Below are 57671 nucleotides of genomic sequence, written 5' to 3' on the forward strand. Positions count from 1 at the left end.
TCAATTTATACCGTGACCAGATGTTTGAAAACATGGCACAAGCTCAACGGCTCTGTTCTTTTGGGTTATACACACTTAAGCAACTTTTTAGAATGAAATAGCCCTGGGTACAACTGTGCTTGTAACCAAAGTAGTCTGTGTCGCCAGTTTTGGTTTCCCGAATTGTATAAAAAATTTTCTGTTCGCTGGTAAGCTTTTTTGATGGACTCCAAGCTAACGGGTAAATTGTAGGCAACTTCAATATATAATGTAAATAGCTTAAAAATGTCGGCAGTACCGGCTTCTGTATTCTCCTCCTTCATTGTGGGAACAATGACATCCAATGCTTGGTTCAGCTTATTGGCACGAAACAGACACTCTCCACGCCAAAAGCGAAAAAGCACTATATTTCTATTATCGTTAATCGACTCCGCAATCTTCAAAGCCTTGCCAAAAATCTCGGCCGCCCGAATTCTTTGTAGATTAGCGTAAGCTTCCCAGCCAGCATATAGGTGACGCTCCATCTGCAATTGGGCAGCTTGAGTTAAGGGATTTTCCTCATCAAACATAGTGGCTTATCCGTTCAGTTCCCCTTGAATTGCTTCAATCACATACTTCTGCAAACCCATTTTTTGAGCCACTTCGGCGGGTTCTGCTGCTAACAAATCCTCAACAGTTTTATAGTCCTTCATCAAGCTGGCAATTTCATTTGAGTTCAAGTTGAAGCGCAGTGCTTCCAATAACATCCGGGAGAGAAACCGCTTTTGACGCTGTGCTAAAAGGGCATTAATGCCGTCGTGAACAATTCGCCCATCCCGTTCAAAGGCAATGCGAATAGCCATTTCTAGTGTTTCTACTGGTTCTTTAATCGAGCCATAACGCACAAATAGCTTTTCCTTTAAAGCTGCTGGCACATCTTCACGTGCATTTTGGCTGCGGAGAGAAAAAATTGGACGGCTGTCATCTGATAACATCACCGCTCCTAATTCAAACATCACATTAGGATTCAAATCACTAATTTCGGCAATAAAACCGTGAGCGCGAAGCATATGTTCTCGCACATTTTCCAGAAACCCAGGTTTATAAATGTGACCTCCCGCTAACTGCACCTCAAAGCAATAAGGCGAGCGTTCAAATACCCGCCTTACTGCTTCCTCTAGTAGTTTATATTCATCACTAGGTGTGATCATAAAAATCAAAATATGATCGGGACGTTTTGCTGTTGTCTCTACTTGTTTCTTCTGCAACTCTAAAGTTTGACGGCGTTTTTCCTCTAATTCTTTTTTAAGGGCAATTTCTATTCCCCGATTTTTCATCAATATATCCAACAAACCCACAAACTGAGTATGAATCGCCTCAGCGTTGTTCTGAGTTAGTAGATTATGGGAGTACAAGATAGCACTGGTATAAATTCCGGTCATTAGCTTTCCGACTAATTCGCTACCGCGTTCTATACCAGCCATATCAGCTAATTGTTGAATTAACTCGTTAGCTGCATTGAGTTGGAGATAAAGCGGACGGCGCTTGCTTTGCTGCATAGCTTCTTTTGCTATATCTTCCATTCCCTCCATAAACCAAGGCTGATTAACCATATATTGAAGTTTCTGCTCTGCTTCTGTTTCAGGGGTAAGAATAATTACCGCAGGCAAACTAGCAGGATCGAAGCGACGCATCCTGACGCTTACATTATTCACTCCAAACCGCCGTAAATTGCCTTCTAAATCGAGTTCTAACTGCCGAAAACGTTCTTCTTCCTTTTGATTCAGTCTTTGGAATAATTCTGGATCATCTGTAGCATCTAAGCGTTCAAGGTAAATAGTCCGATGGTTAGTTTGAGCATATTTTTCAAGCAGTTCTTCTTCAAAAGATGAACCCGCATTAATTACCACCCAGTCACGGGCATCTGCTAGTTTATAAAACTGAGCGGCTGCTCCCCCGTAGGCAAAATAATATAGAGGTGCTTTACTTTCAGCATCTTTATCTTTTCTCGTTGCATTTTTACCTAAATACTCTCGGAGCGACATTTCACCACGATTAGTTTCAAACAGTAACAATTCTCCCACCTGCTGAAAAAACTCATCATATTGATGAGCCATACCTTTAAGATGCAGGTGATGCCACCTATTAATTTGTCTAAAAGTATTTGGTTCTTTTTCTGCCAAATAAATCAATCGTTCAACAATTAACTCGCCCAACCGTTTTTGCAAAAAATCAAAAACAGAATTATTACGCTGAATATTATCCCGTGCTGCTGTTGGTTGTAAATCTGGACTGTCAATTACACCACAAATAAATTTTGCCCAAGAAGGTAACAAAGTAGTATCACCAGACTTGACAAACATCCGCCGCACAAAAATATCAACTACTCCGGTTGTACTAAAGCCAGGTATTCGTTGATCCGTAATGTAAAGCGCACCTTTTGCTTGAAAAGGTTCATTCATTTCTACTGGAATCACATCCAATGGCACATCGGGATAGCGACGATTGATAAATTGCTTATAAGTCGCTTCTTTCTCTGCTTTAGATGCCCAATGTCCCCGATGCCAAGGCGCATCAATAGCATTAATTGGCCCCTGTCCGTTCAAACTAATGGGAAACTGAACAAAATCGCAATATTTAACAGTTGCCTCCCGCAACCGCTTTTCATCAAGCATGAAAGTATATTCCGGGTTGATGGAGACAATAATTTCACAACCAACTTCTTTACGATTATCGGCATAGAGAATGCAGTCGGTTGAACCCGTGTTATGCCATGCAAATGCTTGCTTTTCTTTTAGCTTCCGCGTCCGCACCACCACTTTTTCCGCTACCACAAACGCCGACAGCATCCCAATCCCAAATTGCCCGATCAGATTATAAGCTGCCGCTCTGCCTTCGTCTTTGAGTTTTTGCCTTGCTGTCCCCGTCCCCGTAGATCCAATTACTGACAGGAAATCTTTAATATCCTGCCGATCCATGCCAATGCCATTATCGCGAAAAATAATCTTGCGATTGCTGCTATCTAATTCAATATCAATGCGTCCCGCAACATCTGGCTCGATTTCTTGCCGCCTGACAATACTATCGTGAGCATTTTGGATCAATTCCCGGACAAATACATCCGGTTCTGGGTACAGACTTTTGGCAAGTAACTGGATGAGACCTTCAAAATTGGTCTCCATCTTAAACTGTTCTAGGGGTTCAGCCATTGCACCTCACTTACCAAGCGAATTTTGCGGCACTACTAAACATGGTTAGATGACTAAGTATTCTATACCTAACCTAAGCAAGTTTTTACGGTAACTTGCTTACTCGTAGACCAAAACATAAAGATTTATAGAGCTAATGTAGCTTAATTAGCTCTGCTCTAACATTTAGGACTGATGAAATCTCTATTGCTTAAGTTTATTCAGTATCTAATTTATCCAGTTATGGCTGGAGATGGCAGTAAAGTAAGTGAAGGGTAGAGGCGATCGCAACTTAAACCCTGCTCAGAGTCATATGGTTTTGGATCTAAGAACAAGTGTCGCGCCACACGAACCAAGTTAATCGAGAGAAATTACCTCATTTATATTACGTGCAAACATCAAAATGTTTGATTCATCAACCTTAATGTTAAGGAATTCAACTTAATTAGGTGTAATTCTAGTCTATCTATTAGACTAAATTCATGAATGATAATGAGGTGGGATACGATTACCAACAGGTGCTAAAGCTGCTAAAATTTATGCGCTCCATTCGCTGTAAAACCTTGCATCCCCGCGACTTTACTGAAAAATACCAACTAACTCAAGCTCAACTAGCCGAACTGTTAGGCGTATCCATACAGCTTGTCAAAACTTGGTTTGCACGAGAAAATCCACGACAACCAGAGCAGAGGTATTTGGATCGACTTGCTGAAATAGATGCCCTCTTGGAAATCAAAAAAGTGATTGATGAAAAAATTCCTCCGCACCTGCAAGCACTATTTAATCTAAACAACAGGTTTAATGATTAGACTAAAAATCTTGACTTTGTTAGTTGGCAAACTTTATTGTGAATTAAAACTGTTTGCCGGTAATAAATCATGATACCTACCAGCTTTCTACCCAATTCTGAAGACTCAAAAGCAGCTATTCCCAGCCAGGCTGACTCCCAAACATTACCTTTTAGAGAACCACTCAAACATCTTTTGATAGGTTCTTCCAAAGCTGTAACAAGCACCATTCACTACTTACAGGTTATTGGCTATGCAGATGTTGGAGATTGGAGCCAACTGCTACCCACAGGTAATGCAGGAGAATTCATGAGTATTCTAAGCCGTAACATTGTAGTGCAATAGCTTCTGGCGCTACATAAACATGGTCGATGCCCCCTAATGCATTAGGGGCATTTTTACGAAAACCAACTTAACAGTTCTTAACTGAATTAGCACATTTTTCTCTTTGGCTTATAACTCGCATAAGCTTATGGACGTTACAAAAAGCCCTAATTTGCATCATCTCCTGCAATTTAGAGAGCGATTATTAACTTCAATAAACGTAAATGCAAACAAAACTTGAAAGCCAAAAAAACTCTTCCGATATGGATAAGTTTGCAGATACCACATCTAATTTGGATTCGCAACATTATCCGTTCGTTAGTAAGCAAGTAGTTTCTAAGCTGACCGGTTTATCCGGTGACACGCTCAAGAGGTATAGATTACAAGGAAAGTTGCAAAAAGATATTCACTGGGTGGTTCTAAACTCAAGAGTAGTTAGGTATAACATTACCCTAGTTTTAGATTGGGTACAAAACCATGTTAGTAATCCTAACGCTCATCTGCGAGCAATTGATAACTATCTAGCTTACTTACCTTCTAACCAACGAAAAAGAAGACAAAGCCGTTCATAGAGTAGCAATATCAGCTATAAAACCTTGTCTTTGGATTCAATGAAAACTCATTAGTAATTCAGATAATTACGAAGGAATCCTACCCAATACCTAATTAAGAAGGAAGCCAAACCATACTTTCAAGTAAAGTAATTTTTCGCTGCCTATCTTAATTCTCCAAATAAAAAGCCATTAGCGATCGCTTTGTGCTGTGCTAGTGGCTCTATTCACAAATTTTTTACTAGTTTTATGAGTATACCAAATAATTCTAATATTAGCGACAGTATTGTTGCTAATATCTCTACCGCATCTTCAGGAAATACTTTGCCTTATATACACCCTAGCCATTTAGAAGAGTGGGTAAATAAGAGCGGAGTTTCAGAACAAATTACCCGTCTCAATGTCAAATCGCTTGAAGATAAGCAGGAAATAGCACAGCATTTAGGTTGGAAGAAATATACTCATCTACCTGGCTGGTGGTGTAGCGGTATAAATCCTCGAAATGGATTACCGATGGGAATGATGCACGGACAATTCAAGCCAGATAAAGAAATTAAATTTCCCAAATCAGATAAACCAGCTAAATATCTTTCTTCCAAAGCTCAATATGATGCTATCTGCTTAAACACAGGAAATCGCCGCTATTGGACAGACATTATTCAAGATATCTCTATTCCAGTATTTATCACCGAAGGATGCAAAAAAGCAGGAGCAGGACTAACGCATGGATACCCTACAGTTGCGTTATGTGGCGTAGAAATGGGATTACAAGATGGAGAACTAGTTAGCCATTTAGCACTGTTTGCAAAACCAGGAAGATGTTTTTACCTCTGTTTTGATGCTGATATTGTCCGCAAGATTTCTGTGCAAGAAGCACTTCTCAAATTATCCAAAGTGCTATGCAAAATTGGATGCACAGTTCAAGTAGTGATGTGGGAAGAGTCTAGGGGTAAGGGTATGGATGACTTTATAGTAGCCAATGGCAAACAAGAATTTGATATTGAAATTGCTAAAGCACATAGAGTTGAGCAATGGTCAAACAACTTTAAAGAAGAAGAACAGCATGGAAATGGCAAGAAAATAAAACTACCAGAGCATTCATTAATGGCAGAAATTATAGCTCCTCAATTAAATAATTTAAAATTCGATTGTAAGATCAGCCAATGGATACAATATCAAAATGGCTATTGGACTATAGCCAGTAAGGAAGTAATTTTACAAAAAGTTATCAGAAAAATCAAAGACACTTATCCTGGTAAAGGGTTTAGCTCAGGCTATCCAGAAGGAGTAATAAAACTATTGTTGTCTGAACTGCTGTGTAATGATTTTGTTGAACCATCTAATCATTTGCTGCCATTCAAAAATGGAGTTTTAGATTTAACAACAAACAAACTTATACCCCACTCACCCAACCTTTATTTTCGCAACATTATTGATAGAGAACATGACGATAAAGCTACTGATTGGAACGAAATTGAGAAATGGATGGATTTTATATTTGAAAATAACCCAAGTCAAAAGCACCTCCTGATATGTTGGTATGCAGCTGTATTACGTGGGATGTGGGAACTTCATAGATTTGCCTTAATTATTGGTTTAGGAGGTACTGGTAAATCTACAGCAATGAAATAGCGGGCGCATTAATTGGTAAGCGTTTTAGCTATAGCTTAAATCTTATCTCTCTCAACAACAACCAATTTAAGACAGCTAATATTTATGACAAGCGGTTAGTTTGTATAAATGACGCTGATAGGTATCAAGGTAACTTAGATATTTTAAAAAACATTACTGGAGGAGATGAAATTAGTATCGAACATAAATATGAGAGAGCATTCAGTACTATCTATAAAGGCATGGTAATGATAACTGCCAATAATTTCGTATTCTCTGCTTATGATTCCGGACTTTATAGACGGATAATTCTTTTTAAATTTGACCGTTTATTGACTAATGTTGATCCTAATTTTTTAGAAAAACTCACTGCACAAATATCTGGTTTCACTAATTACCTGCTAAGTATCCCTGAGTCTGAAATTGTACATACTCTGCTTTACAAAGTTGATGAAAGCGGAACTAGAAAGCGAAACGATGTAGAAGCTTTACTGCAAACAAACTCTGTAGCTAATTGGTTGAATAATAAGTATGTCTACGATCCAGACAATCAAGTGGCAATTGGTATAGACAAAGATAATATCAATCAATTATATGGTGGTTATTGTATTTATTGCCATAAAACTCGGTCTAAAGCTTGTAGCAACAAGGAGTTTAGTCCAGAAATTATCCGCCTGGGGCGAGGAAAACTGGAAAAAGTTAAAACTAGAAGCGGTTTAATGATTCGTGGACTCAGACAAGATGATTCAGGAGGGTTAATTGAATCTATCATCCATCAATCCCAGCCCAGTTAAAATTTCCTTGTTCACCCTGCACACTCTTCACAACCTGCTCTAAGTTACCAAAAGTCTTGGTATATAAGGAATTTATCTAGTGCAGGGTCAATATGTGCAAAGAGTTAATTCGCAACCCATACTGCACAATCATAGATACTAAGTTGTAGCAGGGTTTCTGCTATCATAAATTACCCAGTGCAGGCTGTGCAGGATAAAACAGAAAAGTTATAACTGTAAGTTGATAATGCAGCATTAGATTTACTTAGATTTTATAAGTAACTCTAAACACTATCATTAGGGTGCTTTTCTCTAAGCCAATATGCCAGAGTCGCTAAACTTCTCATTTCTTGCAGTTCACGATCGACAACTTGTGCGTTTGGGTGCTTTAGCAGAGCGATATTTTGTAGACGACCCAAATACTTGTTTGATTAAGTTGCGGCAGTTTGGTGAATTACTGGCGCAATTAGCAGCAGCCAATATTGGACTTTATGAGGTAGCAGATGAACGGCAGATTGATTTACTCAATCGGTTGCGCGATCGCGGTTTAATCAAAGGTGAAGTAGATCGTCTGTTTCATGAGTTGCGGAAAATTGGTAATCAGGCAACTCATGAGCTTTCTGGCAATCATCGCACAGCATTAAGTGGGCTGAAATATGCTCGTGCGTTAGGAATTTGGTTTCATCGCTCCTTTGGTGGAGGTCGCAATTTCGATCCAGGTGCGTTTATTCCTCCACCTGACCCAAAAATAGAGACAGAAACACTCAAAGCAGAATTAGCACGCTTACGAGCAGAAGCGCAAAAACATTTAGCAACTGCGGAAACTGAAGCACAACGACGCACCACTGCTGAAGATTTAGCACGGGAAGCCCAAGCCAAAGTGCAGGAGGTATTACAACATTTAGCCCAAATTCAAGCCCAAGCTCAAAACCAGTCCCAGCAAACAATTCAGCAGACAATCGCTCAAGCCCAAGCTGCTGAAAGTGGAGTGCTGCTGGATGAGAGAGAGACACGCCGACTGATTGATATTCAATTACGCGCAGCTGGATGGGAAGCAGATTCAGAAGAATTGACTTATCAAAATGGTGTTCGTCCTCACAAAGGAAGAAATTTAGCGATCGCAGAATATCCCACCGCTAATGGACGCGCTGACTATGCCTTATTCTGTGGTTTGCAGATTGTCGGAGTAGTGGAAGCCAAGCGTCAGAGTAAAGATGTCTCAGAAGGAGCATTAAATCAAGCCAAACGCTACAGTGAAGGTTTTCAAATTGCAGGAGAAATTCTTTGTGGTGGTTCTTGGCAAAACTACAAAGTTCCTTTTGTCTTTGCCACCAACGGTAGACCATACTTGCAGCAACTTCAGACCAAGAGTGGCATTTGGTTCTGTGATTTACGTCGTCTAACTAATTTGCGGGTATGCCTTCCCACATGGCACAGTCCGCAAGGTTTATTAGATGCCTTAGCTCAAGATATTGACCAAGCAAATACTCGTTTAACTCAGGAAGGCTTTAACTACGGGCTAGAGTTGCGTGATTATCAAATTCGTGCGATTCAAGCTGTAGAGTCTGCCTTAGCTAGGGAACAACGGATATTACTGTTAGCAATGGCAACAGGCACAGGTAAAACTAAGACTTGTATTGCTTTGGTATATCGCTTACTCAAAACCAAGCGATTTCGGCGCATTTTATTTCTGGTCGATCGCACCGCACTGGGAGAACAAACTGACAATGCCTTTAAAGATTCCCGCATGGAGAACCTGCAAAGCTTTGCTGATATCTTCGAGATTAAAGGCTTAAAAGACACAGAACCAGACAGGGATACCAAAATCCATATTGCCACCGTGCAAGGTATGGTTAAACGAGTTCTTTACCCTTCCGATACTGCATCTGTAATTACACCAGACCAGTATGATTGCATTGTGGTGGATGAGTGTCACCGGGGCTATCTACTGGATCGAGAATTAAGCGATCGCGAATTAGAGTTTCGAGATTTTAATGATTACGTATCAAAATATCGTCGAGTTTTGGAGCATTTCGACGCTGTAAAAATTGGTTTAACTGCAACTCCAGCACTGCACACCACCCAAATATTTGGTGAACCTGTTTACACCTACAGCTATCGAGAAGCGGTGATCGATGGTTGGTTAATTGACCATGAACCACCTTTTCAGATAAGAACAAAGTTATCTGAAGAAGGGATGCTTTGGAATCCTGGTGAGCAGATGGAATTTTTCAATCCCCAAACTGGGCAACTTGACTTAGTTCATGCCCCTGATGAGGTGCGGATTGAGGTAGAACAGTTTAACCGCAAAGTTATTACTGAGGATTTTAACCGAGTTGTCTGTAAAGCTTTAGCACAGCACATTGACCCATCACTGCCAGAAAAAACTTTAATTTTCTGTGCTACCGATGGTCATGCAGATATTGTTGTTAATCAGCTGAAACAAGCGTTTCAGGCTATCTATGGCAGCGTAGAGGATGATGCAATTGTCAAAATTACAGGCAATGCAGATAAGCCATTAGAGTTGATTCGCAAGTTCCGCAATGAAGTTAATCCCAAAGTAGCTGTGACTGTAGACTTACTGACTACAGGAATTGATGTTCCGGCAATTTGTAATTTGGTGTTTATTCGTCGCATAAATTCCCGCATTCTCTACGAGCAGATGTTGGGAAGGGCAACCCGTCTTTGTCATGAAATTAACAAAGAGGTGTTTAGAATTTTTGATGCGGTGCGATTATATGAAGCGATCGCTCCTGTCTCCAGTATGAAACCTGTTGTCGTTAACCCCAATATTTCCTTTACTCAATTGGTGCAAGAGTTAGAAACTGTCAATAACTCTGATGCTTTAGAAATAGTCATTAACCAACTACTGGCGAAAATTCAACGCAAACGCAGGCATTTGAGTGCTAGTAGTCAAGAACAGTTAGAAGCGATCGCTGGAATGCCATTACCAAATATGGTTTCCCATCTCAAGCAAAGTACACCACAGCAGGTAAAACAATGGTGGGAACAAAGAAAAGCGATCGCTCAAATTCTGGATCGTCGAGATGGTGGAACTGCACCAATATTGGTTTCCCGCCATGCTGATGAGTTAGTTGCCATTGAACGGGGTTACGGCAATGCTGAACGTCCAGAAGATTATTTAGAGAGTTTTCGCGCCTTTTTGCTGGAGAACATGAACAAAATTCCAGCCTTGGTGGTTGTCACCCAGCGACCGCGTGAATTAACTAGAGCGCAACTCAAAGAACTGCGAATGCTGCTGGACGTAGCGGGATACTCAGAGACAAACTTACAGACAGCATGGCGAGAGACAACCAATGAAGATATTGCCGCTTCTATTATTGGCTTTATTCGCCAAGCCGCCTTGGGTGATGCTTTAATACCCTACAGTGAACGATGCGATCGCGCTTTAAAAACCATCCTCGCCAGTCAACCTTGGACTGTTCCCCAGCGTCGCTGGTTAGAAAGAATTGGTAAACAAATCAAAGCCGAAACCATAGTTGACCGCGCCGCTTTAGACCGAGGCGAATTTAAAAGCCAAGGCGGAGGCTTTGAGCGACTCGATAAGGTGTTTGGGGGAGATTTAGAAAATATTGTCATCAAGCTTCATGAAAGCATCTGGAATACTGCAATTTGATATAATCCGCGTTTAATCCATTTTTAGTACAAAACTATTAATTACGAATTACGAATTATGCCCACTTCCGATATTGTTCAAAAATTGTGGAACCTGTGTCATGTCCTCCGAGACGATGGCGTTACTTATTTGCAATACGTCACTGAATTAACCTATCTACTGTTCTTAAAGATGGCGCAGGAGACAGGGACGGAAACGCAATTTCCCGAAGGTTTTCGCTGGGTTGATTTGGTGAATAAGGATGGAGTTGAACAGCTAACATTTTACAGGTCGCTGTTACTCATGTTGGGTTCTGAGGATTCTTCGCAGCGAGTACAGGCGATTTTTGCTAATGCTCAAACTTCTCTCAAACAACCGCGCATCCTCAAAAAGCTTGTTACCAGTATTGATGAATTGGACTGGTTTTCTGAGCATCGAGATGAGTTTGGCGATTTGTATGAAGGGTTACTCCAGAAAAATGCTGATGAGAAGAAATCTGGTGCGGGTCAGTATTTCACCCCTAGACCTTTGATTGATTGCATGGTTGCCCTGATTAAGCCGCAACCAGGAGAATTGATTCAAGACCCGGCTGCGGGTACGGGGGGTTTTTTGATTGCAGGTGATCGCTATATTCGTCAACACCATGACCCCTTTGAATGGACTGAAGCCCAGCAATCCTTTCAGCAGCATCAGGCGTTTTATGGCATGGAGTTGGTGCAGGATGCTCACCGCTTGCTGTTAATGAATATGATGTTACACGGAATCGAGGGTGCTGTAGATTTGGGTGATACTCTTTCCCCAGCAGGACAGCGATTAGCCAAAGCCGATGTTATTCTGACTAATCCGCCCTTCGGCACAAAAAAGGGGGGTGGTTTACCTTCCAGAGATGATTTCACCTATCCCACCTCAAACAAGCAATTGGCGTTTTTGCAGCACATTTACAGGTCACTCAAACCAGGGGGACGGGCGGCTGTGGTTTTACCCGATAACGTACTGTTTGAGGATGGACAAGGACGAGCGATTCGGGCTGACTTGATGAATAAGTGCAATTTGCATACAATCTTACGGTTGCCAACTGGCATATTTTATGCTCAGGGTGTGAAAACGAATGTTTTATTTTTCCAACGTGGAACAACCGAGAAAGGCAACACCAAAGCAGTTTGGTTCTATGATATGCGAACCAATATGCCCAGTTTTGGTAAGCGTTATCCTTTAACTCGTGAGCATTTCGCCCAATTTGAGCAATGCTATGGAGATGACCCCAATGGTAATAGTCCTCGTGTAGATTTGGGTGAGGATGGGCGTTTTCGCTGCTTTACGCGGAATTATATTGAAAAACGTAATGAAAACCTTGATATTTCTTGGTTACGGGATGAAAGTTTGCAATCAGGCGATAATTTACCTGAGCCAGAGGTGATTGCTGCTGAGATTATGGAGAAACTGCGAATAGCAACCAAAGAGATGGAAGCCTTGATGATATTGCTGGAAGGCGAAGAAGCAGCAGAAGCTGTTAGTTCCTCCGTGGGTATGCCAACTTTAGAATAGAAACATGAGTAATCTTAGTGAGTGAATACTAATGAGTGCAGAACAAGAATTATTAACACATTGGCGTTCTCTTCCCCAAGAAAAACAACAGGAAGTTTTAGATTTTGTAGAATTTCTTCACTTCAGAATCAACTCCCAAGGGAAAGACAAAATTAAACATCCTACGCCTAAAGGTAAAGCCTGGATGCCAGGTTTTTTTGAAGAGGTGATTGGCGGTTGGGTAGGAGAACCCTTAGAAAGACCAGAACAGGGAGAATATGAAACGAGGGAGGCTCTATTTTGAGTTATCTGCTTGATTCAAATGTTTGTATCCGCTTAATCAATAATAGTAGTGCTGCGGTAACAAATCGTTTGGCATCCCAAGAACCAGAAAATATTTTAATTTCTACAATCACCCAATTAGAACTTTACTATGGTGCTTACCGTAGTCTTCAACAAGAGAGAAATTTAGAAATATTGCAACGTTTTTTTAATCAATTTACTATTCTAGCTTTAGATGCAGAAGGGGCAAAGATAGCAGGAAGAATTCGGGCTGAGTTAGCTGCTAATGGTACACCCATTGGCCCTTATGATTTACAAATTGCGGCTATTGCAACAGCAAATAATTTAATTTTGGTCACGCATAATGTACGCGAGTTTAGTCGAGTGAATGGGTTACAAATTGAAGATTGGGAGCAAGAAATTTGAGCAAATAAATTAACTCACTATCTGACGAATGTAAACACTTATATAAAGGAAGGTTTAAGAAATTACAGCAGGAAATACAGGTGGGAATTGAGGCATCTGAACGGGATGAGTTGCTGGATGCGAAAGAGGTATTTCAAAGATTACGTGAAAAGCTGAAAAAAAATGTACTCAAGCTGGTGAATAATTAACATTTGTAGGCTTCAAGGCTTCTAATTGAGGAAGGTGTTGAAATTTTGCGTGTTGTTAGTGGATATCAGGATTTAGAAGGTTTGTTTTTAGGACAGGGTGAGGATTAACGAAATTGGTTGGAATAAGTAACGAATTAATTGAATTGCCTGAAGGCTGGGAATGGATAACTCTAGAAGAAATTGCTAGTCATGTGAGTGGCGTTGCCTTCAAAAGTGGAGATTTCACCAATTATGGAATACAAGTTATTCGACTTGGGAATGTTTACAAAGGTGAGTTAAATTTAAGTCGTGAGCCTGTATTCTTACCTGAAAATTTCTTGTCCAGCAATTTTATTGTAAAACCAGGCGATATTGTTATTTCTCAAACAGGTACTAGGTTTAAACGTGATTACGGTTACTTTGTACTCATTCCCAATGATGCTCCAAAGTTATTTCTTAATCAACGTTTATTAGCAATCACTTGTCACCCTTTAATAAATTCTAAATATATTGTTTTAGCCAGTAAATTCAAAGTTTATCAGGATTATTTTTTCTCTCAAGAAACAGGAGGAGTTAATCAGGGAAATGTTGGTGTTGCTGGTGTAATGAAAGGGCCAGTTCCACTAGCACCCATCAACGAGCAAAAGCGAATTGTTGCCAAAATTGAGGAGTTGAACGATCGCACTCAAAAAGCGAAGGAAGCACTAGACAGTATACCTCAATTGTGCGATCGCTTCCGTCAATCCGTCCTCGCTGCTGCCTTTCGAGGCGATTTAACAGCAGATTGGCGAGAAGAGAATTTAGATGTTGAACCTGCCTCAATTTTGTTGGAAAAACTTAAGAAGAGATCACCTCAGCTTGAAAACGACTTGAGCGAGTATGATTTATCAGATATACCAGATTCTTGGATTTGGATTAATGTAGAAAGTATTGGAGACGTGAAAGGTGGGAAAAGACTTCCGAAGGGAGAAAGCTTAGTAGATGAGAATACAGGCTACCCGTACATTAAAGCTGGAAATCTTAAAAACGGAACAGTTATTTTAAGCGAAATACAATTCATTCCTAAACACATTCAACCATTAATCAAGAACTATACCGTGGCATCTGGTGATGTTTACATAACTATAGTTGGAGCTTGCATTGGTGATGCTGGAATCATACCCACAGAACTAGATGGTGCTAACCTTACTGAAAATGCAGCAAAAATTTGCAATCTTTTTGTCATTAATAATGAGTATTTATCACTTTGGCTAAGGTCATCTTTGTGCCAAGAAATAATTAAAAGCAAAATTTTGTCTGCTGCTCAAGGTAAGCTTGCTCTAACACGAATTAAAACTCTTCCTATTCCTTTACCACCAATTCAAGAGCAACTTGAAATAATTAGTAGGGTTCGAGATTTAGTGAATTTTACAGTTAGAATGACTCAGTGTTACATAAGTATGAACCCTAAGTTAGACCAACTCAACCAATCTATTCTCGCCAAGGCCTTTCGAGGTGAACTCGTCCCCCAAGACCCAGATGATGAACCTGCATCAGTATTACTAGAACGAATTCGAGCCGAACGAGACAAATTAAACAACAGCAAAGCAAAAAGCGATCGTACAAGCAAGCGTAAGCGCAACACAGTCGAAGGTCAAGGAGTTTTACCAGGATTTGAGTAAATCAAGGTTAACTCGCTCATTGTTAATTTAATCATTTCTCTATTACTACTGTTGTAGCAATTAGGATTCGCATTGGTTATTTTAAATTGAGTAACTACCTCTAAAATTAGGCTTTTAGCTCTTATAAATCCTAACTTTGTTCATTAATCTATGTATCAAAACTTGGCATATTTCAAGAGTTTTGATACAAACGAACTGTTGTGGGTTGTCTTTCATTTAATGAGACTGCCCAAATACAGCCATAAATGAAACAGAGGGATAACCTGATGTTAGAACAATTTAACACCAGTTACGAAGAATTTTATACGGACATAATTGATGAACATGGTCGCTTAATTACAGTTCCGCTACGATATGCACTAAAAATGGAGGGAAAACGAGCAATATCTGAAGATAAATTTCTTGAAATTAAGCGCAACAAAATCCCCTTTAAATTTATTAAAATTCCAGATGTTCCCGAAACTAAAGATTTCCTGAGATTGAGCCATGCAATTAGAAACGTTGCCTTATTTAATATTGGTTCTGTAAATAAGGATCAAGGACTAATGATGCGATGTGTCCAGTTATACTGGCAATCTAAAGCTGGATTATTACCCAATATGATTTACAAGCTCATTCCTGATTCAGGACTAGAAGGTAATTTGAGTAAGCTAATGCCACCAACTGCCCTCGAAAATCTTAAAATCGAAGCGGCAGCGGACAAAGCACTTTATGAACTACTTAAATATGACCTTTTTGATACAGAAACTAATGGCATTAAAGAATCATCGGTAATTAAAAAATGGGCAAATGCCAGATGTATCACTTTTCCCTTCAACAATTTTGAAGAACTATTCATCACAATTCTCAAGGAAACATTTCGTGATGGTATCCAAAATGAGATGTTTCTACCAAACTTTTCAGGGTATGACAAAAAAACTCTAAGAAGAAACTATCGACAGTTTCTAAAGTTCATTACAGACTGCATTGAAGATAAATTAAAGGTAAAAGAATGTGAAAATATATTGTTTGATATGGGATGGCAAGGCTATTCAATCTTAGCATTTTGGGAATTGAGTCATCAAAACAACTCCAAAGAGTTTGTTCGCCTTTGGAAGCAGTATATCAAAACCCATAGAGGATTGATAAAACTGATTGACTCTCGCCTTTATTGGAAAAACTGTATTCCATATCAAAAAAGGAAAGGGACTAACAACAAAGAGCCAATTCGGGGAGTTTTAACCGAAGACGGATACATATCCTGGATTTGGTATTAAGTATTCTTTACAAAACTGAAATAATTTGGAAAAAAATCTAACCTTGAGTCTTTAGTGCTAATAAAGAAAAGAAGGTTAGATATTTTTATCATGAATAAGCATCTTAATGAATTTATAAATGCAATTCAATACTATTTTTTTACTATTTAAGCCTTAATAATTCAATTATTTGTGCATACCCACTTGGTGCTGGATATGCACAAATAATTGGTAGAATCCTCATATAAATTGATTTATTTACTGAGCTTAGACTGAAAAAAATGAAAAGAATTGTAGGCTATGCCAGAGTTTCTTCCCGCGAACAAGCTGTTGATTCTCATGCTTTGGAACAACAGATAGCAAGGCTAAAAGCTGCCGGAGCGACAGAAATTTATCAAGATATTCAATCCGGTAGCAACGATGATAGACCTGCTTTGAAAAAGCTAATAGACTTAGTACATTCCCAACAAGTGGATGAAGTTATTATCACGAGAATTGATAGAAAAGCTCGGTCATTACCAAAATTACGAGAATGTATTGATATCTATCATAAATCTGGGGTGAATTTAAGGATTTTAGACCAGCAAATTGATTTAAATACATCTCAGGGCAAGCTAATGGTAAATGTCTTGGGTTCTCTTGCAGAATGGGAAACTGACCTTTTATCAGAGCGAATAAGACACGGTAAAGAACACCGCCGCAATAAACGAGCCGCATGTGAATCCTATCCTTGGGGCTACCAGGTAGTTAATGATAAATACCAATTAGATACTCGTTTATTTCTTTGCCTAATATCAGACAGACCAGACAATTATCTTGAACTCTATAATGAGGATGATGTCAAAAAACTACCTGGTCTGACTATTAAACAGATAGCTAGAGATTGTATTGATATATTTTTACAGGTTAAAGGAATTAGCCGAGCTTTGAAAGTTATATTCCAAAAATATGGAATAACCAGAAAACATAACAAGAGAAATAGTCGAGATAGTATATTACATTGGACAACAGCAGGTTTCAATAATTGGTTGACTAACCCTGTTCTTCGTGGTCACACTGCCTATTTTCAACGCATTACTATTAGCAAAGGAAAAAGAAAGAAAAATAAACCTGAAGACTGGCAAATAATCCATGATACTCATCCAGAGCATAGGCTCATTACTGAAACCGAAGTAGTGGAGATTGAACAAATTCTCAAATTTAACTCGAAAACTGGGCATTTTAGCTTTAATCAAGACCCAAATAACCCTGTCTGTTACCGAGAATATGCTTATCAAACAGGTCTAGTTTTTTGTGCTGAATGTGGTTCCAAGTGTATTACTAAAAGTGCCAAGCATAAGCAAGGAATGTATTATTATTTTGCTTGTCGATATGCAGACATGGGTTGTGGGAATAAAAAATCTACCCGCAAATCTAACATTGAGAATTCTCTCATCCATACTTTAGTACAGCGTTCTCAAACTTTAGCCAATGAGTTAGACGAACAGCCAACTAGAGAGCAGCAAAAATCAGAGAAATTAAAACAGTTAGAATCTCGCCTAGAAGCTCTAGAAAAAATTCCAGGGTTTGACCCAGACCTAGAAAAGCTTAAAGAGAAGATTCGTCTACAAATTACCGAGGAAATTAATCCATTCCTCTCCGATTCAATTCTCAATAAAAGTACAGAGGAAATTATCCGTGCTGGTAATAATTTAGCAATTTGGCATACCTTATCTCCAGATGAAAAAGTCAAAATTTATCACCAAATTGTTCATCAGATTACTATTCGCAACGCAGAAGTTGAAGAAGTAATTTTAAAAATTTAAACCTGTATCCAATTTGGATCTATGAATACGCAAGAAAGTTTTAATTTAAACAAGCTCAGATGTGAGGTCGCAATGCAACAAGCGTTGCAGTCATGGCAACCAAAACCACAAATTTATGGAATGGAATGTCCAAAATGCAAGTCGCATCTCCTTGGGAAACATGGCCGAGAACCAGATGGTGTACAACGGTATATCTGTAAGAATTGCTCCCGCGTCTTTAGAGCAAGACCTCTGATGGCGTGTAATTGTTTGATTCCAGGAAAAGAGTTAAGCTGTCAATCTTGCCCTCAATTTCAAGAGTTTTTGGATATTGTTAAGCAAAAGATGGATATATTACGCTTTTTGAGCTTTGAGGAGTTACAGAACCTCAAAGTATCCCACGAAGTAACTCAAAACGCCAAATCCATAGCAGATTGTGAGTAGATAAATTACAAATTGAACTAATTATAGCGATTCCCGACTCAGTGAGGTACGTTTTCCAACCTACTAACCTTGATAAAAAAGATTTGGGTGTACTTCAATTGCTTAGGAAACGCTAGAGACAAACTATATCAAGCTTCTCTATGGCATAACCATTTAAAATTCAGGGACAAATAATTCCCGTTTGTTACCTGCATAGTGTTGATATATTATTTCTGGGCTATTACCTACCAACCGAGCCACATCTTTTGCATCTAGCTTGCCAGTTTCAAGGGCATGAGTAATAAAAGTATGTCTAGTTTGGTACAGTTTTCTGTATTCAATTTCCAACCCATGAATTACAGTTGTCCATATCCGTCCCCGAAAGTTATCGATATCAATTACTTTGCCTTTAGGTGAAGGAAATACAAATGAATCAGAGGTTGCTTCTTGGGGCTTATTTGATTGTAATAGTTGACGAAGTGAATCATTGCACGGAAACTTTCTTCTTTCTTGAGTCTTTAACCCTTGCCTAACTTGCTTACCAGATTCAGTTTTAATAATCGCTTGCTCAAAATTAATTTGTCTAAAATCTTGTGAAATATGTTTCCACTGTAGAGCAATAGCTTCTGATGGTCTACACCCAGTTAAAAATAAAAACCTAACAAAAGGGGCATAGTGGCTATGTTTAAATGCTGATGTTCTTGGACAAAATAGGTTGTTTTCAATTGCGTTGATAATTTTATCTCTTTCTTGCAAACTAAAAGGATTTATTTCATCTATTTCCTTAGTTGTCGATGACTTCGGTAAATTAATTTTGGTTGCCATTCCCTGAAATGGGTTTTCTGAAATCATTCCAGATTCTATTGCCCATTCGCAGCAAGCTGAAAGACGGGTGATAAATCTTTTTCCTGAATATAAAGGAATTGTGTTTAAAATGTAGTCTCTGATTTCGTTAGCTTTATCCAAGTCATGAGTTGGTAAATTTCTAACATAATTAGAAAAAACACCATACGAAAGTCTCATGGTGTTAGGGCTACACTGCGGTCGCTTATATTCAACAAATTGTTCCCAAAGGTATGCTAGTGATGTTTTAGCAGTAATGCTACGTGTTATTTCGGTTGCAACTGTACTCAGTGCCGCCTGTGGTTTGTATTTAGCTAGGGTAGGGTCAAAGTTTCCAGAAACTATATCTAGCTCAATTTGTCTTGCCTTTGCTTCTGCTGCTTTACGGTTAACAGAATTATCTGCCAAACCTATGCTGAGATAATGACGTTTACCTGCGAACCTGAACCTTAATTGCAATCGGTCATTGGAAGATATGACTTGAACAGTACCTTTAGAGGCTTTACTAGAGTTGGGTTTGGAGTACACAGGTTTATCTTTCTTACTACCTTTTTAGTACACCAACTTTACACCCAAGTTACACCCAAAATCACCTAAAAAGAGCTAATTTTTATTTATTGGTAGAAACAAAGATACTACTATCAATGGAAGAGGTTAGAGGACAAATCCTCGAAACGCTTGTTAAATAAGGCTTTTTTCCAAAGCGGGCGATGGGACTCGAACCCACGACGTTCACCTTGGGAAGGTGACATTCTACCACTGAATTACACCCGCGAGTAGCTCTTAGCCAAAACTTTAATATTGTACTACAGCATACCATTATTTATAGCTGTTTTCAATTGACTAAAATACACGCTGTTTTCGCAACTGGCGATGCTTTCTCTTTCACAGACGCTACCGCCAACGGCAAAGCTTCTCTACCAGACGCCACTCACAACCCTACATTGCGCCAACGAAAGTCAATGTAGGATTATCTGAACTACAGAACAATGTCTTCGCCTCGCTCAGTGAAGCGAACCTCTTTAATCTTCCATGCCGCATTACTTGTGAGAGTTTTGCGGAGACTACCAAATAAAGCAAACTGTTCGCAACTAGAAAGAGAAGCTATTTGCCGCTTAGACTCAGGAGATAACCGTAAATCAACTGTAGCAACGCCATTTTTGACGTTAACACGATACCCAGACAAGCTAAGATCGCTTGTATCTCGTTTTTCTATGATTTTACCCACTGCATTTGTAACTGGTTCATCAGCTGGTACTGAAACCTTTTCTGGGATTAATTCTTGACATTGAACGTCACTAGTGTAGATTGTGACATCTGTAGTTTTACTATTAGCAGCTTTAGAAGTTGATGAGGAAGGTGTATTTTCTCCAGCAGATTCTTGATTAGGAGATTTTTCTCTCAACTGAGCAACACTAGGAATTTGGGTAGAAGTCCGAGATGATGGGCTGTTTGTCGGTGTTGTAATAGGTTCTGGAGATAATGTGGTGTTTGGTGTTGGGGTAGGGGATGGTGTTTGGCTATCTATATTATTAGCAGTGGGGTTAGAATTACAACTGCTCAGACCAACAACAATTGTTACAGCGATCGCGCGTAAAAGATATCTCTTAGTTGTCTTCATAATTTTGCTCAAATGTTACATTCCTGCTATCAACTTCAATATTGGTGGTATCAATTCCGCATAGATTTGTCAATTTTGAGCCAGTCTCTAAAGTGTCAACCTGGTATCTGTTAACCAGCAATTATGTTTCAAAGAACGACGTTTATCCCACTAACTAGATTCTCAAAATTCTTAAGAAATCACGGTTCTGAAACTTGCTATCTGATTGCTACAAAAGCATATAAAGGCTAAAATTTCATCTTTCTCAAGATCGACTTGTTAGCATCTAAATGAAGTTAAGTAGAATCCAAGAAGCTTAGACCGATGGATATTATTCTTAAGATTGATGCAAATTAAGTACATTTTGGTGATAATTACACAAAATAAACCAAATTTTAATACTTTTAAGGCAAAAAAATGAATAGAGGCTCTCAACAAAAAACATTGAGAAGGCAAAATACAATTCTTGCTGCCAAACATTTTTTAGCAGAAATGGCTAAAGATGCTAGTTCAGAAGAATTAAGATTTATTGCTGATAATGTGAGTGAGATTGCACTATTTTGGCATTTGATTGAAAATCCAGAAGAAATTTCTTCGTTGGAGTTGAAAATATAGTCGTCGAAGCATTAGCTTGGAAAGAGGAAGTGGGGAAGGGGGTAGGGATGAAGAGATTTTCATGCTTCTGAATTCTGCTGTATAGCAGTTGAAGCATAGTTTAGGACTTGCGATCGCAGTTCTTGTTTATCACGAGCATGAGCGATCGCATCAAATAAAGATTGTAAAGAAATCACCAGAATCTTAGCTGCTAAGTGTACTCGTTCGAGGACTAGGCATGGCCTGAATACAGACATTATTCTACCTGCATAACAATTGGAAGAATAAACATGTCCCAACACACACACAGCAATATACTTGTCGATACTCAGTGGATCTTTGAACACTTGAATCACCCCAATATCCGTTTGATTCAAGCAGAGATGAATCCAGAAATATATACCAGTGGACACATTCCCGGCGCTGTCTTTTGGAATATTACTACTGATATTCTACTACCTGATTATCGCATTAATTTTGACCCAATTGCATGGCAAAAACTTTTAGAGAATTCTGGTATTACAAATAAGACTACTGTTATTACTTATGGTGATTTTGCTGCAACAGGCGGTTTGTTATTTTGGCTTTTCAAAGTCTTCGGTCACAATGATGTGCGCGTTCTTAACGGTGGTTACCAAAAATGGCTGTCGGAAGACCGTCCAGTAGAAGTAAACTCACAAATTATGACACCAACTGAATATCAAGTGCAAACTCCTGATGCAAACTTGCGAGCATTTTTTCATGAAGTACACGAATCTATTGACAAAGCAGATATCGTTTTAGTTGATGTTCGTACACCTCAAGAATACAGTGGCGAACTGTTTTTTATGCAGCCACCTCAAGGAACGGAACGTGCAGGCCATATTCCTGGTGCAGTTTCTGTATATTATGAGTTAGCTCTCAATGAAGATGGAACTTTTAAATCAGTTGAAGAATTGCAGACACTTTACAGCAGTAAAAATATCACTTCTGATAAAGAAGTAATTACTTATTGTACTGTTGGCGGGCGTTCAGCACATACTTGGTTCGTCTTAAAATATTTACTTGGTTATTCAAAAGTCCGAAACTACGACGGCTCATGGAATGAATGGAGCCGAATTGCTAATATAGCTATTGAATAGTTATTAACAGACAGCAGAATTCAGAATGGGCTACGCCCCGCTGAGCTAACAGAATTAGAATAAGTTCTGTGCCACGCTACCAAACCTCAGATGCGATTCCGAACTGATTGATTCTGAATTTTGAATTATTTCCCAACAAGAATAAATTACATTTATATGTAGTATAAAAATTATGAATTATAAAAGTTCTAATTACAAACTATCTTAAGAATTTTTCTTTAGTCACGAACGTTGTTTGCTAGAGATTATTGGGAAATATAGGAATGAAGCCAACTTCAGATCACTAGCTGGCAAATAACAACAAGACTATGGTTTGTAATCTGATTTCTGTAGATAAAGATACCTACGAATTGCTGCAACAAGAATTAATAGAGCTGCGTCAGGTAGTTGCCAGTTTAGAAGGTGCTAAGTCTTCAAATCTTCTCAAGTCTAGCCAACAGCAGATGGATTTGTTTATTGAATATATCCCTGCTGCGATCGCCATATTCGATCGGCAAATGCGCTATGTCCTAACGAGTCGGCGTTGGCGGGAAGATTATAATCTGAGCGATCGAGACATTATCGGTCGCTCTCATTGTGAAATCTTTGCAGATATTCCCTCGTATTGGCAAGAAATTCATCAACGTTGTTTGGCGGGAACTATTGGTGCTGAAGAAAATATTTTCCCCCTTGGAGAGGGGACAATCCACTGGGTGAAATGGCAAATAAATCCTTGGTATGACAAAGGCTCCAATGAAATTGGTGGTATCATCATCTTCTCTGAAGTCATTACAGCTCATAAACAGCTAGAAGAAACTGCAATATGCGATCGTCAACAAGCCGCAGCTCAACTACAAGAAAAAGAGCAGTTCTTACGCGGTATTTATGATGGTGTCACTCAACCAATATTCGTGATTGACGTTGTAGATAACTATGAATTGCGTTATGCTGGCTGGAATTCAGCAACGGAAAAGATAACAGGAATTAGCAATGCAGAGGTCATTGGTAAAACTCCAGAATATGTGCATGGTACTCTTGAAGGTCTAGAAGTACGTCAGCGATTTCAAATCTGCATAGAAACTGGTATTAGTATCAAATATGAAGAATGCCTGACTTTTCAAGGTCAAGAAACTTGGTGGCTAACTACAATTAATCCTTTAAAAAATAGCGAAGGTCAAGTTTATCGACTGGTGGGAACAGCATTAAATATTACAGAACGCAAACGAACTGAAGAAGCACTCCAAGCTAGCCAGCACTTCATTCAACGCATTGCAGACTCTTCTCCTAATATTCTCTACATCTTCGATTTAGAGCAACAGCGTAATGTTTACGCTAATCAAGAAATTGGTAAACTTCTTGGCTATTCTAATCAACAAATTCAACAGATGGGAACACAAATTTTACCTACAATTACTCATCCAGATGATTGGGAAAAAGTCGTAACTCACTTACAAAATTTTACTAAAGCCAAGGATGGTGAGATTTATGAGTTTGAATTTAGGGTGAAGCAAGCAAATGGTCAATGGTGCTGGCTATACACGAGAGAAACAGTGTTTAGCCGTGATGCTGATGGCAAAATAAATCAAATTCTTGGTGTTTCAACTGATATCACCGAGCGCAAACAAGCCGAAATGCAATTACAACAACAAGCGCAAAATTTAGAAAATACCCTGCGCGAACTGCAACGTACCCAAAGCCAACTTATCCAAAGTGAGAAAATGTCTTCACTTGGAAATATGGTTGCGGGTGTTGCTCATGAAATTAACAATCCGGTCAATTTTATTCACGGTAATCTGATTCCAGCCAGCGAATACACCCAAGACTTATTGCGTCTAGTAGAACTTTATCAACAACATTTTCCCTATCCTCCAGTAGAAATCCAAGCAGAAATCATAGCTATTGACCTTGATTTTCTCAAAGAAGACCTTGTAAAACTCTTCCAGTCTATGACTGTAGGAACTCAAAGGATTCGTGAAATCGTTCTCTCGTTGCGGAACTTTTCTCGTCTTGATGAAGCTGAATTTAAAGATGTAGATATTCATGAAGGGATCGATAGTACTTTGATGATTCTGCACAATCGCTTGAAAGCAAAACCCAATCATCCAGAAATTGCTGTAATTAAAGAGTATGGTAAGCTTCCTCTAATTGAATGTTATCCCGGTCAATTAAATCAGGTATTTATGAATCTTCTAGCTAATGCAATTGATTCCTTGGAACAATCATTTTCCGGAGAACAAGGACAAATTCGCATTTGCACCGAAGTTTGTAATAGCAAATGGGCAATAATCCGAATTATAGATAATGGTTTGGGAATTTCCCAAGAAATACTTCCCAAACTTTTCGACCCTTTCTTTACTACTAAAGATGTCGGAAAAGGTACAGGACTGGGGCTATCCATCAGTTACCAAATTGTGGTAAACAAACATCGTGGAAATTTGTCTTGTAACTCAAGACCTGGACAAGGAGCAGAATTTGTAATTAAAATTCCCATCAGTCAGTCATAAAGTAGGAGTGAGAATTCAGAATTTAGAATTTATAATAAGTCAGCGATCGCTGGCTTATTTAAGAAGTTGGGGAGATTGGCGATGCCCATGATTTAGATTTGCTATAGTTGGGTTAACTCTAGAGGCAAGGAAGTAATGTTACTTGAACTCAACCAACTAATTGTACCTGTTGGCCATCAGTTGTTGATTAAGGGTATATCCTGGTCAGAATACAAAAATATTTTGGCAGAATTGGGTCAAAATCGCAGTTCTCGCATATCTTACAGTCAAGGAGTGCTGGAAATAATAGCTCCATTACCAGAGCATGAGATAGGCAAAAAAATTATTGGCAATCTAGTAGAAATCTTATTAGAAGAACTTGATATTGAATTCTGGAGTTTGGGGTCTACAACTTTTGACCAAGAAAAAATGGATGCTGGGGTAGAACCGGATGATTGCTTTTACATCGAAAACGAAGCAGCTGTTAGAGGTAAAGATAGAATTGATTTAACAGTTGACCCGCCTCCAGATTTAGCAATCGAAATTGATATTACTTCCCGCACTCGTTTTAATAATTATCAACTCTTAGGAGTTTCAGAATTATGGCGATGGAATAGGCAAAGAATTAGAAATTAATATTTTGATTAATGGAAAATATATAAAATCTAATCATAGCAATATTTTTCCTAGTTTACCTATTGTTCAAGTGATTCCTGAATATTTGAATAGGAGTAAAACTGATGGGAGAAATGCAGCTATGAAAGCGTTTCGCTCTTGGTTGATAAAGCAAATATGATTTATTTACACAAAGACGCACAGACGCACAAGGAAAAATGCTTTTAGCGTCGAATTTTTAGAATATCAAATTGGCAATCTCCAGCATGGCAGCCATATTCCCATTCAGCTTCGCTAATTAATCTGTAAGTATATTCTGTCTCATAGCTCAATTTTTTATAAAATTCTACTGCATGATTCCAACTCACGTTTTCTACAGGTCGTAAAAGTTCCTGGCGGTATTTCCACCATTTCCAAGGTGACGTTGTTCCCCAAGCCTTCGACAAAGTATTTTGCTTCTCGGTTGCTGCGGTTGATGATGCTACCCTGTAAATTTATCGTTACAACTTCAAATTGAAAGCTTTGGAGCGATAAGCCAGGTTTCTTAGCTAAACCTGAGTTCTGTTTTGCAGAATTAGATGGAAATAACATAGTATATTAATGTAATAAAAATTACTAATAATAATACACAGTTAAACTGCGTTAGCACGGTTATAATATCGGCTGACTTGTTTTTAATCCCAGTACGTCAGAGGGTTTTTTGGACTGGTTGAGGTGGCTATAAATGCTTTAACAACCAGCCAATATTAACTGTAGTGGCTTGGTTTTAAATGTTAACTTTCTTTTAAAAGACGAATGACTAAAAGACGACAATTTTTAAAAGGACTAGCAGCACTTTCTAGCTTGCCTTTAACGAGTTGCGGTTGGAGGCTAGCCCAAGTACGTGCTAATTCTACTACTTCTGGTCGAAGTGACCAACTTTATATTTATACTTGGACGCAATATACTGACAAACAATTACTAAAAACTTTTAGTACTCAAACTGGCATGAAAGTGCTGGCGGATGTGTATGATTCTAACGATGTGATGCTGGCTAAGTTACAAGCTGGAGGCGGTAGCGCTTACAGCATTATCTACCCATCTGATTATATGGTGCAGAAGATGGTAGATAAAGGTTTATTAATAGAAATCAATCACGATCGCCTAATTGGTCTAGAAAATTTATTTTCCCGCTTTTCTAATCCTATATATGACCCCAATAACCGTTATAGTATTCCTTTTAATTGGGGCACAACAGGCTTTATTTATAATTCTGAAAAACTCCAAGATACTCCCGAAGATTGGGATTATCTTTGGCAAAATCAAGACAAACTTAATAAGCGGATGACTTTGCTCAATGATGTGCGAGAAGTCATGGGTGCAGTATTGCGGATGTTAGGTTATTCTTATAACTCTAAAAACGAATTAGAAATCAAACAAGCTTATGATAAATTGAAAGTGCTCAAACCTGCGATCGCTGCTTTTGATACAGATGCTTGGCAAAATCAAATTCTCGGAGGAGATTTAGTTTTAGCAATGTGTTATTCAGCAGATGCCGTGAAAATCTCTAAAGAAAATCCTAAATTCAAATATGTGATTCCCCGCAGCGGTTCTTCATTATGGACAGACACTATTGTAATTCCTAAAACAGCCCCTAATTTAGCTGGAGCCTATGCTTGGATTAATATGATTTTGCAACCAGAAGTAGCAGCCCAAATCAGTCAACGTCTAAATATTTCTACGCCTAATAGTGCTGGATTCGAGCAATTGCCAAAACGAATACAAAACAATTATAATTTGTTTCCCCCAGAGTCACTTTTAGCAAATTGCCAACGGATCAGTCCTGTAGGAGAATTTGAAGAAGTTTACGAACGCTACTGGACTCAATTAACTAGTAGTTAAATAGAGTTAGGAGTTAGGAGTTAGGAGTTGGGAGTTAGGAGTTGGGAGTTGGGAGTTGGGAGTTGGGAGTTGGGGGTTGGGGGTTGGGAGTTAGGAGTTAGGAGTTGGGAGTTAGGAGTTAGAAGTTAAAAGTGATAAATATTGAAAAAAATGATATTCCAAAAATAGAAGAATTGCATCGTCCGCGAGGGAGTTGGCTGCAACCTTTAGTATTACTTGCACCGTCAGGAATTTGGTTATTACTTTTGTTGGTGCTGCCAAGTTTAATAATTTTCGAGTTAAGTTTGGTTGCTGACATTCGACCAGGAGATGTGGTTAATCCCAATGGATTGAAAAACTACATCCGAATATTTGACCCTCTTTACTTACAAGTAATCGTGCGATCGCTATTTTTAGCTTTTGGCACTACAATCATTTGTTTAATTTTAGGCTTCCCTGTGGCCTATTGGATTGCTGTGGTTGCACCGAAGCGGTGGCGAAATTTGCTGATATTAGGCTTCGTTTTGCCTTTGTGGACTTCTTCGTTATTGCGTTCCTATGCTTGGATTACAATTCTTCGCCCTAGTGGTTTATTGAATAGTGTATTAAGCTATTTCAGCTTGCCTACTTTGGAATTGCTTAATACAAGTACCGCTGTATTAATTGGTATGAGTTACAGCCTATTACCCTATATGGTTTTAATTTTATATGCCTCTTTAGAAAAGCTAGATAAGCGTTTGTTAGAAGCAGCAGCAGATTTAGGCGCAAATCCTGTGGAAGCTTTTTTAAAAGTAACTATACCTCAAATTTTGCCAGGAATTGCAGCTGGTTCGATGCTTGTATTTATCACAGGCTTGGGAGATTTTACCGACCCAGAATTACTTGGTGGTGCTTCTAGTATGACAGCAGCACGATTAGTTTATAACCAGTTTTTGGGAGCAACTCAAAATTGGGGATTTGGTTCAGCTTTGAGTATGACATTAATTTTAATTGTGAGTATTGCGATCGCTCTTTTAATTAAGTTTGGTGAAGCTACACCTAAACGTTAAACTTTTTATCATTCACCTATAATAAGGGCATCGAACGCCAGCGAGACAAAGGTTATGCTCTCACCCGATCTCAAAAATGCGTTACCAACTACTGACGAACTTCCCTGTTCAGACGATACACCAGTGGATAACGAAGACCAAAATTTTTTACCCAACATTTTACTTTTCTTGCTCAACTCCATTTGGGCAAACCGTATGGATTGGTACTTTGGGGTAGATATGGGAGTCTACCACACCACAGGAGTACATCCTAGAGTTCCTGTAGTCCCAGATGCTTTTTTGAGCCTGGGAGTAGAACGGAAAAAAGGTGGTAAGTCTCGCAAAAGTTACGCTGTTTGGGAAGAAAATTGGGTAGTTCCAATACTGACATTAGAAATGGTATCTCACACCCCAGGAGGTGAATACGACGAAAAGCTAGATATATATAAAAAACTCGGTGTATTGTACTACGTAATTTACAACCCTGAGTTTTGGCGGCGCGACCAACATCAACCATTTGAAGTGTATAAATTGATAGATGGAAGCTACCAACTACAAATAGGCGAACCTTATTTCATGCCAGAAATTGGCTTAGGTATTGGACGACACCAAGCTGTAATTGCCGGGATACAACAAGAGTTTTTATCTTGGTATGATGAGCAAGGAAATCGCTATTTGACAGACGCAGAACAAGCACAACAAGAACGAATAAGGGCTGAACAAGAACGAATAAGGGCTGAACAGTTAGCCGAGTATTTACGGTCTCTAGGTGTAGATCCAAATAATCTACCTGGTAATTAAGGCGATCGCGTTTCAAGGATTGATACACTTGATAGTTAGACAATGCTTATCACCACAATCTGGTATCACTTAACCTCAGCTCATACTCATAACTTCCCGGTAACCCCCAATTAAAATCAAATTAATTTAATGTGCCACCATAAGTAAATGATTCAAATCATCTGTGGTGCTGTTAATTAAATTTTTAATTTTTGAGAGAAACTCATGCTCTAAATAAGGCTTAGTCAAGTAACCATTTGCACCCAACTCTTTGGCTAGCTGGCGATGTTTCTCAGCACTGCGAGAAGTGAGAATCACTACAGGAATTTTAGCAAAATTGGGATGTTGACGTAAATTACTTAAAAATTCAAAACCATTCATTCTTGGCATCTCTAAATCGGAGATAACAACTTGAATTTCTGGATGTAACTGTAACTTCTCTAAAGCTTCTACACCATTTTGAGCTTGTATTACTTGATAGCCAGATTTTTGCAAAGTCAAAGAAATAGTTTGGCGCAGACTAATGGCATCATCTACTACTAAGATAACTTTTGGTGTTGGATTTTTGGAGTCTAGAGAATAGCTAGATTGGGTTTCTATAGTATCATTATCTTGTAATGGTGTAGGAGGAAAAGTTTGTGTTGATGATATTGGCAAAGATTTTTTGTTTGCAGAAGAGGCTGTTGGTAACCCGATGATGTCAAGTGTTGTTTGTTGGATATCGGCTGACTCTAGCAGCAATGAAGCATCAATCACTAAAATGAGGTTACCATTAGCTAAGCTACTACAACCATAAATATATTTTGGTGGAGCGATCGCATTTCCTAAAGGTCTGATTACTAGTTCTTGTTCGCCAATTATTTGGTCAACTTCTAAAGCAAACAGCCCTTGATTTCTCCGCAGCAAAAGCACTGGATTTTTATTTATATTTGGATCGTGATTATTTGATGTGTTGTATGGAGTAGGACTATTAAATAATGAACCATGATAAGAAAGCAACTCTGAAAGTTGACGCAGGCTGACCATCGTCTCATCTTCGTCTACATTCCAATGCAAAACTTTTTTACCTTCGATTTCTTTGATCTGCTCATCAGTAGGAATCAATATTTTTTCGATCCTGTCCAAAAGCAAGGCATAAACAATACCTCTAGCTTGAACTAGCATAAGTTTTTCAGTAGTCATAGAAAAAGGAATTTTGAGTATAAATGTTGTTCCTTGGTTGGGTAAAGATTCAACTGAAACTGAACCATTGAGTGCGTTCATCTGAGTATGTACAATATCTAAACCCATACCGCGTCCAGAGATTTCACTAACTTTATTAGCAGTGGAAAATCCTGGCGAAAATATCAAATCTAAAAGTTCAGGTTCCGTTAGATTCTCAGCATAGCTTTTAGCTTTGCTTTCAGTTTGGATGTGATAAAGTTCAACAGCTTTTCTGCGAATGCTTTCTAGATTTAATCCCTGTCCATCATCCCGGATTTCGATAACAGTTTGGCTACCTTGATGATAGGCGCAGATTTCAATTAAACCTCGTTCTGGTTTGCCCAACTCCCGGCGAATGTGTGGAGGTTCAATACCGTGGTCAAAAGCATTACGCACTAAGTGTAACAAAGGATCGTAGAGTTTTTCGGCGATCGCTTTATCAACTAGTACTTCTGTTCCACAAAGTTTTAATTCTACAAGCTTGGCATAAACATTCCCCAACTTATTCACCATGTGGGGGAAACGATTCAAGATATTGCCCAAAGGCAACATTCGTGCTTCTACTAAATTATCTATAATATTTAGAGTTAAATTTTCTTTACTACCACTGATTTGAGCGGCTTGAGTCACAAGCAAGTCAAGAGACTCTGTGGTTTCTTGGAGTTGCAGTGTCTCTTCTATTGCTTCATGCAATGTCATCTGAAATTCTGTATATACATCCATTTCTAGAGAGTCAAACTTCACCGCAAAATTTGGTGTTTGTTGCGAACCAAAATTTTGCATTTGTAATGGTAAATCGCGTAATTCATTTAAAATTGTTTGTTGTTTAGCGAGTCGCTGCATTAATCGCTCGATTATTTCTTGAATTTGTTCATCTTGCAAAGCCCGCCTTTTTTGGGAAATCAGCAATTCTCCTGCTAAATAATTCAGGTTTTGTAATTTATCTGTGTCTACTCGAATAAAAGAAGGTTGACGAGAATTTTTATTTTGTGAATATTGCGATTTCTCTTCTATTTCGTGGTTAATTGATTGAGATGAATCACCAATAGTTTCAATAATTCCTTGTGGAATATCTATCTGTTTCAAAGAATCCACAGTTTCGGTAGCCACAACTTCAGCAATAACCTTTTTGTCAGCTTCTTCTCCCCATATTACTTCTAGAAGATTATCGCTAGTTTCAGAAGATGCAGATTTAGATACTTCTTTAAAAACTAGCAGACTTTGTAACTTGGGACTATCAAGCCAATTTTTCTCTTTGCTAGTTACAGGGGGATAGTTTTTATATTTTTTTGCTAATTTATAAATCTTGTTTTGCAAAATTTTGACTACAGTGAGGTAAGTATCAGATTTATCAATATAATATTGAAATTTAGCAACTGCAAACAAAATGATTAAAATTATACCATTACGATAAATACAAAGACTTTGGCTATCTTCTTCCTCTTGGACAAAAGCTAGAAATTGTGTCAACCAATTTTCAACATAATTGAGCAGATTGTTTGTCGGTAAATTCGGAACTAGTAAAGCCAAACTAAGTTCTGACTTGGGAATTTCCATCTGTTGATTAAACCAGCCAAAAATGTAGCGAATAATTTTTAAATAAAACTTTGCAGTAGTTGGTTTTACAGATTCATCTTTATTGTTATCTGATGTAGTTAAAAACTGATAAAATTGTTCTTCATTAAAGATAATTGTCTCAAAATCAGAATTATTTTCTAATTCTTCATAACCTTGATTATTTGCGACTTTTGTGAATTGTTGCAAACTGAGAGAAGCTTGTCCGCCAGAAGTGCGATCGCCTGCTAGTACCAATTTTTGTGCTTCTTGCAAATCTGCAAGGGCGATTTCTGCAATTTGCTGCACCTGTGTCGGGTTTGCTTGCAGTGCTGACATAATTATTTGAGAAATTTCACCTAATCCAGGTAAATTTAGAGATTCTGCTAAACCAAGAAATACCTCGGCTTGAGATTGTAAAAATTCAATAAATTCGGCATTGTTTGGTGGATTGTTAATAGCTTCGGCAATAGTATTTAGACGTTGCTCTACTCCCACTTCAAAAACAGACTGTACAATATCAAATCCCAACTCTTCAGAAGTAGGAATATGAGTCTCAGCACCAAACGCATCACCCAATTTTTCTTGCAGCTGTGCAAAAACTGAACTTGAGCGTTGGAGTAGTTCTTCATCATTAACAGTACTTCCTATTAGCTCAGTATTTAATGCTATGCTCAGACATTCATAAGCTTGTATTATAAGCGTTTGTAATTCATCATCAATCACTACCTTTGGATTATATAAAGCCTTAAATACATCTTCTAAAAAATGGGCGATCGTCTTAATTACTTCTAGCCCAACATTAGCAGCGCCACCTTTGAGTGTATGGGTAGCCCGCATTAAATTATGAATTTTAGCAGTACTATAACCTTCAGATAAGCTAAATAATTCTTGTTCAATAATCTGAACTAATTCCGGGGCTTCTGCTAGAAAATAAATGTATCCTTGTTCGCGAATTGAAGTGTCGGTAATCATAAGTTATGAGTTAGGAGTTATGAGTTAGGAGTTAGGAGTTAGGAGTTAGGAGTTAGGAGTTATGAGTTAGGAGTTAGGAGTTAGGAGTGGGGAGTTACTCTATTAATTGAATCCTCTGTTGTTTTGACTATTGAACTCAAAATCCGAATGATTTCATCTACATACATCAGTTCATTCGTTAAATCAATATTTACTAGATTGGATTTTTGTAGTAAACGTAGCCAATATTTTGTTTCCCTAGCTTCTTTGTATGCAATATACATTTTCGCTAAAAAATCCTTTCTACTCTGACCACCGCTAGCCTCTTCAACATTTGCACCAATACTTGTTGCACTTCGTAGTAGCTGTTTAGAAAGTACATATTCTCGCTGCTCTTGCAGTTTAATATATAAATCAATAATTTTCAAAGCAAATTCAAAACTTTTGCGTTGAATAATACTTTCTGCCAATTTTACTCCTATTTTTTTACTCAAAACTCAAAATTCAATCTGGACAAAACATTTGAAAATCCTAGTATGAGATCGAGTGCTTTGTCCCTATAACTCCTAACTCTTAACTCCTAACTTTTATCAGCTGACTTTGAATTTACTTGCAGTAGTTAATAACTCTTGCGCCATTCCTGATAATTCTTGAAAGACAGTAGCAATTTCTTGAGATTCTGCAAAAGTTTTATTGGCAATCTCAGCAACATCTTGCATTGATGCAGTTACTGTTACAGATTGGGTCATTTGTTGTTGAGTTGCTGCGGTAATTCCCTCGATTAACTGGCTAATTTCAGCAGTTGCAGAAACGATCGCATTTAAGTTTTGGCGAGTCTCACTTACTAGATTTGTGCCTTCCACTACCTGCTGAATACCAGTTTCCATCGCCACTGCAACTTCCCCAGTTTCTGTTTGAATCTCTTGGACTAATTTTTCAATTTCGATGGTTGCTGCTGCTGACTGGCGAGATAGAGAACGCACTTCATCAGCTACAACTGCGAAGCCTTTGCCATATTCACCTGCGCGGGTGGCTTCGATGGCTGCATTCAAAGCTAAAACGTTTGTCTGCGTGGCAAAATTACCAATCAAATTCACGACTTTGGAGATTTTTTGCGAAGATTCACTCAGACGTTTAATCTTTTTGCTGGTTTGGGCAACGGTTTCACGAATTCCTTGAATGGCTTTGACGGTTAAGTTCATCGCCGTATCGCCAGACTCTACAGTTTGATTGGCTTGTTGTACTGCAACTTGCACCAACTGGGCGTTCGCCACCACTGCTTGAGTAGAGTCCACCATCTGTTTAATGTCGCCTAAAGCTGCGGTAAGTTCTTCAGATTGATGTTGCGCTGAATTGGTTAGTTCCGCCAGTGAAGCATCACTATTGCCGGAAGTTTGAGCAACTTTTTGGGCTGCTGCTTGTACTTGAAGAACTATTTGCCGTAGTGCTTGTAGAGTATTGTTGTAGGCATCTGCGATGGTGCCTAATTCATCTTCTGTAATCGGTGCGCGTACTGTTAAATCACCGTTGAGAGCTGGCCTGAGTGCTGTTAGAAGTTGAATCGATCTTTGTTGGAGTAATTCTTTAGCTGCTTTTTCCCGTTCAGCTGCTTCTGCTAATTTTTTGGACTGTGCTTGTAGCTGTTGCAAGTATTCAGTTTGTTGTAATGCTAGCCCAAACTGGCTACCAATACGTGCTAACAAAGTGACTTCCGATTGTTGCCAATCACGAGTTGCAGAATTTTGATAAGCTGCTAGCAAGCCCCACAATTGTTCTCCTGCAAATACAGGAACAATGACATAAGCTTTAACTTCAAACTGTTCTAAAATTTCAATATGGCAAGGCGAATGGCCTACTTTATAGATGTCATTGACAATAAAGTTTTCACCTTGGGCATATCGACCTCCTTGGGTTTCTTGTAAATGGGTATCTTCCCAAACAGTTTTGATGTCAGGGCCTACGAGTTTTACCCAATTATGACCCACTGATTCAGCTACAAATTCACCACTCCAGTTAGGTTGAAAGCGATAAACACCGACGCGATCGCATCTTAGCAATTGGCGTACTTCATGAGTAGCTATTTTAAATATTTCTTCTACTTCTAAAGATTGTCGAATGCGGTTAACTATCTTTGTAACTGATTTTTCTTGTTCGGCGAACTGAGTCAGTTGTTGAGATTTCACTCGCAGTTGTTCCATATATTCTGCTTGTGAGATTGCTACACCAAATTGCAAGCCAATCTGCACTAAAAAGTTAACTTCCCAAGGTTGCCAATCGCGAGGGCCGGAGTTTTGATAAGCTGCTAATAATCCCCACAACTTTTCTCCACAAAATACAGGAACAATCACATAAGCTTTAACTTCAAATTGCTCTAACATCTCAATATGGCAAGGAGAATGACCCACTTCATAGATGTCATGAGCAACAAAGCTTTCACCTCTGGTATATCGCCCTCCCTGGTTTTCTTGCATGTAGGTATCTGCCCAGATAGTTCTAATACCAGGGCCTACTAATTTTGTCCAAGTATTACCCACTGATTCGGCGACAAATTCACCACTCCAATCGGGATTAAAGCGAAAAACTACAACGCGATCGCATTTTAATAATTGCCGTACTTCTTGAGTAGTTGTTTTAAAAATGCTTTCTATATCTAAGGATTGTCGAATGCGGTTGACTGTCTTAGTTACGGTTTTTTCTTGTTCAATTATCTGAGAAAGTTGCTCGGATTTTGTCTGTACTTGTTCGAGATATTCTCCTTGGGTAATAGCCACACCAAATTGCAAACCAATCTGAGTTAAAAAGCTTTCTTCCCAAGGTTGCCAATCACGAGGGCCAGAATTTTGATAAGCTGCCAACAAACCCCATAATTTTTCCCCAGAAAATATGGGTGCAATGATGTAAGCCATCATTTGGAATTGCTCTAAAATATCAATGTGACATTGAGCGTGTCCCGTTTGATAAATGTCTTTAACTACAAAAGTTTCACCTTTGGCGTAACGTCCTCCTTGGGTTTCTTGCAAGTGGGTATCTTCCCAGACCATTTTAAAATCAGGGCCGACCATTCTTACCCAATTATTGCCGACTGATTCTGAAACAAACTCCCCACTCCAGTCAGGTCTAAAGCGATAAACACCAACGCGATCGCATTTTAATAACTGGCGGATTTCTTGAGTGGTTGCTTGGAAAAGTTTATCAACATTTGATATTCGCAGAATCTTATCAATGACTTTAGCTGCTGATTTCTTGGCTTGTGTTTGCTGTTGCAGTTCTTTTTCAAATTCAAAGTTATGCAATCTGTAAGTTAATTCTCTGGCAATTTGATAAAGTAAGCTAATTTCCCCTTCTTGCCATTGCCTGGGAGAGGAGCAATTATTTACTGCTAATAATCCCCAAACTTTACCTTCTACTAAAATTGGTAAAGTCAAACTAGCTTTGATTTGATATTTTTCTAGTAGTTGCTTTTGATGGGGCGTCAGTTGTATCTGGCTGGTATCATCAATAGCTACAGATTCTAAATAGTCTTGATTAGTATATAAACCAAAAACAATCCCAGGAATATTTTCACCCAAAGTAGGCGTCCAACCTAGCGTTCTAGATTCTGCTAAGACATTACCTGATTCTAGGGAATTAAACTGATAAATTAAAGCGCGATCGCAGCCAATTTTTTCTCTAATTTGTGTTACAGTAATTTTAAGTAAAGTATTAAAATCCGTGGCTTGTCGCATATGAATTGCAATGTCATGCAACTGTCGGCGCCAAGTTTTAAATTCTTGAGCGATCGCATTTAACAAAGAAATTTCATCGCTAGCAATATTGGCTACACTAGGGCTACCATTCTGATTTTCCACTTCAGGGATTAAACGCTCGTTCTCAGAGTTATTGTGATACAAAAATGTCATTGAACCTACCTCACAACTTGTTATGACTGATAATTAGATAATTGGAATTTAAAATCAATTTGGTATTTGCTTGCTACGGAATTTTTAATTTTGAACTCCCCACATAGGAGCGTCGATAATCGTTGCTGCATCCAAATTAAACATCATATCCTTTGCATCATTAATAAAATAACCCTGCAAAAAAGGTGAAATTTTCGGATAAAATAATTCGGCACTTGGAGCTTTGATTTGGTTAGTATCTAACCATTCAATATCGATAAGTTGTCTGACTAACAGCCCCAAATACTTACTTTCACTTTCTAGAACAATCGCCATCATTTTTGATAATAAATTTGAGCTTTGGGAAATTGGAGGATAACCTAACATTGCATCTAAATCTACTAACCAAAGCATCTCACCGCGCCAGTTATAGATACCCAAGACGCAACTTGGCATCTGAGGAACCCCACATATTTCTGGCAATGATACTTGTACGACTTCTGTGATGTGTTCTAAAGAAATTACGGCTGTATCCTTTACTCCCAAATTAAAACTTAAAAATTTTTTCTTGGTTTCCAAAGTTAGCAATCCTTTGTAATTGATATTTTTTATTCAGCCACTATTTCCACTTAGAGTTTAAGATTGTAAAGGCGATCAATTAAAAATCGTGACTTTAATATGCTGGGAATGGCAAAAATTAATTATTAATTAATCGTTTGAGAATTCCTAGTAATTCCTCTCGATCGACTGGCTTAGATAAATAGCCTTCAGCGCCCAACATATTACCCCAAATTTTATCTACATCACTATTTTTTGTAGAACAAAAAACCACAGGAATTTTGCTAGTGTTGGGGTTATTTTTCAGTTCGCGGCAAATTTCAAAACCACTTTTCCCTGGTAAAATTACATCAAGAAATATTAAATCAGGCTTATTTTTATCGATTTTGTCTTGAGCTTCCTCGCTACTTGTGGCACTAATCACAGAATAACCTGCCTGTTGTAAGTAACGGCTGATTATTTCCATATCAGTTAAGCCATCTTCAACAACTAAAACAGTATTCATGGCAACTACCTATTAGATCTTTCTCAAAATGTAAATACAACTGAACTATGAAGCAAATAATTTTGGATTTACTGCACCGACTCTTAGGACACAACTAAAGGTTTTGAGATTTTAACTCACTCAAAAATCTCAAATTGGCACATTCAAATTAGCAATACAAATCCTATAGTATTTGTGAACAAATATATGGAAGTGACTAGAGACTGGCATATTAACCTCTTTGCCGCAACCAATATTTTACAACTCAAATAGAATTGCTATAAATACAAAAACTTGTATTTATCTAATTTTGATTCAAGCTTTATATATAAACCTCAGAAAAAGTACGTAACAAACATAATTTCAGACTTTTTCTGGAACATAAAATAGCTTGAGTCGTCAATAATTCAGAAATTAAGATTTACATTATCTATGGCTAATTAATACATGAATAAGTTAGCTCAGGTCTCTACTAAATCTTTGACGCAGTAGAATACGGAATTTAAAACTAAAACAGCGTTGATATCTGCCTTTAGGATTTAACTTGCGTACTTCATTAATTTAAAATCAGTTTTAATAAAAATTTCTGTCCTTCAAAACGCTAATCTAAACTGTAAGGTTTCAGCTAAAAATCATATGAATAAGTAAAAAAATTAGATGCGGTTTCAAACCACACCTAATTATCTCTTTTAAATTCTGGATTCTGAGTTTTTATTCATCACCCCAGTAAGTTAATTACCACTGAGATTGGCAAGTCTATGTGTTGGTAAAAATTTTTGTTATGGCTAGTCCTAATTAACGTTCTCATGTCGAAAAATCAAATTTTTGAGTTAATTAAACAATCTGATGATTAATCATCAAGAAAAATTACTAACTTGCTGATTAAAAACCTCTACATTCGATTTATTTTTGTCAATGGATACACTCGATGTCGGTAAATATTTTCGTACTATACCCATTACCTTATCAGCCACTACAGGTTTAGTCAGAAAATCTGTAGAACCGACCACCTTGGCACGAACTCTATCTAAAAGACCATCGCTGCCTGTTAATATAATCACTGGCGTATTGGCGAAGGCAGATATTCGTCGCAACTGAGTACAGATTTCATAACCACTGGCGACTGGCATAATTAAATCCAAGAAAATCAAGTCTGGTTTGTCTTGAATCAGGGTTGGTAGAGCTTGTACTGCATCTTCAATTTTGACAAATCTTAGTCCGTTGGAAGTAATAATTTCCTCTAGCATTTTACAAACCTGCGGACTATCATCCACGCAGGCTACAAGTGGAACATTTGGCTTCTTGGGTTGTGGGGTGACAGCTTTATTGTTGACCTCACTCGCTACAAAAGGTAAGTCAGCTACTTCCACCAATTCAATAATTCCTTTGAGAATATAAGGAAGCAATGAACGAGTTAGGGGTAGTAGACTTTGCTTCATTTTCACGGCTAAATCTCGCAGAGTAAATTTACCGTTGATTAAATTGACAAAGTTTTTGTAGACAGATGGACTCACTATTTGCTGGAGTTGTTCTGGTCGTCGCACAACAGGTGCTAAGTCAGGAGAAAAATTTGCTAAACCAGCTTCTGACCAGATTTTCCACGAATCTTGCATATGCTTGACAGACATTTCTGCACTCGTGAAATTTATTGGTGTTTCTAAAATAACCTCTTGGCTACGATTGCAAGTGATAGAAGCGAAATTTGCTTGCAAAGCTAGGTCAAATAATAATTCTGTTATGGTGTTTTCGGCAATAGACTGAATTTGTTCCCTCTGGATTTTCTGTTTTTTATGCAAGATTTCTATTAGGCGATAATCCCAGTAATCTATTGACACGTCTTGGGAGCGCAACTGTAATTTATCAACGTCAATCTGGGGGCAATTTTGAAGCATGTTTCTACGCCAGCGCCGAAAGGGATGAGTTCCCCCTGTTGCCCAAACTATGCGTCCTAAGCGATAGTAAAAAGTCCATTGGCTCCCCTTTGAACTTTTAATATTTAATTTGCCATTGTATTGTAGTTGAGTACAAGTTTTAAATTCATTCACTAAGTTATTTGAAACCATCAATTCCGACTGGGCCATATTTTGTTCCTTTTCTTAAAAAGCTAGCTCGTGAAAAACCCACACTAGCTATATAGTGGTCAGCAAATATGTTGATAAGTGCAAATATATTAATTACATAGCAGACTAAATTAAAATTATTAAAAACAAGATAAATAAGGAATATAGTAACAGTATTGCTAGTAAATGATTTATTTAGCAGATGTTTACGATCGCCATACGTGGTTTTTCTGCTAATATTTCATCACTAAACTTGAGTTGCTATAGCCTACATCACCAAAATTATTTCAGTATCGATAGTTCATTTTAATGATTATCATACCAAAACATATCCGTACAAGTTCTGAATTATTTTTCAAAAAAATAGCATTTTATATTCCAGATATTTTTCATATTGATTCTGATTCTCAAGAGAATATAATAAGAAAGATTTCTTAAAATCAACAAATATTAATATATTATTAAAAAGTCTACGATCGCTATTAGTTTGCCGCTGATATTTGGTAGCTATTCTAACAATTAGTATTCTAACAATTAGAAATAGCAATCCAGCGTTATGGAGTAGGCACTGCTTACGGTTCACTCAAACCCTGATTTTCACTTGTAAACAGTGCCCCCTGTCGGATTATTAAGAGTCTTGCTAACTGTTAGTATGCAGCAGTTATCAGGCTTGGTTGTGGTTTTTGTGGCTGACAACGGCTGCTCTGAGATTACCTTGGTGTTGAGCAAGAAGCCGATCGCCCTCCTCTTTTTCTAAACCAGTCCAGTGCATTAATAGAGCTAGCTTTACCCACTTGCCACTACGTTCTAATAAAAAACCAGCAGCTTCCCGGCTTAAACCTGTGAGGTCTTGTAAGATTCGCAAAGCGCGATCGCGTAGCTTTTGATTTGTCACCGCCACATCCACCATGCGATTGCCGTAAACTTTACCCAGCTTGACCATCACCCCAGTGGAGAGGATATTTAAAGCTAATTTTGTGGCTGTACCAGCTTTGAGGCGAGTTGAACCAGCAACGATTTCTGGCCCTGTTAATAGGCGAATGTCAATATCGGCATCAAAGCTAACTTGTTCGGTGGGAACACAGGCGATAAAAATAGTAGCGGCTCCCCGCTGACGAGCTGCATTCAGGGCACCGTGGACGTATGGCGTTGTTCCACCGGCTGTGATGCCAACTACCACATCTAACTGTGTAATCTGGCGTCCTGCGATCGCAGTTTCACCATCTTCGATGCTGTCTTCTAAATCTTCAGAACTGCGTACCAGCGCACCAGCACCACCAGCGATAATTCCCTGTACCAACTCTGGAGGCGTACAAAAAGTAGGGGGACACTCGGCAGCATCTAATACCCCTAATCTACCACTTGTACCCGCACCAACATAAAATAAGCGTCCTCCTTGGTGCAAACGCTCTGCGGTGCGTTCAATGGCTTGTGCCAACTCAACTTTCGCCGCTGCAACTGCCGCCACTGCCTTTTGATCTTCATTATTAAACAGCTCCACCAATTCCAGAGAACTCAGCTGGTCTAGGTTCAGACTGTTAGGATTTACTAGTTCAGTTAAAAGATGCCCGCGTTCCTGTAAGTTTGTCATTTGTCCCCTTGTTATTAGTCATTAGTCATTAGTCATTAGCCCAATGCCCAATGCCCAATTACAATAATCCTTCCAATTGGCGACGAATTTTGTCTAATTCAGAATTAGACAATTCTGGTTCTTCTGGTGGCTCTTGGTTGGAATCCAAGAAGTCCTCAGGAATATCATCTTCTTTTTGGACATCTGGTTGCCAGTCGGTTTCTTCAACGTTAACTTCTGGCGGGGTGACAACTAAATTACTGTTTTCTGGGACGATTTCCCAGTCATATCCGGCACTTTCGCAAAATTGTTGGATTTCCTCAGCATCGATCGCCTCTGGTGTAGGAGTGGGGAAATCTTGAGCTTCCAGCATCAGGGCATAGCGCGTGGCGTCGTCTTCTGACTCGAACATCAGAATTGTATTGTGATCGCCTTTCCGAATCGTGTGAATCCCCTCATTTTCGGTTCCAGCATTAAACATTAACACAAAAACACGCATAAATGTAATTATCTATGATTTTCAGATCTAGATCTATTTATATTAAAGTTCTAGGTTGTGCATCAGGGAAAGTCACACTTAGAATTTTCACTTTATTGAGATTTTCCTGAAAACGCCAACATCATTGAGCATAAGTATTGGATCGAGAAAATGCCGTAACTTAACCCATGAGGTCTTAAGGTCAGTTAACGTATGCTGGAAATGGCATACTGAATCAATGTGCCAGTTAATGCTTGTGCGTCCTCGCTGCATCCGGCAATTAATACAGTGAAAGGAAATGACTAAATCTCCCAATCAAGACCGTTACTCCCCTTCTCCGATTCGTCAGCGTCCGTGGTTGCTGGTGTTGAGTCGCGGTGGCATTGCTTTGGGGGGAATTTTGCTGATTGGAATTGTCGGCGGTATTTGGCGGTTATGGATTTTTGTCCAAAAAGAGTTAACGCCTTTGGCGCAACAAAGTCTCACTACAACACTCAACCGCCCAGTAGAACTGGGAAGAGTCACAGAATTTTCCTTGACGGGAGTGCAGTTTGGTGCTTCGGCAATCCCCGCCACAGCCACAGATCCAGATCGCGCCACAGTCGAAGCTGTGGAAGTGACTTTTGACCTCTTGCAGTTAATTTTTAACCGCCACCTCAAGCTAGATGTTACCTTAGTCAATCCAGATATTTACATCGAACAGGATAACCAAGGGCGCTGGGTTTCCACTGAAATCGCATCATCAGGTGAAGGCGGCGTTATTAAAACGGATTTGGATAAACTGCGGTTTCGCAATGCCAAGTTGGCGTTAATGCCGCAGAACAGGGGGCAAGAGGACGCGGGGACGCAGGGACGCAGGGACGCAAAAGGGGACGCGGGGACAGGGAGACGCGGCGACGCAAAGAGTTCTCTCACCGTGTCACCGCGTCTCCCACTCTCCGCGTCTTCTTCATCTCCCGTATCATTTTCCCAACTCAGCGGCTCTGCTCAACTTTTAGCAAACAATCAGCTGATCCGGTTGGAAGTCCGAGGTCAAGCAGACAGTGGTGGCAGTATTTCCATCCAGGGAGATACTCGTTCTAAGGCATTAGCAGGAAATTTGCAGTTGCGAGTACAAGATTTCCTGGCTGCGGATATTACTCGCCTGATTGAGTTACCAGTGAATTTACAAGCGGGTCGAGTTAATGGTGACTTGTTGGTTCAGTTGACACCGCAACAGCCGACTTTATTGTTTGGTAGTGCTGCTGTGGAAGGGGTAACGGTTGAATTGCCGAAAGTGCCGCAAGTGTTGAGCAATAGCCAAGGAAACCTACGCTTCCAGGGAACCCAATTGCAGTTAGATAATGTTACTAGCAATTATGGCAAAATTCCCTTGGTGGCTAAGGGAATCATTGACACTCAAGCAGGCTTCAACTTAGCAGCGCGTGTAAATGCGGTGAGTTTAGCGAATGCTCTAAGTACTCTCAAGGTAAAACTACCTGTACCTGTAGCTGGACAAGTACAAGCAGATTTGCAGATTACTGGATCGACTAAAGAGCCAATTCTTTCAGGCAAAGTTGCCACGATCCAAACTGCCCGAATTGACAAGCTCGATTTTAATAGTATTAGTAGTAAATTTCAGCTTGTTAGTAGTTCGTCTTTAATTACTCTCAAAGATATTCAAGGATTTGCGAAAGTCGGCGGTCAGATTACAGGAACTGGCACAATTGAAATTGGTAAAAATCCGCGATTGGATTTGAATTTCGCAGCTAAGAACGTTCCAGGGGATGCGATCGCCAAAGTTTACGAAACAACGCCCAATTTCCAAATTGGTAATCTCTCCGCTACAGCCCAATTATTCGGTGCTGCTACCAATGTCCAAACTGTGGTACAATTCCAAGCGCCTAACGGAACTTATCCGGGAACTGGGGAAGTGGGCATCGCTCCCAATCGTACCGTCTCTTTCCGCAATGTTGCTCTAAATGTCGGTGGTGGTACAGTCCGGGCTAATGGTAGTTACGCCAATGAGCGTTGGCAAGCTGTTGCTGTGGCCTCTGGGGTACAGGTGCAACGTTTTGTAGATACAAATCAACTGCAAAATGTCTCTTTGGCAGGGGCACAATTTAATGGCCGTCTCATCCTCTCAGGCAGCACAGCACCATTTGAAATTGCCACGATTCGCACTCAAGGTGCAGCAGTAAACATTGGTGGCGGTACAGTTGCAGTTTCTAATATCCAACTCCAAGACCAAAATTTCTCTGCTCAACTTGTAGCTAATAATGTGCGGCTGGGACAAATATTGAAACAGTCTCCCCCAGCTTTAAATAATCCTTTGGCAGGTACATTCCAAATCGCAGGTAACAGAGATAATTTCAGTCTAAAAACTCTGCGTGGCACTGGGGAAGGTCGCCTTGCCATTGGCGGCGGTACGGTTACAGCGAAAAATATCCAGCTTGTTAATGGTTTATATCAGGCGCAAGTCCAGGCGAAGAATGTGCCAGTGCAGCAGTTAGCAGCAGTACCAAAGCAGTTTCAAGGCGCGTTAAGTGGTGAACTGGATGTGGCGGGTTCTGTTGAATCTTTTCAACCGCAAGCCATCCAAGCCAGCGGTCAAGCACGGATAAATGTTGGGCGTGGGATAATTACAGCCTCTAATATCCAACTTGTTAATGGTGCATACCAAGCGCAAATCCAGGCTAACAATGTACCTGTGCGCCAGTTAGCAGCAGTACCACCGCAGTTTCAAGGTGCGTTAAATGGTCAGTTCAACGTTGCGGGATTAGTTGATTCTTTTGAACCAAAAGCAATTCAAGCCAACGGTCAAGCACTAATAAATGTTGGCGGTGGAACGATCGCAGCTTCTAATATCCAAGTGGGTAATGGTGTATACCAAGCACGAGTTCAGGCAAATAACGTACCGTTGCAGCAGTTGGCAGCAGTACCGCCACAATTGCGAGGAACGTTAACTGGTCAAGCCAACGTTGCGGGTTCTGTTGAGTCCTTTCAACCCCAAACAATCCAAGCCGTTGGCCAAGGACAAATAAATGTTGCAGGCGGTACGATCGCAGCTTCTAATATTCAAGTAGCGAATGGTCGCTATCAAGGAATTATTGATGCTTCCGGTGTGGAATTAAGTCGGTTAAATCAACAATTGCGCGGTCAATTTGGCGGCAAGTTGCAATTAGCTGGCACGCTGGCATCCTCTCAATTAGCTGATGTGCGTGCTGCTGGACAGGTGCAGTTATCCCAAGGCCTTCCCGGTCTTGAACGACCACTGACAGCTGCGATCGCTTGGAATGGTGAAAGGCTGACCATTGAGCAAGCAACTGCCCCCGGTTTAAATGTTACTGGTAGCATATTAGCCAACGCCAAACAACCAGGGATACCGGAAATTACTGCTCTAAATCTGAATATCCAAGCCGAAAATTACGACTTAAAACAGTTACCCGTCAATCTTCCGAATCAGGTTGCAGTGGCGGGGAGAGTCGATTTTAACGGACAAGTTACTGGCAAGCTACCTCTGCCAAATGTAGTCGGACAAATTAATTTACGAGACTTTGTTGTTCAAGATATTGCTTTTGAGCCGCTGTTAACTGGAAATATCAACACAGTACAGGGACGCGGGTCGAGTTTGAATTTGGCAGGAAATCGCGATCGCCTTGCTTTCAATTTAGATGCCAATAATCGCCCAAAATCCTTTTTAGTACAATGGCAGGAAGCATCGGCATCAGGTAATGTTCGAGGAAATGATTGGACGCTCAAAGTCGCAAACTTCCCCTTACAAATATTGAATTTGTCACCACCTCCAAGTACTCGTCTCGGTACTGGAAAAATAGCTGGATTATTAACAGGGGATTTGCTTTTTAATCAAGAGACATTTGCAACAAATGGAAATTTAGCGATCGCTAACCCAGAAATTGGACGATTAAAGGGCGATCGTTTAGCGGCTCAATTCCGTTACAGTAATGGTAACGCTACCCTAACTAGTAGCCAATTTATCAAAGGTAGCAGTATTTATGCTGCTGTTGGTACTTTTGCCCAAACAGCTCAAGGCCCCCAACTAAAAGGCAAACTCAATGTCAACCAAGGCAAAATCGAAGATGTTCTGGCTGTAGCGCAGGTCTTTGATTTACAGGATTTACAAGGTGGTTCAAACCAAAACTACGGCACAGCAGCGGATCTGGCCACCAATCCCCAAGGCTGGTCAAATCAGCCTTTATTGAACCAACTCCAGCGATTTTCTGAAATTGAAGCCTTGGTAGCAGAAGAGGAACAACAACGACTTGATTCTAGCCCCATACCGGATTTAGCTGACTTAAAAGGTACTTTCAACGGGGAAGTAGCTCTAGATACATCTGGCAGCAATGGATTGGCAGTGCAATTTAATTTGAATGGAGAAAACTTTGCCTGGGGTAAAAAAGAAGAACGCAGCCGTTATTATACTGCCGAAAAATTGATTGCCGAAGGCAACTTTGAAAACGGCGTTTTGAGTTTGCGACCTTTACGCATCGAATCTCAAAACAGGCTGATTGCCTTCACAGGTAACATTGGCGGTGATGAACAATCTGGTCAATTGCGGGTGAATAATTTTCCCGTACAAGTTTTGAATAATTTTGTGAAATTGCCAGTTGGCATTACAGGTAATGTAAACGCTACAGCAGCTTTAGCAGGTAGTATTGCTAATCCCCAAGCCAGAGGGGAATTACAAATTACAGAAGGAACACTAAATCAGAACCCAATACAGTTAGCAACCGCAAGTTTCAGCTATGCCAATGGACGCTTAAACTTTGGTAGTACTGTTGCAGTTAGCGGGCCACAACCAGTGGATATTACTGGCAGCATACCATATAAATTGCCTTTTGCAACGGTGGCACCAGACAGCGACCAAATCAGTTTGGATATGAAATTAGAAAACGAAGGATTAGGACTGTTAAACGCATTAACTAATCAAGTGGTGTTTGAGAAAGGTGAAGGACAAGTAGACCTGAAGGTGCGCGGAACATTGCAACAACCAGAGGTAGATGGAATTGCCACTGTTAATAATGCTACTTTCTCAACCCAAGCTTTGCCGGGTAAACTCAGACGTGTTACAGGTAAAGTGCTGTTTAATTTTGACCGCATCTTAGTAGAAAATCTTCAAGGTAGATTTAGCCGAGGAAAGGTAGAAGTTGCTGGAGAAATTCCCATCTTTAACAATGAAAAAGTGGCTATCAACAATCCTCTAACCATTAATCTCGAACAGCTAACACTGAATCTCAAAGGACTTTACCAAGGAGGTGCTAGCGGGAATTTGCAGATTACTGGTTCTGCCCTCAACCCCCTAATAGGCGGTAGAGTAGATTTATTTGACGGTCAGGTATTGCTAGCAGAATCTACCGACACTGATACATCTGCAAATGATAGCGGTCTTGGCTTATCATCCACAAAAGCCAATAAGCAGAATCAAACGAAAATTCCAGCTTTGCCCTCAGGCATTGCCAGATTTAATAATCTAGATTTAGAACTAGGTAAAAACGTTCAAATTACCCGTCCACCTATTCTTAGCTTCCGCGCTAGTGGTAATCTCATAGTCAACGGCTCAATCAATCAGCCAGTACCCGATGGTACTATCCGATTAGAAAAAGGTGGAGTGAATTTATTTACTACCCAATTTAACCTTGTTCGTGGCTATAAACACACTGCAACTTTTAGTCCTTCCCAACCCCGCGACCCAAACTTGGATATTCGGCTATTTGCTAAGGTACTAGACGTAACTCAAGGTAATGATTTCAGCCGAATAAATACCACAGGTTTATCAGCTTTAGAAAGTGTTCGAGTCGAAGCTACTATTAATGGTCTCGCCAGCAAACTAAATGAAAATCTAGAACTCACAAGCAGTCCGTCACGTAGCCAAACCGAAATTGTTGCTCTTTTGGGAGGTGGGTTTGTAGACACCCAAGGACGTGGCGACAGTACTTTGGGTTTAATTAACATCGCCGGTTCAGCTGTGTTCAACAATTTTCAGTCAGCTTTTAATCAGATTGGTAGTACCTTTGGTTTAAGCGAACTGCGGATATTTCCTACCATTATTTCTGAGAATCCTGAAGCGGGAAGAAGCAATTCAACTTTGGAATTAGCAGCCGAAGCCGGAGTTGATATTACTTCTAAGATATCCGTTTCTAGCATCAAAATTTTAACAACAAATGATCCCTTCCAATGGGGGGTTAATTATCGGATAAACGATGAATTTCGTGTCCGTGCTTCCACTAATTTAACTGATGATAGTCGTGCCGTAGTCGAGTATCAAACACGGTTTTAAGAGGTGGTTGTGAAGGCAGGAGGCAGAAGGAAAGAGGATTTGAGCTAAATTAACCTTTATTAACATAGTTTGATTTTTTCACACCGACTTACTTAGTTTAATTATCGCCAGCCCGTATTAGATTGTGATATTATCACTACCTTGCTGACTAACTGTTAATCGCAAAATTGATAGCCCTAAAATTATCAAAAATAATACTAGCCCAATTGTGCAAGCATAACTAATTTCCAAATTATTGAATGCTTGTTCGTACAGATAATAAACAATTGTTTTCGAGCTATTGAGTGGCCCCCCTTGGGTCATAATGTATACTTCTTCAAAGACTTTGGTGGCAGAAATAGCTGAAATTACAGCTACTAGAGCCAGATACGGCTTCATCAAAGGTATGGTAATATCCCAATGTTTCTTAATACCATCAGAGCCATCAATTGCTGCGGCTTCGTACACATCACCAGGAATTGATTGTAATCCAGCTAAATAAATTACCATGTAGTAACCTAGTCCTTTCCACACAGTAACTGCCATAACGCTGGCAAGAGAAATTGGTACAATGCCAAAAAGTTTAGCTGAGCTAGTTAGCCAAGGAATACCTTCTGAAATCAGACCCAAAGCTTTAAACAACTGGTTGAGTAATCCATTTTCTGCATATAACCATTTCCAAGCTATCCCCGCAACTACCATCGAAATTACTACTGGTGTGTAGTATGCACTTCTAAACCAATTCATCCCCCGCAGTTTTTGATTTACCAAAATTGCTAGCCCCAAGGGAGCAATTACCAAAATTGGTACTACACCCACAAGATATAAAAAAGTGTTTTCTAGCGTTTTCCAGAAAACTGGATCTTTCAAAAGCTTGAGAAAGTTGTTAAGACCTATCCATTGTGGCGGTTGGGCAATATCTTCATAGCTGGTAAAGCTGAGGTAAAAAGCTTGCAGTGCAGGCCAAAAGACGGTTAACCCTAAAATAATCAAAGCAGGGAGTAAAAACAAATAAGGAGTTAGCCGCTGTTTGATTAACATCCAATTTTTAAGTGTCAATTGATTCATCAGAGATTTAATAGTTATTTCTACTTGGTGAGAATTAGTCAGAGCCAGTATTTGGAGATGTAAGTCGATTTCAACTTCAATATTTTAAGGTCATACGTTTGATTGTGCCACCAAAGCTAGCCCTAGACATCGCCAATCATTGATATAGTACATATCAAGTATCTATTAATAATACTCCAACCACATAAATAAGTAAGCAAGAATAGCTCATCAATTCTTACTTAAACTTTAGGTTACATACAAAAAGTCCGCTTTCGCGGACTGTGGACATTGGATAAGGTTAAGTTGTCACCAAGAGTGTCTACAAGATGTTAGACTCAATATTCATTCTTTCTTAATTAACCTAAAAAATCAAGTTTTTCTGCTCACAATTTCAGACATTAATACAGGAGTTATGTCTTTTTGAAAAATATCTGAAATTTAGGTGATAGGCATTTAAAATTGCGTAGATATGACTGATATTTTATTTTTAAATCAGCTATATATAATTCACAAAGGCTGTTTTATTATTGCTAATGATTGCATATATAAACCAATACGGTTCAGTTAAGGATTTCTTTCTTCTCTTTGCGTCCTTTGCGTCCTTTGCGGTTCGTTAAAAAAATTGACTATTAATAGCCAAAGACTTCATTTAGTCTGAAAAATATTTTGCACCATTTTTTTGTCTGAACTCGCTGCTGCTTTATCTAACTCTGCAATTTCACCTGCATCTAATTGCCAACCCAACGCACCAATATTTTCCCTGGCTTGTTCTACATTCTTTGCTCCAGGGATGGGAATGGTTCCTTTACAGATGCACCAGTTAATTGCTACCTGTGACATGGTTTTGTTTCTAGACTGTGCCACTTCTTGCAAACATGCTAAAAGCGATCGCACTCCTGATAAAATCTGCCTAAACAGCAAACCTCGGATACCCTTAGGCAAAGAACCTCCAACAGAGTATTTTCCTGTCAACAGCCCCAAAGCCAGAGGACTGTAAGCAATCAATTTGATTCCCAACTCATCACAAACATCTTTCAGGTGGAGTTGAGTCACAGGATATGTAGACAAGAGAGAATATTGAACTTGCAAAGTACTAATGGGAACGCCTCGCTGGGCAAACTTTTTTTGCACTTGTTTGAGCCGTTTCGGGCCGTAATTGGATAGTCCTACTCCCTTAACCAACCCTTGCTGATAAACATCGGCCAGACCATCCAACAACTGCCCCTCTTGCCAAGGAGCATAGTTCGCTGTAGACCAATGCATTTGTACTAAATCAACATTTCTTCCCAGGCGTTGAGCAGATGACTGGCAAGCCTTGACCATTGACTGGCGCGTCCATCTCCACGGGTAAGCAGCAAGTTTAGTCGCAATACAAATGTTTTCTTGATTGGAACCTAGATATTCTCGGTTGAATCGTCCCAATAGTAGCTCACTTCGACCATTCAATCTGCCAGTTCCGTAAGAATCACCCGTATCAAATAAAGTCACACCGTTGCTGACACAAAGGTTAAAGACGGCTTGCAACTGGTCATCCATGCTTTCGTCATATCCCCAAAGCAATTGGTTGCCCCAGGCCCAAGTCCCGCAGCCCATGTTTGGGAGAAAGAGTTTTTGGCTCTGCATTTTTGCTGTCTGTAGATTGCCTTAATAATTATCAGGCAATTCATTGAAACTCAGCTAAAACAGATCCCAACGTATTAAGAAAGCGATCGCACTGACTTATAATCAATTGTGGAAACTTCTACGCTGTTTATGCTTAGCGATCGCTTTGCGTTTGCGCTTTTGCAGGGGCGTTTCAAAGTGGCGGTGCTTTTTGATATCTGGAAAAATTCCTGCCTTAGACACTTCTCGCTTAAATCTACGTAACGCTGATTCGATCCCTTCATTTTCGCCTACGATTATTTGGGTCATAGCATATTCCTACTAACTTTGCTCAATTAGTGCGCTTGGTCAAGGGGAACGCAAAAAAAAGCAGACACCTTGTCTGCCCTCAATACCTGAGAGTTAAATCCTTAGTTCGAGACCTTAATAGCGTCGAGAGTATCCACCACCACCACTATTGTTTCCTCGTCTACCACCAGAAGAACCGCCATCTGTCTTAGGTCTAGCTTTATTAACTTTTAAGCTCCGACCCATCCACTCAGCGTTATCGAGGGCTTCAATTGCTGCTGCTTCTTCGGCGTCTGATTCCATTTGTACAAAACCAAAACCTCTTACTCGACCTGTTTCTCGGTCGATAGGCAATTGAACCTCTTTTACAGTTCCATATTCCGCAAAGACTTGCCTGAGGTCATCTTCTCTGACCTCATAAGATAGATTACCGACATAAATTGACATAAAATGTCTCCAGAAGCATAGGAGTGTAGAGATTTATATCCGGAGATGTCTGTAATACAACATATAAAAACAAACTACGCAGCCGAATTCAATCTTCCTTTGACACTTTAACATAAATTCAAGGCTGAATATTCTTAGGCAACACAGGAAGTGGGGACTAGGGACTGGGGAATCGGGAGATGGGGAAGTGTGGGAAGAGAGGGGAGAGAAGGGAGTGTGGGCAGATGGGGAAAAAGAGAATTTATGCTTCCCACACCTCCCACACCTCCCACACCTCCCACACCTCCCACACCTCCCACACCTCCCACACCTCCCACACCTTCCACACCTCCCACACCTCCCACACCTCCCACACCTCCCACACCTCCCACACCTCCCACACCTCCCACACCTCCCACACCTCCCACACCTCCCACACCTCCCACCCCTCCCACCCCCAGTCCCCAATCGCCAATCCCCATTACCCTCACAGGTACATCTGTAGCGTAAAATTAATCTCCATCTGGTATTTGCTAACCCCTTGACGCCCATGTATTGTGACTACCTCATCCAAATCCTGACTGCCCGTGTGTATGATGTTGCTCAGGAAACACCACTAGAGTATGCCCCAAATCTGTCTGCGCGGCTGAATAATCAACTTCTGTTGAAACGTGAGGATATGCAGTCAGTATTTTCCTTTAAACTGCGGGGTGCTTATAACAAAATGGTGCAACTGCCGTCAGATATATTGGCACAGGGTGTAATCGCTGCGTCGGCGGGGAACCATGCTCAGGGGGTGGCCTTGGCAGCTAACCGTCTGGGAACGAGAGCAATTATCGTCATGCCAATAACAACGCCCCAAGTTAAGGTAGATGCGGTTAGAAGTAGAGGCGGAGTAGTTGTATTACATGGAAATACCTACGACGATGCTTATGCTTATGCTCGTCAATTAGAAGCCGAAAAAGGATTAACTTTTATTCATCCCTTTGACGATCCCCATGTTATTGCTGGACAGGGAACAATCGGGATGGAAATTTTACGGCAATGTCAGCAGCCCATCCATGCGATTTTTGTAGCCATTGGTGGAGGCGGATTAATTTCTGGGATTGGAGCTTATGTGAAACGCTTGCGTCCGGAAATTAAAGTCATTGGCGTTGAACCTGTGGATGCTGATGCCATGTCTCAATCTTTAAAAGCCGGACATCGGGTGCGTTTGTCTCAAGTGGGGTTATTTGCTGATGGGGTAGCAGTGCGGGAAGTAGGTGAAGAAACCTTCCGTTTGTGTCAGCAGTATGTAGATGAAATTATTTTAGTGGATACGGATGATACTTGTGCGGCGATTAAAGACGTGTTTGAGGATACGCGATCGATTTTAGAGCCAGCAGGTGCATTGGCGATCGCAGCTGCCAAAGCCTACGCAGAACGAGAAAAAATCGAGGGGCAAACCTTAATTGCTGTAGCTTGCGGTGCAAATATGAACTTCGATCGCCTGCGCTTTGTGGCAGAACGGGCAGAGTTTGGCGAACGCCGCGAAGCTATCTTTGCAGTTACGATTCCTGAGGAGCGGGGTAGTCTGCGTCAATTTTGTGAACTTATTGGCAAACGCAATCTTACCGAGTTTAATTATCGCATTGCCGATGCCAAAACAGCCCATATTTTTGTCGGCGTGCAAATTCAAAACCGTGCTGATGCTTCAAAGATGGTAGAAACCTTTGAAGCTCAAGGATTTGAAACCCTGGATTTAACAGACGACGAACTCACTAAATTACATCTGCGGCACATGGTGGGTGGACACTCTCCCCTTGCTCACAATGAATTACTCTACCGTTTTGAGTTTCCCGAACGTCCTGGTGCATTGATGAAGTTTGTCGGTTCCATGAGTCCCGACTGGAATATCAGTCTTTTTCACTACCGCAACAACGGCGCAGACTACGGCCGAATCGTTGTCGGTATCCAGGTTCCTCCCCACGAAATGCAAGATTGGCAAGCATTTTTGGATACCCTTGGCTATCGCTATTGGGATGAAAACAAGAATCCGGCATACAAGCTGTTTTTGGGGTGAGTGGGGAGCAGGGGAGCAGGGGAAAGTTCAATGTGTCTTGTTCTTTCTCCTCTGCCCCTCTGCCTCTTCCCAATGCCCAATCCCTAATTCTGATAACTACTTTTAGATATCATATTGGAGTCCCAGGTATACAAGCCGATTTGGTCGGGAACCTTAGAGAATCTGCCTGTCCGATAGCCTCTAGATAATTCATTGAGCACCTTATTTTTGATCTCTCGAAGTTCCCCAGATGTTAGTTCTCCGTAAATTCCGGCGATTACTTCAGCGACGGTGAAAACCTTACCTGGATTTTGTTCAAACAGAGAAGTGAGGGCATCAATTAAGAATTGACCTTCATAGGCTTTGAGCATTGGTACTGTTTTGGGATTCGGAGGTATGAAAGGTTTCTTCTTTTTGCTTTTGATACTTTTAGAAGCACCATTGCCATTTTTTGGGGCAACTAAACTTAAGTCCAGAGTATAACAACCGGGTTCTTCGGGAATAATTACCCAGTAATTCCTTTCTCTGCCTTGGGTGAGGGAAGATTGAACTCTACCTTTAACTACTTTAAACACATTAGAATCTAATTCCCCATACAGCGATCGCACGATGAAATCAATATGACACACAGTACCTGCCTGCTCTTGCAATAGCTGTTTTATGGCTTCCATTCGAGACAGAGATTGATACTGGGATAGCATGGGAATTTCTGGCACCTTGCTTGAGTTATCGTTGTTCTCTAAAGGTGTCTGTATATCTGGCGATGTGGTTGGAAGCGGATTTGTTTTTGTATCAGCAGCGGAATTATCTATTTCAATGTCGTCTGAATCTGTAAGTTCTGACTCTATAGACTCGACCAAGTTGATTTGGGAGATGTCATCATGGGCTGACAAAAACCGCAGAGAGGCTTCTGCCGAAGAATTGGAGGTTTCATCAGCTGCTTTAAGTCTTGATATCTGCTTGTTAGTATCAGAAAAAGACCAGGTAGATAACAACGCTTCTACATGATCGAGTTGCGATCGCGCCTGTACAAATAGACGTTCATACTCTTCTGTGAGGCGAGCATAATAGTCTCGCAATTCCAACAGTGGCGAGAGGAAATTGCCTGGAGGTGGCTCTAATTGCGCTTTTGAATTCATAATTGTTCAATCAATTTAAATCGGTGTCACTTGTGTAAGACATTGGCCTGGGTTTAGCCTTGCGAGATGCTGGTTGGGATTTCTTCGGCGCTTGGGGAGGGCGACATCTCTCACAATATAAAGGTCGGGGGCCATAAGTCTCACGTTTTGTCAGATCGTTACACTCTTTACAGACAAATTGGAAAACACGAGTGTGAATCTGTCTTTTGTGCGCTCTAACAGTATATTCCCTAACATCAATGAATTTACTTGCCATAATTAGGAATCTTGAATTTCCTTCCTATCAATGTCCTATCAATATAGCTATTCAAGCAAATCAAACTGCATCAGTGTGTGTTTATGTAGAAGTTTTATTCAAATCAGTGAATTTGACGCTAAGGACAAGGTGTGAATATTGCTTAGCAACCAATTCAGAGTTAGTCTAGACTATCCCCTAAGCATATACTTGGTGATGAGCAAACACTATCACCATTTATATAGTGCTTGATTTGAAAAACAATTCCTACTGTCTATAACTAGCTGATTTTGCCTGACGTGATGCACTTGCGATGCAGAGTGTGTAGCCTTCAACTAAAGTATAATCCGTCTGAATCATGCCAGTGTTGTAAATCAAGCACTACATCATCAGATAATCCCGCAAACAAAAGGCAAGCACGGACTTGTTTGGTTGAATAAGACTAGTTTTGCACAACAGTGTCTTAAAGACCTCAAAGGAGCTGCTTGAACAAACTGTAGAAATCTTACCAAAGTATTCGCGCTTCAACCCCTGAATTTTATTTATAAAGATATAGACAGAGGAGATTTTCCTGCCCCTCATCAGGGAAAGTTACATAGATTGACAATCGAGTTATTGCCAGTGTATTTAATTGTTCATACTATTTATAACCTTTCTTCCTTCTGGTAGAGGGATGTCGATCGCCACAGCTATCCTTGTATAAGGAACAACCGCCTCCTAATTTTTAGAAGGCGGTGATTATCATCGATCAAAGCATTATCAAAAGTCTAAAATTCCTGAATATTTAATAGTCAAATTCCTTGGCTAGACTTCCATCGCTAGTAGCAGTTGCTTTTGTTTTTGATTGAGTTTTGTGAACATTACTTGTTCTCGACAAAATCGGCATCAATCACATCATCAGTGCCTTGGGGTTGTTCGCTACTTGTGTTGCTGGCTGCTTGGGCGTAGACAGCGCTACCCATTTGCATTAAGGCTTGCTGTAACTCGCTAGATAAAGATTTAATGCGATCGCTATTATCTTGGTTAATAGCCTGCCGTAAATCGTTTATTAGCGCTTCAATGCGGGAGCGATCCGCTGCACTCACTTTATCACCCAAGTCTTGCAGCTGTTTTTCGGATTGATATATTAGAGAATCTGCTAGATTCTTTGTATCAATTTGTTCGCGACGTTTCCGGTCTTCTTGAGCATGGATCTCTGCATCGTTGACCATACGTTCCACATCCCGCTTATCGAGGGTGGAAGCACCTGTAATGGAAATCGATTGCTGTTTGCCTGTAGCCCTGTCTCTAGCTGTGACTGAAAGAATACCGTTGGCATCAATATCGAAGGTAACTTCGATTTGTGGTACACCTCTGGGTGCTGGTGGAATGCCATCTAGGCTGAATGTACCCAAACTCTTGTTATCTGTAGATAATTCCCGTTCACCTTGGAGGACGTGGATTTCTACATTTGTTTGACCATCTGCTGCCGTCGAGAAGATTTCCGATTTTTTCACAGGGATGGTAGTATTGCGGGTAATAATCTTGGTCATTACACCACCAAGGGTTTCCACACCTAAAGACAAAGGCGTAACATCCAGCAATAGGATATCTTTAACTTCACCTGCCAGGACACCTGCTTGAATAGCAGCACCAACAGCTACAACTTCATCAGGGTTAACGCCTTGGTTTGGTTCTTTGCCCGTCATCCGCTGCACCAAATCTTGAACTGCGGGAATGCGAGTCGAACCACCGACTAGTACAACTTCATCAATATCAGCGTTGCTGAGTTTAGCGTCTTCAAGTGCTTGTTTTACCGGCTTGCGACAGCGGTCTAGAAGATCCGAAGTCATCTCTTCAAATTTAGCCCGCGTCAAGGTCATATCTAAGTGTTTGGGCCCTTCTTGAGTAGCAGTGATGAATGGGAGATTGATATTGGTTTGAGTAGCACTTGAAAGTTCGATTTTTGCTTTCTCTGCTGCCTCCGTCAATCTTTGTAAAGCTTGCTTATCCTTACGCAAGTCGATGCCTTCATTGCGTTGAAATTCTCCAGCCAACCAATCCACAATCTTTTTATCAAAGTCGTCACCGCCTAAGTGGGTATCACCACTAGTGGATTTAACTTCAAATACGCCATCACCTACTTCCAAGATGGAAACATCGAATGTACCACCACCAAGGTCAAACACCAAAATGGTTTCATTGTGCTTTTTATCTAGACCGTAAGCCAGGGCTGCTGCTGTGGGTTCGTTTATAATCCGGAGAACTTCTAAACCTGCAATTTTACCAGCATCTTTGGTAGCTTGCCGTTGGGAGTCATTGAAGTAAGCAGGAACCGTAATTACTGCTTGCGTAACTTTTTCTCCCAAATATTTGCTGGCATCATCAACTAACTTCCGCAGGACTTGGGCAGAAATTTCTTCGGGAGCAAATTGTTTTTTAGCTGCGGGACAGTCAAGTTTGACATTACCATTGCCGTCGCGCAAAATTTTGTAAGAAACTTCTGTAGCTTCATGGGTAACTTCATCAAATTTGCGCCCAATAAAGCGTTTTACAGAATAAAAGGTATTTTCTGGGTTCATCACTGCTTGGCGTCTAGCAATTTGACCTACCAAGCGATCGCCCGTTTTGGTATAAGCTACAACTGAAGGAGTGATGCGTTGTCCCTCAGCGTTGGCAATTACTATCGGTTGCCCACCTTC

General features: G+C 39.9%; 45 protein-coding genes, 1 tRNA gene and 1 pseudogene (1 of these 47 running past the window's edge). 23 read left to right on the forward strand and 24 right to left on the reverse strand.

The annotated features are described in order from the left end of the window. Window positions 1–65 precede the first annotated feature (65 nt). Both H6H03_RS29785 and H6H03_RS29790 read right to left on the reverse strand, forming a co-directional pair. On the reverse strand, window positions 66–548 hold the full coding sequence (locus H6H03_RS29785) for a hypothetical protein (RefSeq protein WP_190958663.1): 483 nt from the start codon (window positions 546–548) through the stop codon (window positions 66–68). Window positions 549–554: 6 nt separating this feature from the next. Further along, window positions 555–3167: an ATP-binding protein gene (locus H6H03_RS29790; RefSeq protein ID WP_190958664.1), complete on the reverse strand. Its 2613-nt coding sequence runs from the start codon at window positions 3165–3167 to the stop codon at window positions 555–557. A gap of 461 nt (window positions 3168–3628) precedes the next feature. Here H6H03_RS29790 and H6H03_RS29795 point away from each other — a divergent pair, with 461 nt between their 5' ends. The 13 genes from H6H03_RS29795 to H6H03_RS29855 all read left to right on the forward strand — a co-directional run bounded on the left by H6H03_RS29795 (window position 3629) and on the right by H6H03_RS29855 (window position 18332). Continuing rightward, window positions 3629–3955: an XRE family transcriptional regulator gene (locus tag H6H03_RS29795; RefSeq protein ID WP_190958665.1), complete on the forward strand. Its 327-nt coding sequence runs from the start codon at window positions 3629–3631 to the stop codon at window positions 3953–3955. A 69-nt stretch (window positions 3956–4024) separates the two neighbouring features. Continuing rightward, window positions 4025–4279 (forward strand): hypothetical protein, encoded by a 255-nt coding sequence (locus H6H03_RS29800; RefSeq protein ID WP_190958666.1) that lies wholly within the window; start codon window positions 4025–4027, stop codon window positions 4277–4279. Between the two features lie 242 nt (window positions 4280–4521). Beyond that, the gene (locus tag H6H03_RS29805) at window positions 4522–4830 is read left to right on the forward strand and encodes a hypothetical protein (RefSeq protein ID WP_190958667.1); all 309 of its coding nucleotides are present in this window, start codon (window positions 4522–4524) and stop codon (window positions 4828–4830) included. 228 nt (window positions 4831–5058) lie between these two features. Continuing rightward, on the forward strand, window positions 5059–6441 hold the full coding sequence (locus H6H03_RS29810) for a DUF3854 domain-containing protein (protein ID WP_190958668.1): 1383 nt from the start codon (window positions 5059–5061) through the stop codon (window positions 6439–6441). An 11-nt stretch (window positions 6442–6452) separates the two neighbouring features. Continuing rightward, complete coding sequence (locus tag H6H03_RS29815; protein WP_313931953.1) at window positions 6453–7214, forward strand: DUF5906 domain-containing protein; 762 nt, start codon at window positions 6453–6455, stop codon at window positions 7212–7214. 301 nt (window positions 7215–7515) lie between these two features. After that, complete coding sequence (gene hsdR / locus H6H03_RS29820; protein ID WP_190958670.1) at window positions 7516–10830, forward strand: type I restriction-modification system endonuclease; 3315 nt, start codon at window positions 7516–7518, stop codon at window positions 10828–10830. A gap of 57 nt (window positions 10831–10887) precedes the next feature. Further along, window positions 10888–12354, forward strand: coding sequence for a class I SAM-dependent DNA methyltransferase (locus H6H03_RS29825; protein WP_199339130.1), 1467 nt, complete (start codon window positions 10888–10890; stop codon window positions 12352–12354). A 31-nt stretch (window positions 12355–12385) separates the two neighbouring features. Next, a complete protein-coding gene (locus H6H03_RS29830) occupies window positions 12386–12637 on the forward strand; it encodes a DUF2281 domain-containing protein (protein WP_190958671.1) in 252 nt (83 codons plus the stop codon). Further along, on the forward strand, window positions 12634–13041 hold the full coding sequence (vapC, locus tag H6H03_RS29835) for a type II toxin-antitoxin system tRNA(fMet)-specific endonuclease VapC (protein ID WP_190958672.1): 408 nt from the start codon (window positions 12634–12636) through the stop codon (window positions 13039–13041). Before H6H03_RS29830 ends, vapC begins: the two co-directional genes overlap by 4 nt. Before the next feature lie 301 nt (window positions 13042–13342). Beyond that, the gene (locus H6H03_RS29840) at window positions 13343–14869 is read left to right on the forward strand and encodes a restriction endonuclease subunit S (protein ID WP_190958673.1); all 1527 of its coding nucleotides are present in this window, start codon (window positions 13343–13345) and stop codon (window positions 14867–14869) included. 266 nt (window positions 14870–15135) lie between these two features. Then, the gene (locus tag H6H03_RS29845) at window positions 15136–16125 is read left to right on the forward strand and encodes a hypothetical protein (protein WP_190958674.1); all 990 of its coding nucleotides are present in this window, start codon (window positions 15136–15138) and stop codon (window positions 16123–16125) included. 260 nt (window positions 16126–16385) lie between these two features. Continuing rightward, a complete protein-coding gene (gene xisF, locus H6H03_RS29850) occupies window positions 16386–17909 on the forward strand; it encodes a fdxN element excision recombinase XisF (protein WP_190958675.1) in 1524 nt (507 codons plus the stop codon). 72 nt (window positions 17910–17981) lie between these two features. Further along, on the forward strand, window positions 17982–18332 hold the full coding sequence (locus H6H03_RS29855) for an IS1/IS1595 family N-terminal zinc-binding domain-containing protein (RefSeq protein WP_242058051.1): 351 nt from the start codon (window positions 17982–17984) through the stop codon (window positions 18330–18332). Window positions 18333–18485: 153 nt separating this feature from the next. Here H6H03_RS29855 and H6H03_RS41845 read toward each other — a convergent pair whose 3' ends face one another. Both H6H03_RS41845 and H6H03_RS29865 read right to left on the reverse strand, forming a co-directional pair. Beyond that, the gene (locus tag H6H03_RS41845; protein ID WP_190958677.1) at window positions 18486–19682 is read right to left on the reverse strand and encodes an Arm DNA-binding domain-containing protein; all 1197 of its coding nucleotides are present in this window, start codon (window positions 19680–19682) and stop codon (window positions 18486–18488) included. Between the two features lie 174 nt (window positions 19683–19856). After that, window positions 19857–19928: transfer RNA gene (locus H6H03_RS29865), tRNA-Gly, on the reverse strand. Between the two features lie 65 nt (window positions 19929–19993). Here H6H03_RS29865 and H6H03_RS41525 point away from each other — a divergent pair. Beyond that, window positions 19994–20122: a hypothetical protein gene (locus H6H03_RS41525; protein ID WP_277926194.1), complete on the forward strand. Its 129-nt coding sequence runs from the start codon at window positions 19994–19996 to the stop codon at window positions 20120–20122. An 11-nt stretch (window positions 20123–20133) separates the two neighbouring features. On the opposite strand, the gene H6H03_RS29870 is transcribed toward H6H03_RS41525, so the two are convergent. After that, window positions 20134–20775, reverse strand: a complete 642-nt coding sequence (locus tag H6H03_RS29870; RefSeq protein WP_190958678.1) for a sporulation/spore germination protein — start codon at window positions 20773–20775, stop codon at window positions 20134–20136. Between the two features lie 396 nt (window positions 20776–21171). Here H6H03_RS29870 and H6H03_RS29875 point away from each other — a divergent pair, with 396 nt between their 5' ends. Continuing rightward, complete coding sequence (locus H6H03_RS29875) at window positions 21172–21369, forward strand: hypothetical protein (RefSeq protein WP_190958679.1); 198 nt, start codon at window positions 21172–21174, stop codon at window positions 21367–21369. 59 nt (window positions 21370–21428) lie between these two features. Here H6H03_RS29875 and H6H03_RS29880 read toward each other — a convergent pair whose 3' ends face one another. After that, window positions 21429–21605 (reverse strand): hypothetical protein, encoded by a 177-nt coding sequence (locus H6H03_RS29880; protein ID WP_190958680.1) that lies wholly within the window; start codon window positions 21603–21605, stop codon window positions 21429–21431. A gap of 33 nt (window positions 21606–21638) precedes the next feature. On the opposite strand from H6H03_RS29880, the gene H6H03_RS29885 reads away from it, so the two are divergent. The 3 genes and pseudogenes from H6H03_RS29885 to H6H03_RS29895 all read left to right on the forward strand — a co-directional run bounded on the left by H6H03_RS29885 (window position 21639) and on the right by H6H03_RS29895 (window position 25727). Next, window positions 21639–22469: a sulfurtransferase gene (locus tag H6H03_RS29885; protein ID WP_190958681.1), complete on the forward strand. Its 831-nt coding sequence runs from the start codon at window positions 21639–21641 to the stop codon at window positions 22467–22469. A 308-nt stretch (window positions 22470–22777) separates the two neighbouring features. Next, complete coding sequence (locus tag H6H03_RS29890) at window positions 22778–24952, forward strand: PAS domain S-box protein (protein WP_190958682.1); 2175 nt, start codon at window positions 22778–22780, stop codon at window positions 24950–24952. A gap of 135 nt (window positions 24953–25087) precedes the next feature. Continuing rightward, window positions 25088–25727 (forward strand): annotated as a pseudogene (locus tag H6H03_RS29895) (Uma2 family endonuclease). Window positions 25728–25770: 43 nt separating this feature from the next. Here the strand turns inward: H6H03_RS29895 and H6H03_RS29900 are convergent. Both H6H03_RS29900 and H6H03_RS29905 read right to left on the reverse strand, forming a co-directional pair. After that, a complete protein-coding gene (locus H6H03_RS29900) occupies window positions 25771–25992 on the reverse strand; it encodes an SUMF1/EgtB/PvdO family nonheme iron enzyme (RefSeq protein WP_190958683.1) in 222 nt (73 codons plus the stop codon). Further along, entirely contained in the window at window positions 25883–26137 is a 255-nt protein-coding gene (locus H6H03_RS29905; RefSeq protein WP_190958711.1) for a hypothetical protein, read from the reverse strand. The genes H6H03_RS29900 and H6H03_RS29905 overlap by 110 nt, the downstream gene beginning before the upstream one ends. A 204-nt stretch (window positions 26138–26341) precedes the next feature. On the opposite strand from H6H03_RS29905, the gene H6H03_RS29910 reads away from it, so the two are divergent. The 3 genes from H6H03_RS29910 (at window position 26342) to H6H03_RS29920 (ending at window position 29235) form a co-directional block, all read left to right on the forward strand. Then, window positions 26342–27427: an ABC transporter substrate-binding protein gene (locus H6H03_RS29910; protein ID WP_190958684.1), complete on the forward strand. Its 1086-nt coding sequence runs from the start codon at window positions 26342–26344 to the stop codon at window positions 27425–27427. A gap of 134 nt (window positions 27428–27561) precedes the next feature. Then, window positions 27562–28455, forward strand: coding sequence for an ABC transporter permease (locus tag H6H03_RS29915; RefSeq protein WP_313931954.1), 894 nt, complete (start codon window positions 27562–27564; stop codon window positions 28453–28455). A gap of 54 nt (window positions 28456–28509) precedes the next feature. Next, window positions 28510–29235: a Uma2 family endonuclease gene (locus H6H03_RS29920; RefSeq protein WP_190958685.1), complete on the forward strand. Its 726-nt coding sequence runs from the start codon at window positions 28510–28512 to the stop codon at window positions 29233–29235. Window positions 29236–29361: 126 nt separating this feature from the next. On the opposite strand, the gene H6H03_RS29925 is transcribed toward H6H03_RS29920, so the two are convergent. From H6H03_RS29925 to H6H03_RS29960, 8 genes are all read right to left on the reverse strand, one after another. Then, window positions 29362–32946, reverse strand: coding sequence for a hybrid sensor histidine kinase/response regulator (locus H6H03_RS29925; RefSeq protein WP_190958686.1), 3585 nt, complete (start codon window positions 32944–32946; stop codon window positions 29362–29364). 80 nt (window positions 32947–33026) lie between these two features. Continuing rightward, window positions 33027–33419 (reverse strand): four helix bundle protein, encoded by a 393-nt coding sequence (locus tag H6H03_RS29930; RefSeq protein WP_242058050.1) that lies wholly within the window; start codon window positions 33417–33419, stop codon window positions 33027–33029. A gap of 96 nt (window positions 33420–33515) precedes the next feature. Further along, complete coding sequence (locus tag H6H03_RS29935) at window positions 33516–36824, reverse strand: GAF domain-containing protein (RefSeq protein WP_190958687.1); 3309 nt, start codon at window positions 36822–36824, stop codon at window positions 33516–33518. An 84-nt stretch (window positions 36825–36908) separates the two neighbouring features. Then, complete coding sequence (locus H6H03_RS29940; RefSeq protein ID WP_190958688.1) at window positions 36909–37382, reverse strand: chemotaxis protein CheW; 474 nt, start codon at window positions 37380–37382, stop codon at window positions 36909–36911. Window positions 37383–37500: 118 nt separating this feature from the next. Further along, complete coding sequence (locus H6H03_RS29945; protein WP_096540184.1) at window positions 37501–37866, reverse strand: response regulator transcription factor; 366 nt, start codon at window positions 37864–37866, stop codon at window positions 37501–37503. An 836-nt stretch (window positions 37867–38702) separates the two neighbouring features. Continuing rightward, complete coding sequence (locus tag H6H03_RS29950) at window positions 38703–39926, reverse strand: response regulator (RefSeq protein ID WP_190958689.1); 1224 nt, start codon at window positions 39924–39926, stop codon at window positions 38703–38705. A gap of 643 nt (window positions 39927–40569) precedes the next feature. Next, window positions 40570–41496 carry an N-acetylmuramic acid 6-phosphate etherase gene (gene murQ / locus H6H03_RS29955; RefSeq protein ID WP_190958690.1) on the reverse strand — a complete coding sequence of 309 codons (927 nt, stop codon included), beginning with the start codon at window positions 41494–41496 and terminating at the stop codon, window positions 40570–40572. Window positions 41497–41554: 58 nt separating this feature from the next. Then, window positions 41555–41986 (reverse strand): DUF3110 domain-containing protein, encoded by a 432-nt coding sequence (locus tag H6H03_RS29960; RefSeq protein ID WP_190958709.1) that lies wholly within the window; start codon window positions 41984–41986, stop codon window positions 41555–41557. A 265-nt stretch (window positions 41987–42251) separates the two neighbouring features. Between H6H03_RS29960 and H6H03_RS29965 the strand changes: the two genes are divergently transcribed. After that, entirely contained in the window at window positions 42252–48230 is a 5979-nt protein-coding gene (locus H6H03_RS29965) for a translocation/assembly module TamB domain-containing protein (protein ID WP_190958691.1), read from the forward strand. A 117-nt stretch (window positions 48231–48347) separates the two neighbouring features. Here the strand turns inward: H6H03_RS29965 and H6H03_RS29970 are convergent, their stop codons facing one another. From H6H03_RS29970 to H6H03_RS29990, 5 genes are all read right to left on the reverse strand, one after another. Beyond that, window positions 48348–49277: a carbohydrate ABC transporter permease gene (locus H6H03_RS29970; RefSeq protein ID WP_190958692.1), complete on the reverse strand. Its 930-nt coding sequence runs from the start codon at window positions 49275–49277 to the stop codon at window positions 48348–48350. Window positions 49278–49904: 627 nt separating this feature from the next. After that, window positions 49905–50882, reverse strand: a complete 978-nt coding sequence (locus H6H03_RS29975) for an aldo/keto reductase (RefSeq protein ID WP_190958693.1) — start codon at window positions 50880–50882, stop codon at window positions 49905–49907. A 102-nt stretch (window positions 50883–50984) separates the two neighbouring features. Then, a complete protein-coding gene (rpsU, locus tag H6H03_RS29980) occupies window positions 50985–51170 on the reverse strand; it encodes a 30S ribosomal protein S21 (protein ID WP_190958694.1) in 186 nt (61 codons plus the stop codon). A 114-nt stretch (window positions 51171–51284) separates the two neighbouring features. Next, window positions 51285–51596, reverse strand: a complete 312-nt coding sequence (locus tag H6H03_RS29985) for an RNA recognition motif domain-containing protein (RefSeq protein WP_190958695.1) — start codon at window positions 51594–51596, stop codon at window positions 51285–51287. Between the two features lie 134 nt (window positions 51597–51730). After that, entirely contained in the window at window positions 51731–52057 is a 327-nt protein-coding gene (locus H6H03_RS29990) for a hypothetical protein (RefSeq protein ID WP_199339132.1), read from the reverse strand. A gap of 68 nt (window positions 52058–52125) precedes the next feature. Between H6H03_RS29990 and ilvA the strand changes: the two genes are divergently transcribed. Further along, window positions 52126–53637: a threonine ammonia-lyase, biosynthetic gene (ilvA, locus tag H6H03_RS29995; protein WP_190958696.1), complete on the forward strand. Its 1512-nt coding sequence runs from the start codon at window positions 52126–52128 to the stop codon at window positions 53635–53637. 83 nt (window positions 53638–53720) lie between these two features. Here ilvA and H6H03_RS30000 read toward each other — a convergent pair whose 3' ends face one another. The 3 genes from H6H03_RS30000 to dnaK all read right to left on the reverse strand — a co-directional run. Beyond that, window positions 53721–54755: a hypothetical protein gene (locus H6H03_RS30000; RefSeq protein WP_190958697.1), complete on the reverse strand. Its 1035-nt coding sequence runs from the start codon at window positions 54753–54755 to the stop codon at window positions 53721–53723. A 10-nt stretch (window positions 54756–54765) separates the two neighbouring features. Beyond that, window positions 54766–55011 carry a hypothetical protein gene (locus H6H03_RS40640; RefSeq protein WP_242058049.1) on the reverse strand — a complete coding sequence of 82 codons (246 nt, stop codon included), beginning with the start codon at window positions 55009–55011 and terminating at the stop codon, window positions 54766–54768. Window positions 55012–55850: 839 nt separating this feature from the next. After that, window positions 55851–57671 carry the 3' portion of a molecular chaperone DnaK gene (dnaK, locus tag H6H03_RS30005; RefSeq protein WP_190958698.1) on the reverse strand. 57 nt of this gene lie beyond the right edge of the window, so 1821 of the gene's 1878 nt are visible here — the last part of the coding sequence; the start codon falls outside the window, past its right edge; the stop codon is at window positions 55851–55853.

This window comes from Nostoc paludosum FACHB-159, from assembly GCF_014698835.1.
Classification (GTDB): Bacteria; Cyanobacteriota; Cyanobacteriia; order Cyanobacteriales; family Nostocaceae; genus Nostoc; species Nostoc paludosum.

What these genes read in the sequence shown, in the direction of transcription:
- rpsU (WP_190958694.1), bottom strand. Translation starts at nt 51,170, where the DNA reads ATGACCCAAATAATCGTAGGCGAAAATGAAGGGATCGAATCAGCGTTA.
- H6H03_RS29975 (WP_190958693.1), bottom strand. Translation starts at nt 50,882, where the DNA reads ATGCAGAGCCAAAAACTCTTTCTCCCAAACATGGGCTGCGGGACTTGG.
- H6H03_RS29845 (WP_190958674.1), top strand. Translation starts at nt 15,136, where the DNA reads ATGTTAGAACAATTTAACACCAGTTACGAAGAATTTTATACGGACATA.
- H6H03_RS29970 (WP_190958692.1), bottom strand. Translation starts at nt 49,277, where the DNA reads ATGAATCAATTGACACTTAAAAATTGGATGTTAATCAAACAGCGGCTA.
- H6H03_RS29985 (WP_190958695.1), bottom strand. Translation starts at nt 51,596, where the DNA reads ATGTCAATTTATGTCGGTAATCTATCTTATGAGGTCAGAGAAGATGAC.
- hsdR (WP_190958670.1), top strand. Translation starts at nt 7,516, where the DNA reads ATGCCAGAGTCGCTAAACTTCTCATTTCTTGCAGTTCACGATCGACAA.
- H6H03_RS29890 (WP_190958682.1), top strand. Translation starts at nt 22,778, where the DNA reads ATGGTTTGTAATCTGATTTCTGTAGATAAAGATACCTACGAATTGCTG.
- H6H03_RS29805 (WP_190958667.1), top strand. Translation starts at nt 4,522, where the DNA reads ATGGATAAGTTTGCAGATACCACATCTAATTTGGATTCGCAACATTAT.
- H6H03_RS29830 (WP_190958671.1), top strand. Translation starts at nt 12,386, where the DNA reads ATGAGTGCAGAACAAGAATTATTAACACATTGGCGTTCTCTTCCCCAA.
- H6H03_RS30000 (WP_190958697.1), bottom strand. Translation starts at nt 54,755, where the DNA reads ATGAATTCAAAAGCGCAATTAGAGCCACCTCCAGGCAATTTCCTCTCG.
- H6H03_RS29990 (WP_199339132.1), bottom strand. Translation starts at nt 52,057, where the DNA reads ATGGGGATTGGCGATTGGGGACTGGGGGTGGGAGGGGTGGGAGGTGTG.
- H6H03_RS29945 (WP_096540184.1), bottom strand. Translation starts at nt 37,866, where the DNA reads ATGAATACTGTTTTAGTTGTTGAAGATGGCTTAACTGATATGGAAATA.
- H6H03_RS29925 (WP_190958686.1), bottom strand. Translation starts at nt 32,946, where the DNA reads ATGATTACCGACACTTCAATTCGCGAACAAGGATACATTTATTTTCTA.
- H6H03_RS29880 (WP_190958680.1), bottom strand. Translation starts at nt 21,605, where the DNA reads ATGTCTGTATTCAGGCCATGCCTAGTCCTCGAACGAGTACACTTAGCA.
- xisF (WP_190958675.1), top strand. Translation starts at nt 16,386, where the DNA reads ATGAAAAGAATTGTAGGCTATGCCAGAGTTTCTTCCCGCGAACAAGCT.
- H6H03_RS29855 (WP_242058051.1), top strand. Translation starts at nt 17,982, where the DNA reads ATGCAACAAGCGTTGCAGTCATGGCAACCAAAACCACAAATTTATGGA.
- H6H03_RS29910 (WP_190958684.1), top strand. Translation starts at nt 26,342, where the DNA reads ATGACTAAAAGACGACAATTTTTAAAAGGACTAGCAGCACTTTCTAGC.
- H6H03_RS29790 (WP_190958664.1), bottom strand. Translation starts at nt 3,167, where the DNA reads ATGGCTGAACCCCTAGAACAGTTTAAGATGGAGACCAATTTTGAAGGT.
- H6H03_RS29825 (WP_199339130.1), top strand. Translation starts at nt 10,888, where the DNA reads ATGCCCACTTCCGATATTGTTCAAAAATTGTGGAACCTGTGTCATGTC.
- H6H03_RS29905 (WP_190958711.1), bottom strand. Translation starts at nt 26,137, where the DNA reads ATGTTATTTCCATCTAATTCTGCAAAACAGAACTCAGGTTTAGCTAAG.
- H6H03_RS29870 (WP_190958678.1), bottom strand. Translation starts at nt 20,775, where the DNA reads ATGAAGACAACTAAGAGATATCTTTTACGCGCGATCGCTGTAACAATT.
- H6H03_RS29920 (WP_190958685.1), top strand. Translation starts at nt 28,510, where the DNA reads ATGCTCTCACCCGATCTCAAAAATGCGTTACCAACTACTGACGAACTT.
- H6H03_RS29885 (WP_190958681.1), top strand. Translation starts at nt 21,639, where the DNA reads ATGTCCCAACACACACACAGCAATATACTTGTCGATACTCAGTGGATC.
- H6H03_RS29965 (WP_190958691.1), top strand. Translation starts at nt 42,252, where the DNA reads ATGACTAAATCTCCCAATCAAGACCGTTACTCCCCTTCTCCGATTCGT.
- ilvA (WP_190958696.1), top strand. Translation starts at nt 52,126, where the DNA reads ATGTATTGTGACTACCTCATCCAAATCCTGACTGCCCGTGTGTATGAT.
- H6H03_RS29800 (WP_190958666.1), top strand. Translation starts at nt 4,025, where the DNA reads ATGATACCTACCAGCTTTCTACCCAATTCTGAAGACTCAAAAGCAGCT.
- H6H03_RS29795 (WP_190958665.1), top strand. Translation starts at nt 3,629, where the DNA reads ATGAATGATAATGAGGTGGGATACGATTACCAACAGGTGCTAAAGCTG.
- H6H03_RS29810 (WP_190958668.1), top strand. Translation starts at nt 5,059, where the DNA reads ATGAGTATACCAAATAATTCTAATATTAGCGACAGTATTGTTGCTAAT.
- H6H03_RS29950 (WP_190958689.1), bottom strand. Translation starts at nt 39,926, where the DNA reads ATGGCCCAGTCGGAATTGATGGTTTCAAATAACTTAGTGAATGAATTT.
- H6H03_RS40640 (WP_242058049.1), bottom strand. Translation starts at nt 55,011, where the DNA reads ATGGCAAGTAAATTCATTGATGTTAGGGAATATACTGTTAGAGCGCAC.
- H6H03_RS29935 (WP_190958687.1), bottom strand. Translation starts at nt 36,824, where the DNA reads ATGACATTTTTGTATCACAATAACTCTGAGAACGAGCGTTTAATCCCT.
- H6H03_RS29785 (WP_190958663.1), bottom strand. Translation starts at nt 548, where the DNA reads ATGTTTGATGAGGAAAATCCCTTAACTCAAGCTGCCCAATTGCAGATG.
- murQ (WP_190958690.1), bottom strand. Translation starts at nt 41,496, where the DNA reads ATGACAAACTTACAGGAACGCGGGCATCTTTTAACTGAACTAGTAAAT.
- H6H03_RS29875 (WP_190958679.1), top strand. Translation starts at nt 21,172, where the DNA reads ATGAATAGAGGCTCTCAACAAAAAACATTGAGAAGGCAAAATACAATT.